Source organism: Citrobacter sp. Res13-Sevr-PEB04-36, from assembly GCF_015672735.1.
Taxonomy (GTDB): domain Bacteria; phylum Pseudomonadota; class Gammaproteobacteria; order Enterobacterales; family Enterobacteriaceae; genus Citrobacter.
Genome location: NZ_JADABY010000014.1, coordinates 57672 through 114695 on the forward strand (window position 1 = coordinate 57672; position 57024 = coordinate 114695).

Sequence of the window (57024 nt, forward strand, 5' to 3'; positions counted from 1 at the left end):
CCGTATTTAAGCTCGGTCTCAGCCATTGCTATTGCTCCTTCGTGGTGAGCGATCATACCTTTTGCAAAGGCCTTGTCAGGATTGGGCTCATTAACGGCGGCCATCATTTTGTCATGCATGTCTTTCATGCCCGACATATATTCCTGTGACGATGCCGACGAGTGCATATCTGACATTTTCATTTCCGAATGTTCTGCGGAAATGGCTGGCAGGGATAAGATTAATATAACAAAAAGGGAGCTTTTGATTTTCATATAATAAATCCTTTTCAGGTAGGTACCGGTTAATTGTAGCTAAGTCAGATAAAAAAGCCCCCTGATGGGGGCAAAAAAGTAGCAACATATCCGGTTAAGGAATAATCTATCAAAGAAAGGGTAAAAGCACGGATACTACAATCGCATTCAGCCTGCATTGATCATGCGGCGGTGCTCTTCGGCCATGCCCTCATGTGGGCCGGACTGACCGTTATTCATGAATTCATGGGCAACCGCTGCTCTTTCATGCTCATCCATCGCGGCGTAAGACGTTGACGAGACGGTCGTGGGTACAGTGTTATTTCCCATCATCTTCTGATGACTTTCCACCATTTTCTGGTGCGCATCCGCCGATCCGTTCGTCATGGTTTCATGAGCAATTATGGCCTGTTCATGCTGATCCATACCGTTCATACTGGGGGCGGAACCCTGAATCCCTACAGAAGCAGCAGCAGACTGCATCTGGTGAGCAGGAGCCTGTGCATTGTTGACGCGCTCATGGATATTCACGGTTTCAGTGGCCCAGGCCGAAGAAATTAAACCAAAGCCCAGCAAAGATGCTAATACGATATTTTTCATGATAACTCTCCATTTCTGAATTAGTGATGTCCGGGGAAGCACAACCTATATTTTCATTTCCATAACTGAAACAAGTTCGGCAGTGTTTATTTCTCCGGGAGTTGGCTGGATATTCATTTCCTGGCGTACTCTGACGCCGGGTATTGATGAAGCAATCCAGCCTTCCTGATAAGTTGCACTAATTATATCGAATGGCTTCTGTTTGCTGCATGACAGGCTAATGACATCTTTGTCATTTAAATCTTTATTCTCAGTGTTGGGGCTCCGGAATCCTTTGCTCCAGTCTGGGCACGGATAAGATAAAACGAGTTGAGCGTACGTCCGATTCCACCTGCACTCTTCCGTGATGTGCTTCCACGATTGACTTCACAATTGCAAGGCCGATGCCGCTGCCTTCTCCTTTTCGTTGTCTGGACGGATCCACCCGATAAAAACGGTCAAAAAGCCTTGATAAATGCTCTTCAGGGATTGGTTTCCCCGGATTTTCAATCACCAGGTCAAAAAAGCTCTCTTGCTCTCTTATTGAGACGGTGATTGCCTGTCCCTCCGGGGTATAACGCAGGGCATTGGATAACAGATTATTGATCGCTCTTCTGAACATTTGTGGATCTCCCTCAACCAGGCAGGGCATCCCGTTAAATTTGAGCGTGATATTGCGTTCTTCGGCCCAGGCTTCGAAAAACTCGAAGACTTTCATGACTTCTGCTCTGAGGTCAAACCGGACCCTGTCAGGTATAAGCTGATTATTGTCCGCCTGCGCCAGGAACAGCATGTCGCTGACCATTTTGGTCATCCGGTTATACTCTTCAAGACTGGAGTAGAGGACATCCTCAAGTTCCTTCTGGGTTCGATCCTGACTCAGTGCGATTTCAGTCTGCGTCACCAGATTGGTGATGGGCGTTCTGATCTCGTGCGCGATATCGGCAGAGAAATTGGCCTGGCGGGTAAAGACATCCTCAATCTTTCCAATCATATGATTGAACGAGATAACCAGCTGTTCCAGCTCAATGGGAACGCGTGTCGGTTCCAGCCGCGCATCAAGATTCTCGGAGGTGATGCTTTTAATGGCATTGCTGACATTACGAAGGGGCAGGTGCCCCTGACGGACAGCGATGCGAATGATCAGAACAATCAGCAGGCTTATCACGACGGCAATCGCAATCAGATTTTTTTTCAGCGCATCGAGGTAATGGAGATGGAAATTAATGGAGAGGCCAGTCAGCATGACATAGTTCTGCTGTTTGCCCTGAAATATCGCCTGGCCAGAGGAGGCGATAATCCGGTATGTTTCCATCTTCATTTCAGACCCGGTATCCATCGGTCTCGCAGGATCCTCCACCGTCCAGAGAAAGACATCCCGTGCGTGGCTGTGCTCGCTAAAATCTGCTGAATTCACGGCCGGGCGTAGTGCTGCCCCCTGCGCTGAACTAAAGAGCACCTCACCCCTGGGATTGAGGAGCAAAAGGGCAACGTTGCGGTAGCTGGCAATCGATTCCTTTATTTTGCTTACTTTTTTTTCATCTGGATCTACCGGGGACTGGAGTATACGGTTCAGTGTGGTGCTGATTTGTTGAAGATCGCTGACATCCTGCTCGGCAAAATGATTTTCAACAGAATGCAGGATAAACCAGGTGAAGGCGATAAAAGCCAGTATCGTGGACAGGCTGATAAAAAAGGTCAGCCGCAGGGCGAGTGAGAAAGGGTGCCAGGAAGGTTTGCTATGCATCCGGGACCTCCAGCATATAGCCCACGCCCCGGACTGTCTGGATCAGCTTTGTCTCGTAATCGTTGTCTATTTTAGCGCGGAGTCGCTTTACGGCGACATCAATCGCGTTAGTGTCGCTGTCAAAATTCATGTCCCAGACCTGAGAGGCAATCAGGGAACGGGGAAGAACCTCTCCCTGATGGCGAATGAAAAATTCCAGCAGGCTGAACTCTTTACTGGTGAGCACAATGCGGTTTCCGGCGCGACTGACTTTTCTGGATACGAGATCAATCGAGAGATCAGCCACCCTAAACTGGCTTTCCGTGATCATCGTGTTTCCCCGCCTCAGAAGGGTTTTCACCCGGGCTAGCAGTTCGGCAAACGCAAAGGGTTTAACCAGATAATCGTCCGCACCCAGTTCCAGTCCTTTGACCCTGTGTTCGATCGTGCCGAGGGCCGTCAGCAGTAAGACCGGCATACCCTTTCCGGCAGTGCGCAGCATCCGGATGATATCCCAGCCGTTCACATCAGGCAGCATGATGTCCAGAATGACTAAATCATACTCGGCTGTCATGGCGAGATGATATCCGGTAAGACCATTATCAGCGTGATCCACTACGAACCCTGCCTCTCTAAGCCCTTTGCTGAGATATTCACCTGTTTTAATTTCGTCTTCGACGATCAATATTTTCATCTTGCTCCCCGGCTGGCTGCTAAGGTCATTCTATTGCGCCCACGATCGTTATCAACGGATTACAGCAAAAATGACAACATTGTCATTATCCTGTCACCCGACAAACAGAGAGCGTTCGGTAAAGTACCCCTATCAATACTCTGGACTTCATTTGAACCATTTACCAGGTCTGCCTGGACGAGAAGCGTTATGTTCAAATTAAAATTACTCAGCATTAGCACGATATTCATCCTGGCCGGTTGTGTCTCTCTGGCACCTGAATATCAGCGCCCGGCAGCACCGGTACCCCAGCAGTTTTCACTGTCCCGAAACAGCCTGACGCCAGCAGTGAATGGTTATCAGGATACGGGCTGGCGTAACTTTTTTGTCGATCCCCAGGTTACACGGCTGATTACTGAAGCTCTGAATAATAACCGCGATTTGAGAATGGCTGCCCTGAAGGTTGAAGAGGCCCGGGCCCAGTTCAACGTCACGGATGCAGATCGTTATCCCCAGCTGAATGCCTCATCCGGGATCACATACAGCGGTGGTCTGAAAGGCGACAAGCCGACCACACAGGAGTACGACGCGGGTCTGGAACTCAGCTATGAGCTCGATTTTTTCGGCAAACTTAAGAACATGAGTGACGCTGATCGCCAGAACTACTTTGCCAGCGAAGAAGCCCGTCGGGCCGTACACATCCTGCTGGTCTCCAGCGTTTCACAAAGTTATTTCAGCCAGCAACTGGCGTACGAACAACTCCGTATTGCGCGGGAAACGCTGAAAAATTATCAACAGTCCTATGCTTTCGTTGAGCAACAGCTCGTGACCGGGAGTACGAACGTTCTGGCTCTTGAACAGGCCAGGGGACAAATCGAAAGTACCCGCGCCGAAATAGCCAAACGAGAAGGCGATCTGGCTAAGGCAAACAATGCCCTGCAACTGGTGCTGGGAACGTACCGCGCACTTCCGTCAGAAAAAGGGATGAAAGGCGGGGAGATCGCACCAGTAAAATTACCACCAAATCTGTCTTCACAAATTTTGCTGCAGCGACCGGATATTATGGAAGCGGAATATCAGCTGAAAGCGGCTGATGCCAATATTGGCGCAGCACGAGCGGCCTTTTTCCCCTCCATTACCCTGACCAGTGGTCTTTCCGCAAGCAGTACGGAGCTGTCCAGCCTGTTTACGTCAGGAAGTGGAATGTGGAATTTTATCCCTAAAATTGAAATTCCTATATTTAATGCTGGCAGGAATAAAGCCAATCTGAAGCTGGCTGAAATTCGCCAGCAACAGTCGGTGGTTAATTACGAACAAAAAATTCAGTCAGCCTTTAAGGATGTTTCCGACACGCTTGCGCTGCGCGACAGCCTTAGCCAGCAACTTGAGTCACAGCAGCGTTATCTTGATTCACTTCAGATAACTCTCCAGCGTGCCAGAGGATTGTATGCAAGTGGTGCTGTCAGTTACATCGAAGTGCTGGATGCAGAACGTTCCCTCTTCGCTACCCAGCAAACCATTCTCGATCTTACCTATTCCCGGCAGGTTAACGAAATTAATCTGTTTACCGCGCTGGGTGGCGGTTGGGTAGAGTAAATTTATTTAATTAATCAGGAAATTAAAATGCGTAATTCACTTAAAGCCGTTTTATTTGGTGCCTTCTCTGTCATGTTTTCTGCCGGTCTTCATGCTGAAACACATCAGCATGGCGATATGAATACTGCCAGTGATGCTTCGGTACAGCAAGTTATCAAGGGCACCGGTGTCGTTAAAGACATTGATATGAATACTAAGAAAATCACCATTTCGCATGAAGCAATTCCAGCGGTGGGCTGGCCTGCAATGACCATGCGCTTTACTTTTGTTAATGCAGACGATGCTATTAATGCCCTGAAAACAGGCAACCATGTCGATTTCTCGTTTATTCAGCAGGGCAATATCTCCTTACTCAAAAGCATTAACGTGACGCAATCCTGATTGACATCCGGAGCGATTACATCCAGTGCGGCTGAACATTCATTAAGAGATTGCTGTGAATGAATAATCGGGCGCATATGCCAGGTGTTTTGATTTTTCAGCGAGAAATTGTATGGCTTCTTTAAAGATAAAATATGCTGCAATAATTATCAGCAGCCTCATAGCAGGAGGGCTGATATCGGTTACTGCCTGGCAGTTTGTAAACTCATCACATAAAACAGTACAAACAGAACAAAAGGCACCGGAGAAAAAGGTACTTTTCTGGTATGACCCGATGAAACCGGATACCAAATTTGATAAACCCGGAAAATCTCCCTTTATGGATATGGACCTGGTGCCTAAATATGCTGATGAAAGCGACGAGAAAAGCAATGGCGGGATCCGTATTGACCCAACGCAGGTTCAGAACCTGGGATTAAAAACGCAAAAAGTCACGCGCGGAATGCTGAATTATTCTCAGACGATCCCGGCGAATGTCAGTTACAACGAGTATCAGTTTGTCATTGTGCAGGCACGCTCTGACGGTTTTGTCGAAAAAGTGTATCCCCTGACGATTGGCGATCATGTGAAGAAAGGCACTCCGCTTATCGATATCACCATTCCTGAATGGGTTGAGGCACAAAGTGAATTCCTGCTGTTATCCGGTACAGGCGGTACGCCAACCCAGATAAGAGGGGTTCTGGAACGGCTTCGTCTGGCCGGTATGCCGGAAGAGGATATTCAAAGGCTGCGTTCAACCCGCACAATCCAGACCCGTTTTACCATTAAAGCACCTATTGATGGTGTCATTACTGCATTTGACCTGCGCACCGGCATGAATATTTCGAAAGATAAGGTGGTGGCTCAGATTCAGGGGATGGACCCGGTCTGGATCAGCGCTGCAGTGCCAGAATCTATCGCCTATCTGCTGAAAGATACGTCGCAGTTTGAAATTTCGGTACCGGCTTATCCGGATAAAACATTCCATGTCGAAAAATGGAACATTCTTCCCAGCGTGGATCAGACAACCCGTACGCTTCAGGTCCGTCTCCAGGTTTCTAATAAGGATGAGTTTCTCAAACCGGGCATGAATGCCTATCTCAAACTGAATACCAAGAGCCAGGAGATGCTGCTGATACCAAGCCAGGCCGTTATCGATACCGGCAAAGAACAGCGCGTGATTACTGTTGATGATGAAGGCAAGTTTGTGCCGAAACAGATCCACGTTCTGCATGAATCACAGCAACAGTCCGGCATCGGCTCCGGCCTGAATGAAGGCGATACCGTGGTGGTCAGTGGCCTGTTCCTCATTGACTCCGAAGCCAATATTACGGGCGCGCTGGAACGTATGCGCCACCCTGAAAAAACAGAAAGCAGTATGCCAGCAATGTCTGACCAGCCTGTAAATATGCATTCAGGGCACTGAGGAGACGACGATGATTGAATGGATTATCCGGCGCTCTGTCGCCAACCGTTTCCTGGTCATGATGGGGGCCCTGTTTCTCAGCATCTGGGGAACATGGACGATTATTAACACGCCGGTAGATGCCTTGCCTGACCTGTCAGATGTGCAGGTCATTATCAAAACCAGCTATCCCGGCCAGGCCCCGCAGATTGTAGAAAACCAGGTCACCTATCCGCTTACCACCACCATGCTGTCCGTGCCTGGCGCAAAAACCGTGCGTGGTTTTTCACAGTTCGGGGATTCGTATGTGTATGTCATTTTTGAAGACGGCACCGATCTGTACTGGGCGCGCTCTCGCGTGCTGGAGTATCTGAATCAGGTTCAGGGAAAACTGCCTGCTGGTGTGAGTTCTGAAATCGGTCCTGATGCCACGGGTGTGGGCTGGATTTTTGAATATGCCCTTGTCGATCGCAGCGGAAAACACGACCTTTCAGAACTGCGTTCTCTGCAGGACTGGTTCCTGAAGTTTGAGCTGAAAACCATTCCTAATGTCGCTGAAGTTGCATCCGTAGGCGGCGTGGTTAAGCAGTATCAGATCCAGCTTGACCCGGTAAAACTGACGCAGTACGGCATCAGTCTGCCAGAAGTAAAACAAGCTCTTAGCTCATCTAACCAGGAAGCCGGTGGCTCATCTGTTGAAATTGCTGAGTCAGAGTATATGGTCCGGGCCAGCGGTTATCTTCAGACTATTGATGATTTCAAAAATATCGTCCTGAAAACGGGGGAAAATGGAGTACCTGTTTACCTGCGTGATGTTGCCCGCATACAAATGGGACCGGAAATGCGGCGTGGTATCGCTGAGCTTAACGGTCAGGGCGAAGTCGCTGGCGGAGTGGTGATCCTGCGTTCGGGCAAAAATGCACGCGAAGTCATTACGGCGGTGAGGGATAAACTGGACACGCTGAAGGCAAGCCTGCCTGAAGGAGTGGAGATCGTAACGACATACGATCGCAGCCAGTTAATCGATCGTGCGATTGACAACCTCAGTTACAAGCTTCTGGAAGAGTTTATCGTTGTTGCTGTCGTTTGCGCACTGTTCCTCTGGCATGTCCGTTCTGCCCTGGTGGCGATTATTTCTCTGCCACTTGGCCTGTGTATCGCCTTTATCGTCATGCACTTCCAGGGGCTGAATGCCAACATTATGTCGCTGGGAGGGATTGCAATAGCCGTCGGAGCGATGGTGGATGCCGCCATCGTCATGATCGAAAACGCGCATAAACGGCTTGAGGAGTGGGACCATCAGCATCCCGGGGAACAGATTGATAATGCCACCCGCTGGAAGGTTATCACTGACGCCTCCGTTGAAGTGGGTCCAGCGCTGTTTATCAGCCTGCTGATTATCACATTATCGTTCATTCCTATTTTTACCCTGGAAGGGCAGGAAGGGCGTCTGTTTGGTCCGCTGGCCTTTACAAAAACGTATTCCATGGCGGGTGCAGCCATACTGGCAATCATTGTTATCCCTATTCTGATGGGGTTCTGGATCCGCGGGAAAATTCCTGCTGAGACCAGTAACCCACTGAACCGGTTGCTGATTAAAGCGTATCACCCGTTACTGCTCAGGGTACTACACTGGCCAAAAACAACCCTGCTGGTTGCGGCTTTATCCATTTTCACTGTTATCTGGCCACTGAGTCAGGTGGGCGGCGAGTTTTTACCGAAGATTAACGAAGGTGACCTGTTGTATATGCCGTCAACGTTACCTGGCGTGTCTCCTGGAGAAGCTGCTGCGCTCTTACAGACCACGGACAAACTAATCAAAACGGTGCCTGAAGTGGCCTCAGTTTTTGGCAAGACCGGTAAGGCTGAGACCGCCACGGATTCTGCTCCGCTCGAAATGATGGAAACCACCATCCAACTGAAACCTGAGGATCAGTGGCGTCCAGGCATGACGATTGACAAGATTATTGAAGAACTCGACAGGACCGTCCGTTTACCGGGTCTGGCCAACCTCTGGGTACCGCCTATCCGTAACCGTATTGATATGCTCTCAACCGGCATTAAAAGTCCGATAGGTATTAAGGTATCGGGTACTGTTCTGTCGGATATCGATGTAACAGCACAGAGTATCGAAGCAGTCGCTAAAACCGTACCTGATGTGGTTTCCGCACTGGCTGAACGACTGGAAGGTGGACGTTATATTGATGTGGACATTAACCGGGAAAAAGCTTCCCGGTACGGGATGACTGTGGGCGACGTCCAGCTGTTCGTCTCTTCAGCAATCGGTGGGGCTATGGTGGGTGAGACGGTTGAAGGCGTGGCCCGGTACCCTATTAACATTCGCTATCCGCAGGATTACCGTAACAGTCCGCAGGCGTTGAGAGAGATGCCAATCCTGACCCCAATGAAGCAGCAAATTACGCTGGGCGATGTTGCCGATATTAAGGTCGTTTCCGGACCAACCATGCTGAAAACCGAAAATGCCCGGCCAGCCAGCTGGATTTATGTTGATGCCCGCGGCAGGGACATGGTGTCGGTGGTGAACGATATTAAGGCGGCCATCAGTGAGAAAGTGAAACTGAGACCGGGGACCAGTGTGGCATTCTCAGGACAGTTTGAATTACTCGAGCACGCCAATAAGAAATTAAAACTGATGGTACCGATGACGGTGATGATCATCTTCATCCTGTTATATCTGGCATTCCGCAGGGTTGATGAAGCCCTGTTGATCCTGATGAGCCTGCCGTTTGCCCTGGTTGGCGGGATATGGTTCCTGTACTGGCAGGGCTTCCATATGTCAGTGGCGACCGGAACCGGGTTTATCGCCCTGGCCGGGGTGGCAGCAGAGTTTGGCGTGGTCATGCTGATGTATCTGCGTCATGCCATTGAAGCGCACCCGGAATTGTCCCGTAAAGAGACGTTCACACCGGAAGGCCTTGATGAAGCCCTCTATCATGGTGCCGTACTGCGTGTCCGGCCGAAAGCCATGACCGTGGCGGTGATCATTGCGGGTCTGCTGCCAATACTCTGGGGAACCGGTGCAGGTTCAGAAGTCATGAGCCGTATCGCGGCACCCATGATTGGTGGGATGATCACGGCTCCGCTGCTGTCCCTGTTCATTATTCCTGCCGCCTACAAATTAATCTGGCTGCGCAGACATAAAAAAAGCGTGTCCTGAACCTGAAAGGGCACCCCCTGTGGGTGTCCTTCTTTACTGATTCACCCTGACGTCAGGGTTTATATCGATAATATACAGAGGTGAGTATGAAAAAAGTGGTTCTAATGGCGCTGGCTCTCGGCCTTTCACTACCCGCGATGGCGAGTGAAAAAGTGATTGATATGTACAAATCTGAAAACTGTGGCTGTTGTTCCCTGTGGGGCAAAGCGATGGAAAAAGACGGGTTTGAAGTACGAACTCACGTCATGAATGATCAGGCGCTGTCAGCCCTGAAAGAAAAGCATGCTATTCCTGCAGGACTACGAAGTTGTCATACCGCGGTTGCCGGTAATTTGATCATTGAAGGCCATGTGCCTGCGACAACGATACATAAGGCAATGCAGTCTGGTTCGGGTATATACGGTCTCGCCACCCCCGGTATGCCAGCAGGAAGTCCTGGAATGGAGATGGGAGCCCGAAAAGAGGCTTACGATGTTATCGCATTCTCACCGGATGGAAGTAAAAAAGTCTTCCAGCGAATCGAATAGTCAGCGGAACGGCTGATAACGGGACGCCGGTAGCAGGCACTCCTGTGCCGGCGATATTCGTGGTAATCGCATCCATGACATACCCTGAAGACAGAAGATGCTTCGGTATGCATAAGGAGAGTTACTGTGAAAAATGACAATGCAGTGCAACACAACAACCAGACTGCTTCTGAGCAGACATTATCCCCGGACGAGGGCCACGTATTGCATAAGGTGAGAGATCCCGTGTGCGGGATGGCCATCCTGCCCGACAGGGCGCACAGCAGCATTCGATACCAGGACCATCAACTTTATTTCTGCTCCGCCAGCTGTGAGAGTAAATTTAAAGCCCATCCCGATCGTTATCTTACCGAAGATGCCAGTGAACATTCCCATCACCATCACCACGATCATCACGAAGTCAGCCCTGATCAGATAAAACAGCCTCACCACCAGGCGGAAAAAGAGAATTCTGAAGGTGTGTGGACATGTCCGATGCACCCGGAGATACGCCGCAGTGGTCCCGGAAGCTGTCCTGTCTGTGGAATGGCACTGGAGCCGCTCGTAGCTACGGCATCCACGGGGCCAAGTGATGAACTTCGCGACATGACAAGACGCTTCTGGCTGGGGTTGTTGCTGGCGTTTCCGGTTCTGGTACTCGAAATGGGATCTCATCTGTTTCCCGCCTTGAGGAATACAGTACCGCCACAGTACAACACATGGCTGCAGCTGCTTCTGGCCTCTCCTGTCGTGTTGTGGTGTGGCTGGCCATTCTTCGCCCGGGCCGGAATGTCGTTACGTAACCGCTCCCTGAATATGTTTACCCTTGTTGCAATGGGCACCGGCGTAGCCTGGGTGTACAGCGTCATTGCAACCGTCTTCCCCTCCTGGTTTCCTGCATCGTTCAGAAACATGGATGGCCTGGTGGCCGTTTATTTTGAAGCCGCAGCAGTTATTACGGTGCTTGTTCTGCTGGGACAGGTTCTTGAGCTGCGGGCACGGGAACAAACCTCAGGTGCCATTACTGCACTACTGAATCTTGCCCCCAAAACCGCCAGGCGGCTGGATCATGACGGTCATGAAACGGATATTAATGCGGAAGATGTTCTGCCTGGCGATAAGCTCCGCATCAGACCAGGAGAGAGTATTCCGGTCGACGGTATTGTGATCGAAGGCAAAACAACCGTTGATGAATCGATGGTGACCGGGGAATCTATGCCGGTTACCAAAACGGAGGGTGACCCTGTCATCGGGGGGACCATTAATCAGACAGGGAGTCTCATCATCCGTGCAGAGAAAGTCGGTGATGAAACAATGCTCTCACGAATTGTTCAGATGGTCGCTGATGCACAGCGTTCGCGTGCCCCCATCCAGAGAATGGCTGACAGCGTTTCAGGCTGGTTTGTTCCTCTGGTGATACTTATCGCGGTTGTTGCTTTCGTGATCTGGTCTGTCTGGGGGCCCGAGCCCAGGATGGCGCACGGTCTCATTGCGGCTGTGTCGGTCCTGATTATTGCCTGTCCCTGCGCGCTGGGGCTGGCCACGCCGATGTCGATAATGGTGGGGGTGGGCAAAGGAGCCCAGGCCGGGGTGTTAATCAGGAATGCCGAAGCCCTTGAGCGTCTTGAAAAAGTGGACACGCTGGTTGTCGACAAAACAGGCACGCTCACGGAAGGTTCGCCTACGGTGACAGGGATTATCAGTCTCAATCCGGGTGGGGAAACATCTCTTTTGCGTGTAACAGCCGCAGTGGAAAAAGGCTCGCAGCATCCGCTGGGTATGGCAGTAGTTAAAGCAGCACAGGAAAAGGGGATCGCAATACCCGCAGTCACTCATTTCGATGCACCGTCGGGTAAAGGTGTCTCAGGCGATGTCGAAGGTCAACGGGTTGTTATTGGTAATGAACTGGCTATGCAGGAAAACAGTATCGTTATTGATAATCAAAAGGCCGTTGCGGATACGTTGCGGATGGAAGGCGCTACCGTTATCTATGTGGCCACAGACGGGGACCTTGCAGGCCTGATAGCTATCTCGGATCCCGTGAAAACAACCACGCCGGATGCGCTTAAAGCTTTGCGTCAGGCGGGGATCCGCATTGTTATGCTCACCGGGGATAACCAGCTTACTGCTGAAGCAGTCGCACGGAAACTGGGAATAGATGAGGTTGAAGCCGGAATTCTGCCGGATGGCAAAAAAGCCGTGATAACCCGACTGAAAGAGTCTGGCCATGTGGTTGCGATGGCCGGAGACGGTGTGAATGATGCCCCGGCGCTGGCAGCGGCTGACGTGGGTATAGCCATGGGAACGGGTACAGATGTGGCAATTGAAAGTGCCGGAGTCACCCTTCTCAAAGGCGACTTGATGATACTGAACAGGGCCCGTCATCTGTCAGAGATCACCATGAAAAATATCCGTCAGAATCTGTTTTTTGCATTTATCTACAACGCACTTGGCGTGCCTGTGGCTGCAGGTCTGCTTTATCCTGTGTATGGAATACTGCTGTCGCCAGTTATTGCGGCGGCGGCCATGGCTCTTTCCTCCGTCAGCGTCATTGTGAATGCGTTGCGTCTGAAAAGTGTCAGGCTCGGGAAATAACACTGAGTGAAGGGTCAGTTACGAACAGAAGGAGTCCAGTATGAAAAGTACCACCTATGCGCTTATTGCTGTCGCCGCGATCGCGGCATTTGCCCTCCTGCGCGAACACTGGTCACATGTGGCAGGTTACTGGCCATATCTGTTATTGCTGGTCTGCCCGCTAATGCATCTTTTCCACGGCCACGGAGGGCATGGAGATCATCAACATCACGGAAGTGAAAACGATAAAAAAAATTAATCCGGCAGACGGGGCCGCGTCGCGGTCCCGTTATCAGTCCAGGTATCGTTCGTAGTCTCTGGCATGCGCAAAGGCATGCTGTTCGAGTTTGTTATCAGCGGGTGCCGCTGCCCGGAACGCCAGAGAGTTAACAGGGTTGTTATTGATGACCAGCTCGTAATGCAGATGAGGACCGGATGAACGTCCGCTGTTACCGGATAACGCAATAGCACCTCCCCGTGTAACCCTGGCCCCTTTAGTAACGAGTATTTTATTGAGGTGGAGATAGCGAGTTTTAACACCGGCTTTTCCCGTTACTTCAACAAAATATCCCATGGTACTGTTGTATTCGGCCCGGGTGATTTTTCCGTCGATGACGCTGACTATTTTCGTGTTCATGGGCATGGAATAATCAATGCCATTATGGGGACTCACTTTTCCCGATACCGGGTTAAGTCTTGCAGGATTGAAAGGCGAACTGAGTCTTGCTGTGGCCGGTAACGGATAATCGAGACTGCCTTTCCCGGAAGTATCGGAAAGGTTATAGAACTTTTTATCTGATATACGATACGCCGTGTAATTAAATGAACCGGACGTAAATTTATAGGCCACGACACGTGATTTTCCCGCTTTCTTTTGCAGTACGAGTTTTAATGATTCATTTTTTTTCAAATGCCGCAGATTAAACCGGGAAGGCAAGGAGCGCTGAAGAGTAGCGATCTCGTTCGATTCCAGCCCCGAGCGGGTGGCTGAAAGGTAGGCATTTTCTTTTACGACATCGGTAGAATACATTTACTGGAATTCGCCGTTAGCATGAACACTGCGGCGTATGCTAGGGGTTTTCAGGAGGCGTGTCATCTGTCAGTTAATCGGGAGCACCGTTGATGGTCGTCATTTTTGTAACATATCTTGTTTCCCGTTTGCTCCTGAAGCTCTGGGAACTGTATGACCAGCCCGACGGTGATGATTAACGGGACTGAAACAGGTTACGGCAGAGCAATATGGGGCTCATGTCCTGCTACGTAACCCGTCAGTAAAGCCCTGCTGCGCACCTGACGCTAAGCACTAACCCGCCTGCAGTTACCTGGTCGAATACAGCCCGCGAAGCTTTCTTGCCTGCGTCTGATGTGCTTCCGCACCGGCATTATTGACCTGCTCATGCACGAGAGCGGCTTTTTCTCCGGCATTCAGTTCGTTAAAAGAAGAAGACGAGGTCTTTGAATTTGCATCACTGCCGGACAGCATTTTTTTATGTTCCTCAATCATTTTCTGATGCGCATAGGACGCGCTGTTGTTCATAAATGAATGAGCAACAATGGCCCTTTCATGTTCATTCATTTCAGAGAATGAGGGCGTGTTGTTTTTATTAACCCTGTCCGGTAAGTTTTCATGCGTCGAGGAATTCACATGACTGACGGCTGAGGCATTATTAACAAATCGATGTGCTTCATGGGCAATATCACTGGACTGAGCAAAAGCTGCCCCACAAAATAAAGCTGTAAACGCAGTGGTCGTGATTAATATATTCATGTGTAATTACCTTCTGAGGTACATAAAAGATGTCCTTATGATCATATATAAAAATAATCAACCTGTGGGGAAGATGACGTAAATGTAATACAGCTATGTACATTACACGATTGTAATGAATTTGTTTCTTAAGGTGTGCTAGATTCATTTCATTGTAAGTGGATGAACCAGTAATTTAATTTAAATCGGTTCTCGAATTCTGTCAGTAACCATACTTTAAATAAGGGAATGCGCATGCTGTTGAAAACGTCTCGACGAACTTTCCTGAAGGGGTTAACCCTCTCTGGCGTAGCCGGAAGTCTTGGCGTATGGAGTTTCAATGCGCGTTCCAGTCTGAGCCTGCCAGTTGCCGCATCCCTGCAGGGTACTCAGTTTGACCTGACCATTGGTGAAACGGCCGTCAATATCACGGGCAGTGAGCGTCAGGCCAAAACAATCAATGGAGGCCTGCCGGGGCCCGTTCTTCGCTGGAAAGAAGGTGACACCATTACCCTGAAGGTCAAAAACCGTCTTAATGAACAGACGTCCATTCACTGGCACGGCATTATTCTTCCGGCCAATATGGATGGTGTTCCGGGGCTGAGTTTTATGGGCATAGAGCCTGATGATACCTACGTTTACACCTTTAAGGTTAAGCAGAACGGGACTTACTGGTACCACAGCCATTCCGGTCTGCAGGAACAGGAGGGGGTATACGGTGCCATTATCATCGATGCCAGGGAGCCAGAACCGTTTGCTTACGATCGTGAGCATGTGGTCATGTTGTCTGACTGGACCGATGAAAATCCTCACAGCCTGCTGAAAAAATTAAAAAAACAGTCGGATTACTACAATTTCAATAAACCAACCGTTGGCTCTTTTTTCCGCGACGTGAATACCAGGGGGCTGTCAGCCACCATTGCCGATCGGAAAATGTGGGCTGAAATGAAAATGAATCCGACTGACCTCGCGGATGTCAGTGGCTACACCTACACCTATCTCATGAACGGGCAGGCCCCGCTGAAAAACTGGACCGGACTGTTCCGTCCCGGTGAAAAGATACGCTTACGGTTTATCAACGGCTCGGCAATGACCTATTTCGATATCCGTATCCCCGGGCTGAAAATGACGGTCGTGGCTGCAGATGGCCAGTATGTAAACCCGGTTACCGTTGACGAATTCAGGATTGCCGTTGCCGAAACCTATGATGTCATTGTGGAGCCTCAGGGTGAGGCCTATACCATCTTCGCACAATCCATGGACAGGACCGGTTACGCTCGAGGGACACTGGCCACGAGAGAGGGGTTAAGTGCTGCCGTTCCCCCCCTCGATCCCCGTCCTCTGTTGACCATGGAAGATATGGGTATGGGGGGAATGGGACATGATATGGCAGGAATGGACCACAGCCAGATGGGAGGCATGGATAACAGCGGAGAGATGATGTCTATGGACGGTGCTGACCTTCCGGATAGCGGGACATCCTCCGCGCCCATGGATCACAGCAGCATGGCCGGTATGGATCATTCCCGGATGGCCGGAATGCCGGGTATGCAAAGTCATCCTGCGTCAGAAACGGATAACCCACTGGTTGATATGCAGGCGATGAGCGTCTCTCCGAAATTAAATGATCCGGGTATTGGTCTTCGAAATAACGGAAGAAAGGTTCTCACGTACGCGGATTTGAAAAGCCGCTTTGAGGATCCTGACGGACGTGAACCTGGCCGTACCATAGAACTGCATTTAACCGGCCACATGGAAAAGTTTGCCTGGTCATTTAACGGAATCAAGTTTTCAGATGCCGCACCGGTGCTGCTGAAATACGGTGAGCGGCTCAGGATCACGCTGATCAACGATACCATGATGACTCACCCCATTCACCTGCATGGTATGTGGAGCGATCTGGAAGATGAAAACGGTAATTTCATGGTTCGTAAACACACAATAGATGTTCCCCCTGGTACAAAACGCAGTTACAGAGTGACAGCAGATGCGCTTGGCCGCTGGGCGTATCACTGCCATTTGCTCTATCACATGGAAATGGGAATGTTTCGTGAAGTCCGGGTGGAGGAATGATGCGAATGAAGAGAAATTTGAAGGCCATACCTGTTCTGGTCGCCGGTTTGTTTACCTCACAGCTTTCTATTGCGGCGGGCTCCGTCTCTGCAGATCCCCACGCCGGGCACGACATGTCTGCCATGCAGATGCCAGCAGATGAGAATTTCACTGAGATGACGTCAATGGAGCCCATTGTAACTGAGAGCAGAACGCCAATTCCGCCTGTTACCGATGCCGACCGGAAGGCTGCATTCGGCAATTTACAGGGGCATGCGATTCACGACAGTGCGATTAATTATCTGGTTCTGCTGGATCAACTGGAATGGCAACGGTCGGATAACACCAACAATTTCAGCTGGAGTGTTAACAGCTGGATTGGAGGCGACACAGATCGGATTTGGCTAAAGAGTGAAGGTGAACGAAGCAATGGGGAAACGGAGGCGGCTGAAGCGCAGTTACTCTGGGGACATGCGGTTGGCCCATGGTGGGATTTGGTTGCGGGTGTCAGGCAGGATTTCAGACCTGCTTCTGCCCGGACCTGGGCTGCTGTCGGTTTTCAGGGGCTGGCACTCTATAATTTTGAGTCTGAAATTACGGGTTTTGTCAGTAATGGCGGAAAAGCAGCCCTTCGTCTGGGAGGAGAATACGACGTTTTACTGACTAACCGGCTCATACTCCAGCCATCCTATGAGGTGAATTTCTACAGTCAGGATGATGAATCGCGGGGTCGCGGCAGGGGACTGACTGACACAGAGCTGGGGCTCCGGCTGCGCTATGAAATACGCCGTGAGTTTGCACCCTATATAGGCGTTTCCTGGAATCAACTTTACGGGAAAACATCCGATATGGCGAAAAGAGAAGGTGAGAAAGACCATCAGGTAGTATTCCTGGCGGGAGCCAGAATCTGGTTTTAACGCACTGATATAAAACACTCAACTAAACAGGTAAATAAAATGTCGATTTTAAATAAAGCCATTCTTACAGGTGGCCTCGTTATGGGCGTTGCTTTCTCTGCTATGGCCCATCCGGAATTAAAAAGCTCTGTGCCACAGGCTGATTCAGCCGTAGCGGCCCCGGAAAAGATTCAGCTTAATTTCTCGGAAAATCTGACCGTGAAATTCTCAGGTGCAAAATTAACGATGACGGGTATGAAAGGCATGTCATCACATTCTCCGATGCCGGTCGCGGCAAAAGTGGCGCCAGGCGCTGACCCTAAATCGATGGTCATTATTCCGCGAGAGCCTTTACCCGCTGGCACTTATCGTGTTGACTGGCGCGCGGTTTCTTCAGATACGCACCCTATTACCGGTAATTACACCTTTACAGTGAAGTAATATTATGAACGACCTGATTATGATTGTTATTCGTTTTCTTCTTTATCTGGATTTGATGGTAATATTTGGATTGCCATTTTTTCAGATATATGGAATAAGTGGTGTCAGACATGAAACCTATAACCTGACTAATTTCAGGTCGTTTATAACCTTTGCTGTTGTTACAGGCATCATTCTTACTGGCATTAATATGCTCCTGGTATCTAATGCCATGAGTGGAGTAACTGACCTCAGAGAATTATCCATCCATGTTATCGAGATGGTGATAGAAGAAACTGATGTGGGTATTAGCTGGATTGTCAGGCTCTGTGCCCTGTTTACCACACTCGGTGCTTTGTTCCTTTACACTAATAAGAGAGTATTGTCCTGCCTGCTGATGACGATGAGTGGGGGCGTGGCGCTGGCTACACTTGCCTGGGGAGGACACGCCGTTATGCATGACGGTCTGCATTACTATCTCCATTTACTGAGCGATCTGACCCATCTCGGCGCTGCAGGTGCCTGGACAGGTGCTCTGGTTGCATTTGCTATCCTGCTGATGCGCAGAAACGAGCATAATGCACAGAGCGTCATTGTGATATCTGACTCCCTGGCAAAATTTGCCACGGCAGGAACGGTGATTGTTGTAGCCCTGATCCTGAGTGCGCTGGTCAACTATCTGTATATTGCTGAGGGTAACTTAACTCCCTTATTCAACAGTTCCTGGGGGAGGATATTGCTTGCCAAGACGGCTCTGTTTGTTCTGATGCTTCTTCTGGCTGCAGCAAACCGGTTTCACCTGGGTCCCCGGCTTGAAGTTATGGTCAGGGAAGGGAATTATGATCGCAGCGTTGCCCTGATGCGAAACAGCATCCTGACAGAATTCGTTGTTGCGATTATCATTCTGGGCGCCGTAGCGTGGCTCGGAATGCTTGCTCCGTCTCAGGTCAGCTAGGGGACAGCCAAAGCTCATGCGTGAGATTTTTACTTTCATATCAGCGAGTTGACCATGCAGCGTATTTTAATCGTTGAAGACGAACAAAAAACAGGTCGTTACCTGCAGCAGGGACTGGTTGAGGAAGGCTATCAGGCCGATCTCTTTAATAATGGCCGCGATGGTCTCGGGGCCGCGTCGAAGGGACAGTATGATTTGATAATACTGGACGTGATGCTGCCTTTCCTCGACGGGTGGCAAATCATCAGCGCACTGAGGGAGTCCGGGCACGAAGAACCGGTCCTGTTTTTAACCGCAAAGGACAACGTGCGGGACAAAGTGAAAGGACTGGAGCTTGGCGCAGATGACTACCTGATTAAGCCCTTTGATTTTACGGAGCTGGTTGCACGTGTAAGAACCCTACTGCGCCGGGCACGCTCGCAGGCCGCAACAGTCTGCACCATCGCCGATATGACCGTTGATATGGTGCGCCGGACCGTGATCCGTTCGGGGAAGAAGATCCATCTCACCGGTAAAGAATACGTTCTGCTTGAGTTGCTGCTGCAACGCACCGGAGAAGTGTTACCCAGGAGTCTTATCTCGTCCCTGGTCTGGAACATGAATTTTGACAGTGATACGAATGTGATTGATGTCGCCGTGAGACGTCTGAGAAGTAAAATTGATGATGACTTTGAGCCAAAACTGATCCATACCGTTCGCGGTGCCGGATATGTCCTGGAGATCAGAGAAGAGTGAGGTTCAAAATTTCCCTGACCACACGCCTGAGCCTGATTTTTTCTGCGGTGATGCTTACGGTATGGTGGTTATCAAGTTTTATCCTGATTAGCACCCTTAATGGCTATTTCGATAATCAGGACCGCGATTTTCTGACAGGTAAACTTCAGCTCACCGAAGAGTTTCTTAAAACAGAGACGTTCCGGAACAAAACGGATATTAAGTCATTATCAGAAAAAATAAACGATGCGATGGTAGGGCACAATGGTTTATTCATTTCTATAAAAAACATGGAAAATGAAAAAATTGTTGAACTCTATGCCAAAAATTCTGTTGTTCCAGCGGTCCTGCTTAATAAGTCGGGTGATATTCTCGACTATATGATCCAGACGGAAGAAAATAACACCGTGTACCGCAGTATCTCGCGGCGGGTTGCCGTGACGCCGGAACAGGGTAAAAGCAAACATGTCATCATTACGGTTGCCACGGATACTGGGTATCACACCCTGTTTATGGACAAACTCAGTACCTGGCTGTTCTGGTTCAATATCGGTCTGGTCTTTATTTCTGTTTTTCTGGGCTGGCTGACCACACGTATTGGTCTGAAACCGTTACGGGAAATGACCAGTCTGGCTTCCTCCATGACTGTACACAGCCTGGATCAGCGTCTAAATCCCGATCTGGCTCCGCCGGAAATCTCTGAGACCATGCAGGAGTTCAATAATATGTTTGATCGCCTGGAGGGGGCATTCCGGAAACTGTCAGATTTCTCGTCTGACATCGCGCATGAGCTGCGCACACCAGTCAGTAATCTGATGATGCAGACGCAGTTTGCACTGGCTAAGGAAAGGGATGTTTCGCATTACCGCGAAATTTTATTCGCTAACCTGGAAGAACTGAAAAGGTTGTCACGAATGACCAGTGACATGCTTTTTCTGGCACGTTCAGAGCATGGTCTGCTGCGGCTGGATAAACATGATGTGGATCTGGCAGCCGAACTGAATGAATTACGTGAGTTGTTCGAGCCCCTGGCAGACGAAACAGGAAAGACAATCACGGTTGAAGGAGAGGGCGTTGTTGCCGGAGACAGCGATATGCTCCGACGTGCTTTCAGTAACCTGCTTTCCAATGCAATCAAGTATTCTCCCGATAACACCTGTACAGCGATACACCTTGAGCGTGACAGTGACTGTGTGAACGTGATGATTACGAATACGATGTCCGGCCAGGTTCCCGCTAATCTGGAACGTTTGTTTGACCGGTTCTATCGCGCAGACTCATCAAGGTTCCACAACACGGAAGGCGCGGGGCTGGGATTATCAATTACAAGGTCGATCATTCATGCTCACGGCGGCGAGCTGTCAGCAGAACAGCAGGGGCGGGAAATTGTGTTCAGTGTGCGTCTGTTAATGGATTAATACCGTTATTCAGGAGAAACCCGGAAGGTGACAAAAATGTCATCGTTCAGTCACGCGATAAACAGAGGCGGTTTTTTATAATCAGCCATAAATCAGGACAGCGTGATAATTCAATCGCCCGGTTCCTGGCGTGATGATCAACCAGCCCTGAGATCAAATGCTTTCTCTGTTATAAGCATTGATTGTTCGGGTATGAAAACACCGGAGACCCAACCATGAAAAAGATCCTTGTATCCTTTATTGCCATGATGGCTGTCGCTTCATCTGCCTGGGCTGCAGAGACAATGAACATGCATGACCAGGTAAATAATGCCCAGGCGCCTGCCCATCAGATGCAATCATCCGCTGAAAAAAGTGCAGTTCAGGGGGAGAGCATGAAAATGATGGATATGAGCGGTCACGATCAGGCCGCAATGTCCCATGAAATGATGCAAAACGGCAATTCTGCTGCCCATCAGGACATGGCTGAAATGCATAAAAAAATGATGAAATCCAAGCCAGCAGCTTCTAACGAAACAGCAAAATCATTTTCCGAAATGAACGAGCATGAGAAAGCCGCTGTTATGCATGAGAAGGCGAATAATGGTCAATCTTCCGTTATTCATCAGCAGCAGGCTGAAAAGCATCGCAGCCAGATCACCCAGAATTAACCCGCAGCTCCACTTGTTAGACCCTCATTTGACGCCGAAGTCACTGGCTTACGCTCCCGTCCGGGAGCGTTTTTTTCCCATATATCAAACTTTAACTCTGAAGAGGTGGAAGTATCTGACCAACACTGTCACGTAACGCCAGATAACTACAAAAACACCTTTTTCCTCCTGTAAATTGCAGTTCCTGCAAGAACATCAAGGCATAATGTTGGAACAGCGTGTGATACACACTTAGTATCATGTTTTGTATGTGTTTTTTTTAAAAGTTTACAACTTTAAAGTCTTTTTCAGGTTAAAGGATACAACTTTAATGTCTCTACACAAGTGCCCGGGAAGTCATTGTGAAGTAAAAACGTTTAATGTTTTAATTTTACGCGGGTTGTTTGCTATCGGGGCTGTTAACACAACAGCCACAACCGAATAGACATCTCGAATCCAGGTGTTAGTATTCAATAGATAGCAGTTATGAGTATGCGTGTTTCATTTCCGGCCAGGAACGCTGATGATGACAACATTACTACCCGATTTCACAGCATCTTCATCATTCACTTCCTTTGCGGTGAGAGTTGTCGTGACGCCTGTCCACCGCCTGGCCTTTGTTTCTCATTCCTTCTCATCCCGGATGGAATCTCCCGCTGAATAGCTGTTCAGTGGGCTTTGTGACACGCATCGTTTGATAACAGGGATTACGGCGGGTCGAATATGGATAAGTTTACGCGTCATCTGATGTGGTGGGGGACGGGCATTCTGGTTGTTATTGCCGCGATAGCATGGTGGATGTTACGTCCTGCGGGGATACCGGAAGGGTTCGCGGCCAGTAACGGCAGGATTGAAGCCACGGAAGTGGATATCGCTACCAAAATTGCCGGGCGTATCGATACGATCCTCGTGTCGGAAGGGCAGTTTGTTCGCCAGGGCGAGGTGCTGGCGAAAATGGATACCCGCGTGTTGCAGGAGCAGCGGCTGGAAGCTATTGCGCAAATCAAAGAGGCCGAAAGCGCGGTGGCGGCGGCGCGTGCGTTGCTGGAACAGCGGCAAAGCGAAATGCGTGCCGCGCAGTCGGTGGTGAAACAGCGTGAGGCGGAACTGCAATCGGTTTCTAAACGTCATGTTCGGTCCCGTTCGCTATCCCAACGTGGAGCTGTGTCTGAGCAACAGCTGGATGATGATCGGGCTGCGGCAGAAAGCGCGCGCGCCGCGCTGGAATCAGCAAAAGCACAGGTATCAGCGGCGAAAGCGGCAATTGAGGCTGCCCGCACCAGCATCATTCAGGCGCAAACCCGCGTTGAGGCTGCGCAGGCAACCGAACGACGCATTGCGGCAGATATCGATGACAGCGAACTCAAAGCCCCGCGCGATGGTCGCGTGCAGTACCGCGTGGCCGAACCGGGCGAAGTGCTTGCCGCCGGTGGGCGGGTGCTGAATATGGTCGATCTCAGCGATGTCTACATGACGTTCTTTTTACCCACGGAGCAGGCGGGGTTGTTAAAGATTGGCGGTGAAGCGCGTCTGGTACTGGATGCCGCACCCGATCTGCGTATCCCGGCGACCATCAGCTTTGTTGCCAGTGTGGCGCAATTTACGCCGAAAACGGTAGAAACCAGCGATGAACGGCTGAAACTGATGTTCCGCGTGAAAGCCCGTATTCCCCCTGCGTTGCTCCAGCAGCATCTCGAATACGTCAAAACCGGTCTACCGGGTATGGCCTGGGTGCGTCTGGATGAGAACCAATCCTGGCCGGATGACCTGGCGGTGAGGTTGCCGCAATGACACACCTGGCGCTGGTTCCCGTTCCTCCCGTGGCGCACCTTGACGGCGTGAGTCAGCATTACGGGAAAACGGTAGCGCTGAACACTATCACGCTGGATATCCCTGCCCGCTGCATGGTGGGGTTGATTGGCCCGGACGGCGTCGGCAAGTCGAGCCTGCTGTCGCTTATCTCCGGTGCGCGGGTGATTGGGCACGGAAACGTGATGGTGCTGGGCGGCGATATGCGCGATCCGAAGCACCGTCGCGATGTCTGCCCGCGCATTGCCTGGATGCCGCAGGGGTTGGGGAAAAACCTGTATCACACGCTGTCGGTATACGAAAACGTTGATTTCTTCGCCCGACTGTTTGGACATGACAAAGCCGAGCGCGAGGCGCGTATTACCGAGTTGTTGAACAGCACGGGACTGGCACCGTTTCGCGATCGTCCTGCCGGGAAGCTCTCCGGCGGGATGAAACAAAAGCTGGGGCTGTGCTGTGCGCTAATCCACGACCCGGAGCTATTGATTCTTGATGAGCCTACCACCGGGGTTGATCCGCTCTCCCGCGCGCAGTTCTGGGAGCTGATTAACAATATCCGGCAGCGTCAGACCAATATGAGCGTGCTGGTCGCCACCGCGTACATGGAAGAGGCAGAACGCTTTGACTGGCTGGTGGCGATGAACGCCGGAGAAGTGTTAGCCACCGGGAGTGCGCAGCAACTGCGCGAACAAACGGGCACACACACGCTGGAGCAGGCGTTTATTGCCCTGTTACCCGAAGCTCAGCGTCAGGCGCACAAGCCGGTCGTTATCCCGCCCTATCACGCTGAGCAGGAAGAGGTAGCCATTGAGGCGAAAGATCTGACCATGCGCTTCGGCAAGTTCGTTGCCGTTGACCACGTTAACTTCCGCATCCCCCGCGGGGAGATCTTCGGCTTTCTTGGCTCCAACGGTTGTGGTAAATCCACCACCATGAAGATGCTCACCGGACTGCTGCCTGCAAGCGAAGGTGAGGCATGGCTATTTGGGCAAGCGGTTGACCCAAAGAACATCGAGACCCGCCGCCGGGTGGGTTATATGTCGCAGGCATTCTCGCTCTACAGCGAGCTGACGGTGCGACAAAACCTCGAACTCCACGCGCGTTTGTTTCATATTCCCGAGGCGGAAATCCCCGGTCGCGTAAAAGAGATGAGCGAGCGCTTTATGCTGACTGATGTCGAGGACATGCTGCCTGGCGCATTACCGCTAGGGATCCGTCAGCGACTGTCGTTGGCGGTGGCGGTGATCCATCGCCCGGAAATGTTAATACTTGATGAGCCGACTTCCGGCGTCGATCCGGTGGCGAGGGACATGTTCTGGCAGCTGATGGTTGACCTGTCGCGTCAGGATAAAGTGACTATTTTTATCTCCACCCACTTTATGAACGAAGCAGAGCGCTGCGACCGGATGTCGCTGATGCACGCCGGAAAAGTGCTCGCCAGCGGTACGCCGCAGGAGCTGGTGAAGCAGCGTGGTGCCGCCAGCCTGGAAGAGGCGTTTATCTCCTGGTTACAGGAAGCAGCGGGTCCGACTTCCGTTGCACCGCTATCCCCCGCGGATGTGCCAACCGAGCACCAACACAATAACCCCCCGCGCCAGGGATTTAGCTTGCGACGCCTGTTCAGCTACAGTCGCCGTGAAGCGCTGGAACTGCGGCGTGACCCGGTACGCTCGACACTGGCGCTAATGGGTACGGTGATCCTGATGCTGATCATGGGCTATGGCATCAGCATGGACGTAGAAAACCTGCGTTTTTCGGTACTCGATCGTGACCAGACTGTCAGCAGCCAGGCGTGGTCGCTGAACCTGGCGGGGTCACGCTATTTTATCGAGCAGCCGCCGCTGACCAGCTATGACGAACTGGATACGAGGATGCGCTCGGGCGAGGTTGCGGTAGCGATAGAAATACCCCCGAATTTCGGCCGTGATATTGCGCGTGGAACGCCGGTAAAGATTGGCGTCTGGATCGATGGCGCGATGCCGAGTCGCGCTGAAACGGTACGAGGTTATGTGCAGGCGATGCATCAAGCCTGGCTGCAGGATGTGATAGCGCGTCAGCCCAATGCCCGTGGGCAGAATGGGCTGATGACCATTGAAACTCGCTATCGTTATAACCCGGATGTGAAGAGCCTGCCAGCGATTGTACCGGCGGTGATTCCGCTGCTGTTGATGATGATCCCGTCAATGCTTAGCGCCCTGAGCGTGGTACGGGAAAAAGAGCTGGGATCGATTATCAACCTGTACGTTACGCCGACCACCCGCAGCGAGTTTTTACTCGGTAAACAGCTGCCTTATATCGTGCTGGGGATGCTGAACTTCCTGCTGCTGTGCGCGCTGTCTGTGTTTGTGTTTGGCGTGCCGCATAAGGGCAGTTTTTTGACCCTGACCCTCGCCGCACTGCTGTACGTCACCATCGCAACCGGCCTTGGGTTGCTGATATCTACGTTTATGAAAAGTCAGATTGCCGCCATTTTTGGTACGGCGATCATTACGTTAATACCGGCGACACAGTTTTCCGGGATGATTGATCCGGTGGCTTCTCTCGAAGGGCCGGGGAGGTGGATCGGTGAAATTTACCCGACCAGCCATTTTCTGACCATTGCGCGCGGCACGTTCTCAAAAGCGCTGGACCTGATGGATCTCTGGCCGCTGTTTATCCCGCTGGCGATCGCCATTCCGGTGGTGATTGGCCTGAGCGTATTGCTACTGAGAAAGCAGGAGGGGTGATGCGCCGATTACGCAATATTTATAACCTTGGTATCAAAGAGTTGCGAAGCCTACTGGGCGATAAAGCGATGCTGACGCTGATCGTCTTCGCTTTCACGGTTTCAGTCTACTCCTCTGCCACCGTGCTGCCGGGTTCGCTGCATCTTGCGCCGATCGCCATTGCTGATATGGACCAGTCGCAGCTGTCGAATCGCATCGTGAACAGTTTCTACCGACCGTGGTTTTTACCGCCGGAAATGATCACTGCCGATGAAATGGATGCCGGTCTGGATGCTGGTCGCTATACCTTTGCTGTCAATATTCCACCTGATTTTCAGCGTGATGTGCTGGCAGGACGACAGCCGGATATCCAGGTCAACGTGGACGCCACGCGGATGAGTCAGGCCTTTACCGGCAACAGCTATATCCAAAATATCATCAGTGGCGAGGTGAACAGCTTTGTGGCGCGTTACCGTGATAACAGCGAGCCGCCGGTGGCGCTGGAAATGCGTATGCGCTTTAACCCGAACCTGGAACCTGCCCGCTTTGGCGCGGTGATGGCGATTATCAACAACATCACCATGCTGGCGATTGTGCTCACCGGGTCGGCGCTGATCCGCGAGCGCGAACACGGGACGATAGAACATCTACTGGTCATGCCGGTGACGCCGTTTGAGATCATGATGGCAAAAATCTGGTCGATGGGGCTGGTGGTGCTGGTCGTTTCCGGTCTGTCGCTGATGCTGATGGTGAAGGGCGTGCTTGGCGTGCCGATTGAAGGCTCAGTCCCGCTGTTTATGCTGGGTGTGGCACTGAGCTTGTTTGCCACCACATCGATCGGTATTTTTATGGGTACGCTGGCGCGTTCCATGCCGCAGTTGGGGCTGCTGATGATCCTGGTGCTGTTGCCGTTGCAGATGCTCTCCGGTGGCTCTACTCCGCGTGAAAGCATGCCGCAGGCGGTGCAGGACATCATGCTAACGATGCCGACCACCCACTTTGTTAGCCTCGCGCAAGCGATACTCTATCGCGGTGCTGGGTTTGGTATCGTCTGGCCGCAGTTCCTGACGCTACTGGCGATCGGCAGCGCGTTCTTTCTGGTTGCCTTACTGCGCTTCAGGAAGACGATTGGCACGATGGCGTAGGTATCCTGCATTGCCTGGCCTACAAACGGGAACGGATGTAGGCTGGATAAGGCGCTGCCGCTATCCGGCAACGTAATGGACGATCACTCTTCTTTCGGCAAGCACTGTAAATGGCCGTGGCGCACGCCGCGCTGGGAGATGACGTCATCGGCAAAATGCTGAACGTCGCCCATGTCCCCTTTCAGCACGGCGATTTCCAGGCAGTCGTCATGGTTGATGTGGACATGCAGCGTGGCGACCGACAAATCGTGGTGGTGATGCTGGGTGGAAACAATACGGCTGGCTAAATCACGTTTCTCATGTTCATAAACATAAGAAAGCACCGCGAAGCCCTGGGTGCCGTGTTCCTGTGTGCTTTCCTGGGACAATGCGCTACGGAGAATGTCACGAATGGCTTCGGAGCGGTTGTTATAGCCGCGACGTTGGCTCAGGCTGTCCAGCGTCTCCAGTAAATCGTCATCGAGAGTAATGGTGACTCGTTGCATCTGATTTTAACCTTACGATATAGCGCGATGGTGCACGGTGAGTGCGAAATTACAGCCTTTGCACGGCATCGGCGGTCAATGTAAACGGCGTTGGCGTACACACGGCCAGGCTCAGGGTATCGAGCTGGCACTGGCTGACAGAGAGTGAGGACGTCAGGGTGGTGCTATCGACGCTGACAATTTGCCAGGCGCTGCCGCCACGCTGTTTAATGATGGCTTCCTTGCGCGTCCAGATGCGCCAGAATGCGGCCAGTTGTTGGTCCGGATGTTCCGCTTCTACCTCAGCATGTTCCCCCTGACTGAATACCGTATTTGCCAGCGTTTGCCAGTTATCACGCGGGCGCACGACTTCGATATCGCAGCCTACTTCCCCTTCATCGCTGAGCAGCAGGGCGATGTCATCGCCGCTGTGGCTGAGATTGAACCACAGTGGCGTATCGGTTGAGAATGCTGGTTTTCCCTGCTCTCCGTAGACAATGTCAGGCAGGGGTGACAGGGCATGGGAAAGCAGCACGCGGCCAGCCAACCAGCGCGCGCGGTGCGCACCTTGCGGAGCCTGCTCATAGAGCGCGCGAGGCAGGATGCCGGAGCTTAAATCAGACACTTTCCCGAGAACAATCCGGTACATATCAGGGCTAACCTTTAGTCATAATGGGGGTTGTGTACCATTCTTCACGTCTCTTTTGCAAGTTTATCCCGGTAATCGACTTTTCGGTCTGCCGGGGCCAAGCAAAATTGCCAGCTTGCTGCCACCTTTGGTGGTTTCCATCCAGATTTTACACACGCTGGTTAGTGGCACGGAAAGCAGCATGCCGACCGGGCCGAGCAGCCATCCCCACACCAGCAAGGAAAGGAAGACGACAAGTGTCGACAATCCTAAACGATGGCCCATCATACGCGGCTCAAGGATATTGCCAATCACCATATGCACCACCAGAAACAGTGCGCCGACCAGCACGCATTCGTAAATCCCATTGAACAGCAGCGCCTGAAGCATGGGGGGGACGGCGGAAATAACGGAACCAATGTTGGGCACATAGTTTAGCAGGAATGCCAGCACGCCCCACATCAGAGCAAACTGAATGCCCATTAGCGCCAACCCCAGCCAGACGATAGCCCCGGTCCATAAGCTGAGCAATGTTTTTAGCGCCAGATAGTGAGATACACCCTTCAATGCGCGATGCAGACCCGCAATATGGATCTGCGGATTATTCAGCGCAAAGCGCAGCTTGTAAGGAACATGGCGCACCTCAAACAGCATAAACACCACCGTCATCACCAGCAGGAAAACGCTGGCCATTGCGCCGGAAAGGCTGGTCATCAGCGTGGTTGTGAAGGTCATCAGCTTGTCGGAGTCGATACGTTGCAGTAAACGTTCTGGCGACATGTGCAGGTTAAGAAAGGGCACCATCTCTTGCACATAGAGGACTTTGCGCGTCAGCTCCTTATTGTACTTTGGCAGCATGTCCATGAATTCGGTGATTGAAGACGCGAGGACGCCCACCAGCGCGGTGAGAACAAACAGCATCACCACCACCACCAGCGTAATGGCAATCGGGCGACGCAGCCCTCGGCGAATAAACCATGTCACCAGCGGGTTTAGTACGATGGCAAAAAAGAGGGCCAGCAGCAGCTGCACAATAATATCGGCGGCCGCGTGAATGCCTGCGAGGATAACCACCAGGGCGGCCAGTTTGAGCAAAATATGCAAACCTGTTTTATCAGGTTGAGCGCTTGTCATGTGTTCTTCCTTTTTACGTTTTGCTCTAAGTGTAGCGGCTGGCTTGCGACCTATATTCCTAATCTGCCTGCTGATTTCTGCCCGACAACATGATAGAAATGAAACACTGTTGTAAAAATGTGGTGACCCTCCATGCCCGAACCCGTCGCTGAACCGGCGCTTAACGGATTACGTCTCAATCTGCGCATTGTCTCGGTGGTGATGTTTAACTTCGCCAGCTACCTGACTATCGGCTTACCGCTCGCGGTGTTGCCTGGCTATGTCCATGATGTCATGGGCTTTAGCGCCTTCTGGGCTGGGCTTGTGATCAGCCTGCAGTATTTCGCCACCTTGTTGAGTCGCCCACATGCGGGGCGATACGCTGACCTGCTGGGGCCGAAAAAGATTGTCGTGTTCGGGCTGTGCGGCTGTTTTTTAAGTGGCCTGGGTTATTTGCTGGCGGGAACAACCAGCGACTGGCCGATGGTGAGCCTGCTGTTGCTGTGCCTCGGGCGCGTGATTCTGGGGATTGGGCAAAGTTTTGCCGGTACCGGTTCAACGCTGTGGGGCGTGGGTGTGGTGGGCTCAATACACATTGGGCGGGTGATTTCATGGAACGGCATCGTTACCTACGGGGCGATGGCAATAGGCGCGCCGCTGGGCGTGCTGTGTTACGCCTGGGGTGGTTTGCAGGGACTGGCGTTGACCATCATGGCGGTGGCTCTGTTAGCAATACTGTTGGCGCTGCCACGTCCGGCGGTGAAGGCCAGCAAGGGTAAACCGATGCCGTTTCGCGCGGTGCTCGGGCGCGTCTGGTTGTACGGCATGGCGCTGGCGTTGGCTTCCGCTGGTTTTGGGGTGATCGCCACCTTTATCACGCTGTTTTATGACGCCAAAGGCTGGGACGGCGCGGCATTCGCACTGACGCTGTTCAGCTGTACGTTTGTCGGGACCCGCCTGTTATTCCCAAACGGTATTAACCGCTTAGGCGGGCTAAATGTGGCGATGATCTGCTTTAGCGTGGAAATTGTAGGGCTACTACTGGTGGGGATGGCGGATATGCCATGGATGGCGAAAGTGGGTGTTCTGCTGGCAGGCGCGGGGTTCTCGTTGGTGTTCCCGGCGCTGGGCGTGGTGGCGGTAAAAGCGGTGCCGCAGCAGAATCAGGGCGCTGCGCTGGCGACCTACACGGTATTTATGGATCTCTCTCTGGGGATAACCGGGCCGCTGGCGGGACTGGTGATGACGTGGGCGGGCGTGCCGGTTATCTATCTTGCGGCAGCCGGGCTTGTGGCGGTGGCGTTATTGCTGACCTGGCGATTAAAAAAACGGCCCCCGGAGGACTCTACGGAGGCCGTGTCATCGTCTTAACAGTTACTGGATAACCAGTGTGTTAATGATGTTTTCTGCAGCCGTCTGCGCTTTCTGCTGATCGTCTGCAGGCAGCGTGATCTGCAGGGTCAGCAGTTGGTTATCCACTTTACCCAGCACCACGGAAGAGTAAGCGGTCTGGCCTTTGGCGGAGATAATGCTGTCTAGCTGCTGCAGGGTATGGCCCTTCAACTCAATTGACTTGTTGGTCACGACCTGCAGCTGCGGATCGCGGCTACGCTGCTGATCTTCCAGTCGTTTTGCCAGCACGGTCAGGTCTTCACTGGTGTCATCACCGACAATCACAATTACTGCTTTCTGGCCGGTTGCGTCAGAATACACGTGCATATTGTTGGCCTGAGTGCCCAGCTTGCCGCTCTGATCGGTCATATCCGCTGGCAGGGAAAAACTGAGCTTGCCGTCCAGCAGGCTGACCGGTTGTCCGGTTGCATTACTTTCTGCGGCAGCACCCTCGGCTGGCGCTTTTGTATCGCTATTATCACAGGCCGCAAGCCCCATAACCAGCAGGCCAATACCGACATATTTAACCAGATTGCGCATTGACTTCTTCCTTTCGATAAACGGCCATAACGGCTCATTCGTCCATCTTATCACAACTCGGAAAATGAACCTTTAACTCGTCTGCAATGCAGCGATTTCGGATTTATCTGCCAGCCTTTTCAGTAACATATTCAGTAACACACCGTACATCGGCAGGAAGAAAATAATACTGATCAGCACCTTGAAACAGTAATCGACCAGCGCGATTTCCATCCAGTGCTCGGCCATAAAGGCATCCGGGCTACGCCAGAAAGCGATAAAGAAGAAGGCCAGCGTATCACTGATGTTGCCAAACAGCGTGGAGGCGGTAGGTGCGAGCCACCAGCGGCGGTTTTGACGCAGGCGGTTAAAGACGTGCACATCCAGAATTTGACCCAGCGCGTAGGCCATAAAGCTGGCGGCGGCGATACGGGCGACAAACAGATTAAAGTGCAGCAGCGCGTCAAATCCTTGCCAGGACCCCATATAAAACAGCGCGGAAACCCCATAGGAGATCAACAGCGCAGGGATCATGACCGCAAAAATGATGCGTCGTGCCAGCGGTGCGCCAAAAATGCGTACGGTCAGGTCGGTAGCGAGGAAAATAAACGGAAAGCTAAAGGCGCCCCATGTGGTATGGAAACCGAAGATGGTGATCGGCAGTTGCACCAGATAGTTGCTGGATGTGATCACCAGCAGATGGAATAGCGATAGCCAGAACAACGCTTTTACGCGCTGAGTTTGTGTAAACGGAGTCATATTGTACCTTTTTAGTCAACAATTGGGGTGAGGGAACCCAATAAAACGGTCGCATGATACTGCTTTAACGAGGCTTTGCAATGGTTGTTTTTCACGCAATCGTTAACCTGATTGGCTTACTGACCAACAGAGCGTAAAATAATGCCGTTTTTTAATGAACGAGACAACGATGAGCGATTTGTTTACCTCTCCCGACCATACCCTTGATGCTCAGGGGCTGCGCTGCCCGGAACCGGTGATGATGGTGCGTAAAACTGTGCGCGGCATGCAGGCCGGTGAAACGCTGCTGATTGTCGCGGACGATCCGGCGACAACCCGCGACATTCCCGGCTTTTGTACGTTTATGGAACATGAGCTGGTGGCAAAAGAGACCGACTCTTTGCCGTACCGCTATTTAGTGCGCAAAGGTCAGTAATCTTGTTTGCCGGATGGCGGCGCAAGCGCCTAATCCGGCCTACGAATGACGAACAGCCGGTAGGCCTGATAAGCAAAGCGCCATCAGGCGAGAAACAGGTACTACCCTTTCCGTAACAACCGCAGCGCGTTGGCAGTCACCAGTACCGTAGCCCCTGTATCAGCCAGCACAGCCAGCCACAATCCAGTTATCCCCAGCAGCGTAGTTATCAGGAAAATTCCCTTCAGGCCCAGCGCAATGGCAATGTTCTGGCGAATATTGGCGTGAGTCGCGCGCGCCAGTTGGATCATTTGCACCAGACCGCGCAGGCGGTTATGGGTCAGGGCGGCATCGGCGGTCTCCAGCGCGACGTCGGTGCCGCTTCCCATCGCAATACCAATTGTGGCCGCTTTCATTGCCGGCGCGTCGTTAATCCCGTCTCCAACCATCGCCAGCGGGGACTGTTGATTCAGGCTGGTCACTACCCGAACTTTATCCTCCGGTAGCAGGCCAGCTTTGAATTCCAGCCCCAACTCACCGGCAATTGCTGCCGCCGCACGTGGGTTATCGCCGGTCAGGATCACGCCTTTTACGCCCAACTGATGAAGCTCGTTGATGGCGGTCAGGGCGTCATCACGCAGCGTATCCTGTAAGGCCAGCACGCCGAGCACCGCATCGTTTTGCAGCACCAGTACCACCGTTTGTCCGGCGTTTTCCAGTTCACTAATCTGCCCGGCAAAAGCTTCGGCAGGCTGTTTGCCCGCTGCGCAAATTAGTATCCGCTCGCCGTTGACCTGAGCTTCAATACCGGAACCCACCAGCGCCCGCTGCGCTTGTGCTGCCGGGATGGTTAATTCGCGGGTCTGCGCTTCATGGACAATCGCCTGAGCCAGCGGGTGCGTGGCACCTTGCTCAACCGCTGCCGCCAGCGCCAGCAGTTCGGACTCGCTGATACCGCTCGCCGGATGAATCGCCGTCACGCGCGGTTTACCCACGGTCAGGGTACCGGTTTTATCGAAAGCTACCTGAGTGACTCTGCCTAATTGCTCCAGCGCGGCTCCGCCTTTAATCAACGCCCCACGCCGTGCCGCTGCCGCCAGCCCGGAGGTGATTGCGGCAGGCGTTGAAATCACCAGCGCACACGGGCAGCCAATCAACAGCAGCGTCAGCCCTTTATAAATCCACTCCTGCCAGGAGGCGGCAAACAGCAGCGGAGGGACGAGAGTGACCAGCAGGGCGATCGCCATGATGGCCGGGGTATAAATGCGGCTGAAGCGGTCAATAAATCGCTCTATCGGGGCCCGACGCTCTTCGGCTTCTTCTATCAGCTTCAGGATGCGGTCAATGGCGCTGGCGCCTGGTTCAGACAGGACTTCCAGCGTGACAAGGCGGTCAACGCTGGTGGCGCCCGCCGGGACTTTATCGCCCGTGGCGCGTTCGACAGGAATGGATTCGCCGGTCAGGGCGCTTTCATCAAAGCTGGCAAAGCCGGAGACCAGTTTGCCATCGGCGGGTAAGCGCCCACCTGCGGCCACTTCGATCACGTCGCCGGGCTGGAGGCTGTTAATGGCCACCTCTTCGCGCTCGCCATTGCGCAGGCGGACTGCGGTTTCGGGTTTTAGCGCCATCAGCGCGCTGACCCCTTTGCGCGCGCGGCTGGCGGCCCATCCTTCCAGGCGTTCGCCAATTAAAAATAGCAGCAGTACCATCGCGGCTTCCGCCGTGGCACCAATAAACAGTGCGCCAATGGCGGCGACGCTCATTAACGTTTCAATGGCAAAGTAGCTGCCGGTTTTCATCAGACGCAGCGCCTGACGGGCAATGGGATACAGCCCGACCAGCGTCGTGGCAATAAACGCCATCTGATCAAAGGGATGATTGAACTGCTCCAGCCCCCAGCTAATCGCCATCATGACGATGAGCGCGATCAGCGGCAGATTTTCTTTAAACCGCGACTCGGGTACGGCTTCCGGTGCTTGCTCATCGCGCAGGGTGTAGCCCGCTTTTTGCACCGCATTTTCTATGTTCTGGCGAATATCGGCCCCGGCATCGACCACCAGTTTTTCGGTAGCGAACAGCACCTGAACCTGGTTGACGCCGCTGACCTGGCGGACCGCATTTTCAACTTTACGCGCGCAGGCGGCGCAATCCATGCCTGAGACTTTCCAGGTATAGCGCGTGCCGTCCACCGTATTGGATACGGGGGTGGGTGAGGGTGCGGCTGTGGAGCAACGGCCATCACTGCAGCAGTCATCAATCTTCTGCGGCGCAGGTGTGAGCTTGAATGAAGAAAATTGTGGGGCTTTTTTGCCATTGGTATCGGGCGTCGACATGGCATCCTCCGGTTGATAATCATTTCGTATTAACCGGAGGATACACTCTGGAGTCGACTCCAGAGTCAAGCGTTTTTAAAGATACAACGAACGCACAATCAGGAAATGTCCGGCGAAGTAGCAGGCGGCGGCAATGGCGTTATCGGCGCGGAAGCGGCGACGATAATGACTACCCAGCCAGACAATGTTGCCGATGAACAGCAATGCAGCCCCCATAAATGCCGACAGCGCCGGGGCGGTTGGGCGGAAGAACCACAGTTCGCCAGCCATCCAGACCATCATCAGGGTGATACCGATAAAGGTGCAGATGGCGATACGCAGCTCTTCCAGTCGCGTCCAGATGACGGCGATCAGCAGGGCACCCAATACCAGCAGTACCAGTGGAAGAGGCCAGAAGAACGACATCGTCATTTGGCTGGCGAAATAGATGGTATAGAGCAAATGCGACAGGAAAAATGCGCCCACGGCGTACAGCAGGCGTTGACGCGGCAACAGCGTCAGCGCATCGCCGAGCAGCGAGGCCAACAGGCCGGCCAGCACCAGATAGCTGATGGCGTTAAACATCGGCGCCTGCCAGGCCAGCAGCAACAGCAGCAATAACGTCAGGGGTTTAAAGACCCAGCGTTGCCAGGTGGGACCACGATAGGAGGCATCCACAAACAGCCATGCGGAAAGACAAACAGCGATAAACGACCAAAGCATCTTAGTTCCTTGAATTCGTTATTTTTTCGTAGGCGGGGTGCCTACGGCTCTTCTGTCCAGTGTAGAGGTCGATACCGCCAGATGACAACACCATAACAGGCAGGGTATGCTTATTTCCGCATTTTCTGATGGGTTAATAAAATGAGTAAGCCACCCCTTTTTTTCATTGTTATCATTGTCTTAATCGTTGTTGCCGCGTCGTTTCGCTTTGTCCAGCAGCGCCGGGAAAAAGCGGATAATGATGCCGCGCCACTGGTGCAAAAGCAGGTTGTGGTGAGCAATAAGCGGGAAAAACCGCTGAATGACCGACGTTCGCGCCAGCAGGAAGTGACCCCAGCGGGTACCAGCATGCGTTATGAAGCGAGCTTTAAGCCACTTAGCGGGGGAATGGAGCAGACGTTTCGTCTGGACGCACAGCAGTATCATGCGTTAACGGTCGGCGATAAAGGCACGCTGAGTTACAAAGGGTCGCGCTTTGAGGGGTTTAGCGCGCAACCGTAGTGGAATTGGCCGGATAAGGCGTTAGCCGCCCTCCGGCATCACTATTATTTCTTCAACTGCGTTTTAATTTTCTTCTGCCACACCAGCAACTCAAACACGCCGAACAGAAAAATACGGATTTTCTCGCCGCTGGTCATCTGCGGGCCATCTTTCGGCATGGTTGATTTCAACAGCGCCAGTTGCATGCCGTGCATCAGTACCATAAACACCAGCGCCACGTTAACGAAGATATTGAGCGGGCGCGGGAAGGGCTGGAAAAGATTGAGCAGTAAGAATGCCCAGACGCACAGCATCAGCAGGCGTCCCAGGTTAATCAGCATGGTGTTCTCCTTGTGCTTCACGTTGATACAGGCGATAGGCAACCTGGCCGGCGACTTTTTCGCGATACAACGACCAGTTAACCGGAACCGGTGGCAGGCCGTTTTCGACTTCGCTCTCAACGTAAATATACGCCTCGTTTGCCAGCCAGCCATTTGTTTCCAGAAGCGTTAATGTGTCTTCCAGTAATCCTTTACGAAACGGCGGGTCAACAAACACCACATTATGCGGCGACCCCGTCTGCGCCAGAAACGCCAGCGTATTGGTGTTGACGACGCGGGCATGATTGGCCTTCAGGGTGACGAGATTTTTTTGTAGTTGCTGAGACACCGCCCGATCCATTTCCAGAAGCGTTGCGCCTGCGGCATAACGGGAGAGTGCTTCCAGTCCCAGCGCACCGCTGCCAGCAAAGCAGTCCAGGCACTGGGCATCGACCATCATTGGTGCCAGCCAGTTAAACAACGTTTCACGGACACGGTCAGTGGTTGGTCGCAGACCCGGGCTGTCCGGAACCGGGAGTTTACGGCCGCGCCATTGCCCGCCAATAATGCGGATCTGGCCGCTGCCTGAGTGATTCGGTTTTTTCATTTCTATTATTGCTCAATCCGCAGGTGACGTGTCATTCCAGGCGGTGATGTGAGTTAAGTTAACCCGTCGCCTTTCAAGTTACCTCTTCGTTGGCTGCACTTACTCACCCGAATCACTTACTAAAGTAAGCTCATCGGTATTCGTGCGCTTGCTGCCTTGACGTAACTCGAAATTCATTGGGTATAAGTGATAGACTATTTCATCATTTTTTTAGCTGCTATGTACATAGCGTTGACGCTGTGCCATGAAGCAACAGCGGGGAGTGTAGTCGCAAATGGCGAAAGAGAAAAAACGTGGCTTTTTTTCCTGGCTGGGCTTTGGTCAAAAAGAGCAGGCACCGGAAAACGAGACAGAATTAAAAAACGAAGAACAACAAAAGGTTGCAGAAGAATCTGCCGTCGTTGAGGAACAGCCGCGCGCACAGGAAACCCATAGCGAAGCCGAAACGGAGGCCTTTGCGGCTGAAGTCGTAGAAGTCACAGAACAGGTTGCAGAAATCGAAAAACTGCAGCCTGAGCCGGAACCTGTGGTCGAGCAACCGCAGCCGGAGGTTGAACCGGTTGTTGAAGCCCCTGCGCCAACGGCGGTTATCGAACACGAAGAGTTACCGCTGCCGGAAGAAGTAAAAACCGAAGAAATTTCGCCAGAAGAATGGCAGGCCGAAGCGGAAACCGTTGAAATTGTTGAAGCGGTTGAAGAAGAAGCGGAAAACGAACCGCAGCTGACCGACGAAGAACTGGAAGCGCAGGCGCTGGCTGCTGAAGCGGCAGAAGAAGCCGTCATGGTTGTGCCGGTAGAAGAACCAGTCGTAGAAGAACCTGCTGTAGAAGAGCCAGCAGAAGAGGCGGTACAGGAGCAGGAGAAACCGACGAAAGAGGGCTTCTTTGCGCGTCTGAAACGCAGCCTGCTAAAAACCAAAGAAAACCTCGGTTCCGGATTTATCAGTCTGTTCCGCGGTAAAAAGATCGACGATGATCTGTTTGAGGAGCTGGAAGAGCAGTTGTTGATCGCCGATGTGGGGGTAGAAACCACCCGGAAGATCATCGCCAACCTGACAGAAGGGGCCAGTCGCAAGCAGCTTAAAGATGCTGAAGCGCTGTACGGTCTGCTGAAAGATGAAATGGGCGAGATTCTGGCGAAGGTTGATGAGCCGCTGAACGTCGAAGGTAAAACGCCGTTTGTTATCTTAATGGTTGGCGTCAACGGCGTGGGTAAAACCACCACCATTGGCAAGCTGGCGCGTCAGTTCGAGCAGCAGGGCAAATCGGTGATGCTGGCAGCGGGAGATACCTTCCGTGCGGCGGCGGTCGAGCAACTGCAGGTCTGGGGCCAGCGTAACAACATTCCGGTGATTGCTCAGCATACCGGCGCAGATTCCGCGTCCGTTATCTTTGATGCCATCCAGGCGGCGAAGGCGCGTAACGTTGACGTGCTGATCGCCGATACCGCAGGTCGCTTGCAGAACAAAGCGCATCTGATGGAAGAATTGAAAAAAATCGTTCGCGTGATGAAAAAGCTCGACGAAGATGCGCCGCATGAAATTATGCTGACCCTTGACGCCAGCACCGGGCAGAATGCCATAAGCCAGGCCAAACTGTTCCATGAAGCGGTGGGTTTGACCGGTATTACCCTGACCAAGCTGGACGGTACGGCGAAAGGTGGGGTAATTTTCTCGGTTGCCGACCAGTTTGGCATCCCTATCCGCTACATCGGTGTGGGCGAACGTATCGAGGATTTACGTCCGTTTAAAGCGGGCGATTTTATAGAGGCACTTTTTGCCCGAGAGGATTAACAATGATTCGCTTTGAACATGTCAGCAAGGCCTATCTCGGTGGGAGACAAGCGCTGCAGGGAGTCACATTCCATATGCAGCCTGGCGAGATGGCGTTTCTGACCGGCCACTCCGGTGCGGGGAAAAGTACCCTGCTGAAGCTGATCTGTGGGATTGAACGGCCCAGCGCCGGGAAAATTTCCTTCAGCGGGCATGACATTAGCCGTTTGAAAAACCGTGAAGTGCCGTTTCTGCGTCGCCAGATCGGCATGATTTTTCAGGATCACCATCTGCTGATGGATCGAACCGTTTTTGACAACGTGGCGATCCCGCTGATTATCGCGGGTGCCAGCGGGGACGATATTCGTCGCCGCGTGTCAGCGGCACTGGACAAGGTCGGGCTGCTGGACAAAGCGAAGAACTTCCCGATTCAACTCTCCGGCGGTGAGCAGCAGCGTGTGGGGATTGCCCGTGCGGTGGTGAATAAACCAGCGGTACTGCTGGCGGATGAACCGACCGGGAACCTCGATGACGCGTTGTCGGAGGGTATCTTACGCCTGTTCGAAGAGTTCAACCGCGTCGGGGTTACGGTATTAATGGCGACGCACGACATTGGGCTGATCTCCCGTCGTTCCTATCGCCAGATGGTCCTGAGCGACGGACACCTGCATGGAGGCCTGGCGCATGAATAGACGTGACGCTATCAATCAAATCAAACAGTTCGGCGGGCGACTGGACCGTTTTCGTAAATCTGGCGGTGCGCCGGGCGACGGGGGACGTAACGCGCCGAAGCGGGCAAAATCCTCGCCAAAGCCGAACTCACGTAAAACCAACGTCTTTAACGAGCAGGTGCGCTATGCGTTCCAGGGCGCGTTACAGGACCTGAAAAGCAAGCCGCTGGCGACATTCCTGACGGTGATGGTGATCGCCATCTCCCTGACGCTGCCGAGCGTGTGTTACATGGTCTATAAGAACGTAAACCAGGCGGCAAGCCAGTATTATCCGTCCCCGCAGATCACCGTGTATCTACAGAAAACGCTGGATGATGACGCGGCGGCGCGGGTGGTTGGACAATTGCAGGCCGAGCAGGGCGTGGAGAAAGTGAATTATCTTTCCCGTGACGATGCACTGGGTGAATTCCGTAACTGGTCTGGTTTTGGCGGTGCGCTGGATATGCTGGAAGAGAACCCGCTGCCGGCCGTGGCGGTCGTTATCCCAAAACTGGATTTCCAGGGCACGGAGTCGCTGAACACGCTGCGTGACCGGGTGGCACAAATCAACGGTATTGATGAAGTACGCATGGATGACAGCTGGTTTGCGCGGCTGGCGGCGTTGACAAGTCTGGTGGGGCGCGTATCGGCGATGATTGGCGTGCTGATGGTGGCCGCAGTGTTCCTGGTCATCGGTAACAGTGTGCGTCTGAGCATTTTTGCCCGTCGCGATACCATCAACGTACAGAAACTGATTGGCGCAACGGATGGATTTATCCTGCGACCGTTCCTCTACGGTGGGGCACTGCTTGGCTTTTCGGGCGCTTTTCTGTCACTGATTTTGTCAGAAATTTTGGTGATGCGCCTGTCGTCAGCGGTCACCGAAGTGGCACAAGTTTTTGGAACTAAGTTTGATATCAACGGCTTATCATTCGACGAGTGCCTGCTGCTCCTGCTGGTGTGCTCAATGATTGGCTGGGTGGCAGCCTGGCTTGCCACGGTCCAACATTTACGCCACTTTACCCCTGATTAAAAAATCTCTGGTATAATCTTTCCCTGCACTGAGTAGTTCGCTCTGCAGGGAAAGAGTCCCTGTTGTCTCTTCCCGGCGTATTCATCGTGATGTCACATTTTGTGCGTAATGTATACACAATACGACATGGAACTTGTGGATAAAATCACTGTCTGATAAAAGATTGAATGATATTCTCGTTGCTCATAAGCTCTGGCATGGTTGTTGCTGTCGATTTTTCAACGCGCCAGATGATATAGATTGAGAGGATTTGAATGACCAAAGAAATGCAAAATTTAGCTTTAGCCCCTGTTGGTAACCTGGAGTCTTACATCCGGGCTGCAAACGCGTGGCCGATGTTGTCGGCTGACGAGGAGCGGCTACTTGCTGAAAAGCTGCATTACCAGGGCGATCTGGAAGCAGCTAAAACGCTGATCCTGTCTCACCTGCGCTTTGTTGTTCATGTTGCTCGTAACTATGCGGGCTATGGCCTGCCGCAGGCGGATCTGATTCAGGAAGGTAATATCGGCCTGATGAAAGCCGTGCGCCGTTTCAACCCGGAAGTGGGTGTGCGCCTGGTGTCTTTCGCTGTGCACTGGATCAAAGCTGAGATCCACGAATACGTTCTGCGTAACTGGCGTATCGTGAAAGTCGCGACCACCAAAGCGCAGCGTAAGCTGTTCTTTAACCTGCGTAAAACCAAGCAGCGTCTGGGCTGGTTTAACCAGGATGAAGTTGAAATGGTCGCTCGCGAGCTGGGAGTTTCCAGCAAAGACGTCCGCGAAATGGAATCCCGTATGGCGGCGCAGGACATGACGTTTGACATGTCTTCGGACGACGAGTCCGACAGCCAGCCGATGGCACCGGTACTGTACCTACAAGATAAATCGTCTAACTTCGCTGACGGCATTGAAGACGATAACTGGGAAGAGCAGGCGGCCAACAAATTGACTCACGCGATGGAAGGTCTGGACGAACGTAGCCAGGACATCATCCGTGCCCGTTGGCTTGACGAAGATAACAAGTCGACGTTGCAGGAACTGGCCGATCGTTACGGTGTTTCGGCTGAACGTGTGCGTCAGCTTGAAAAGAACGCCATGAAAAAATTGCGCGCGGCAATCGAAGCGTAATCTTCCCGTCGACCTGATGAGACGGTCGAGTCTGGAAATGTGAATAAACCCTGGATGCAAATCCGGGGTTTTTTGTTTTTATCTCTCCCCTCCATTCTGATAACGCGCCCTGCGTTTTCCTCTTTTTGTCATAAACTTGTTATTCGGATGTCAAATTAGCTATTCCAAAATAATAAAAATCGGGTATGTTTTAGCAGAGTATGCTGCTAAAGCACGGGTAGCTATCCAATAATCGAAATAAAGTGCTGAACAACAACATCACAACACACGTAATAACCACAATAATGGGGATTGTCAGGATGAATATGAAGGGTAAAGCGTTATTGGCAGGATGTATCGCCCTGTCTTTGAGCAATATGACCTTTGCTAAGGATATTAAAGTTGCCGTCGTCGGCGCGATGTCGGGTCCGGTGGCGCAGTATGGCGACCAGGAATTTACCGGTGCAGAACAGGCGATTGCAGACATTAACGCCAAAGGTGGCGTGAAAGGTGACAAGCTGGTCGTGGTGAAATACGACGATGCGTGTGACCCGAAACAGGCAGTAGCGGTCGCCAACAAAGTGGTTAACGACGGGATTAAATACGTTATCGGCCACCTGTGCTCATCTTCCACTCAGCCAGCGTCTGATATCTACGAAGATGAAGGCATTTTGATGATCACCCCTGCTGCAACCGCGCCGGAACTGACCGCACGTGGTTATAACCTGGTGATGCGTACTACCGGCCTGGACTCTGACCAGGGGCCAACTGCCGCCAAGTATATTGTTGAAAAAGTGAAGCCGAAACGCATTGCCATCGTTCACGACAAGCAGCAGTACGGCGAAGGTCTGGCGCGCTCTGTGCAAGACAACCTCAAGAAAGCGAATGCTGACGTAGTGTTCTTTGACGGTATCACTGCCGGTGAGAAAGACTTCTCTACCCTGGTGGCGCGTCTGAAGAAAGAGAACATCGATTTTGTTTACTACGGTGGCTATCACCCGGAGATGGGGCAAATCCTGCGCCAGGCGCGTGCCGCTGGCCTGAAAACCCAGTTTATGGGACCAGAAGGGGTGGCGAACGTGTCGCTGTCTAACATCGCTGGTGAATCGGCGGAAGGCTTACTGGTGACCAAGCCGAAGAACTATGACCAGGTTCCGGCGAACAAACCGATCGTGGATGCTATTAAGGCCAAGAAACAGGATCCAAGCGGCGCGTTTGTGTGGACCACCTACGCTGCGCTGCAATCATTGCAGGCCGGTCTGAACCATTCCGACGATCCGGCTGAAATTGCCAAATACCTGAAAGCAAACTCTGTTGAAACGGTGATGGGGCCGCTGTCCTGGGATGCGAAGGGTGACCTGAAAGGCTTCGAGTTTGGCGTGTTTGACTGGCATGCTAACGGTACGGCAACCGACGCGAAGTAATTTTCCCGTCGCCTATCGTGCGGCAAGTGCGTTGGCTGCATTATTCAACCCCGGTTACTTATGTAAGCTCCCGGGAATTTAATGAGGGACATTCATGTCCCTCACCAAAGGCAGCCTTTGGCTGTTCAAATTCGTTCCAGACGAATTTGTCACTCCCTTGCCGCCGTCCTGCAACGCGAAATTCTTGGGAACATGGGCAGAAAATGTAGGCCGGGTAAGGCGAAGCCGCCACCCGGCTTTTTTATTACCGCTTCTCCCAGCCATCCGCCAGGGCTGTAAACCCTAACGCCTGCATAAAGGTGGCCATTGCATCCCGGTCTTCAACGCCCACGTCTGCCATCCACCATGAACTCACGCCAGGGTTTTCGCGGATTACTTCTTCAATCAAATACTGCCCGACGCCGCGACGACGGGTGATTTCGCGTATGCGTAAGGAATCCAGCGCGCCTTGCGTACCGCTCAGGGTCACGCGTACTGCACCTAACAGGCGCTCATTAAACCGCGCGGCATAGATCCGGTGTGCGTCATCGACGCGTAGAGATGAGGCGGAATATTCCGGCCAGATTTTACCCAGGTCGATCGTGTCCTGAGCGCTAAAGTTTTCTAAAAGAATGATGGTCAGCTTCATTGACAGCATGTCCAAATCACAAAAGATGAAATCAGTGTACCGAAATAATTCACCCGGATGCTTTCTCTTTTTTATGTGAATAACTAGGTGATTAATTTTATAACAACGATAATGACAGTTTGAAACATCAGGCATTGAAAAACAGGCAGGATATTACCCTGGAATGCAGCATATTATTCCGCTCTTTGTGCCATTATTTTATGCTGACAAATGCGCTTTTTTTTGTTTATCTATAGTGAAAAGCAGAATATTATCTTTTCTTAATAGACTGAAAAATAGAGATTTTAGCGGTATTTTGCTTAAAAAACTGTGCTAAACCATTAATGAGACTGGTAAAAATAGTGCAGTTCAAAAAAAGCACAGTCTGCTTTTTAACCATATAAATACAAAATATATACACAAAATCATTCAAGGTGCATTAAGGCGGCAAGAGAGCGAACTCCCAGGAGCTTACATAAGTAAGTGACTGGGGTGAACGAGCGTAGCCAACACAGAGGCAGCTTGAAGGATGAAGTGTAACAACATCACGAATGGGGATTCAGGAATGAAAAGGAATGCGAAGACAATCATCGCAGGGGTAATCGCACTGGCAATGTCGCACACGGCTATGGCGGAGGAGATTAAAGTCGCTGTGGTCGGGGCAATGTCAGGTCCGGTCGCGCAGTGGGGCGATATGGAATTTAATGGCGCCCGTCAGGCGATTAAAGATATCAATGCTAAAGGCGGGATCAAAGGCGACAAACTGGTGGGCGTGGAATATGACGACGCCTGCGATCCAAAACAGGCTGTGGCCGTGGCGAACAAAATCGTTAACGACGGCATTCAGTATGTGATTGGTCACCTGTGTTCATCGTCGACTCAGCCTGCATCCGACATCTACGAAGACGAAGGTATCCTGATGATTTCTCCGGGAGCCACCAATCCGGAACTGACGCAGCGCGGCTACGCGCACATCATGCGTACGGCCGGTCTGGACTCCTCTCAGGGGCCCACCGCAGCGAAATATATTCTTGAGACAGTGAAGCCTCAACGTATTGCCATCATCCATGATAAGCAGCAGTACGGTGAAGGGTTGGCGCGCTCGGTACAAGACAGCCTGAAAGCGGGCAAAGCCAATATTGTCTTCTTTGATGGGATCACCGCCGGAGAAAAAGATTTTTCTGCGCTGATTGCCCGTCTGAAGAAAGAAAACATCGACTTCGTTTATTACGGCGGCTACTACCCGGAAATGGGACAAATGCTGCGTCAGGCACGTTCTGTGGGCCTGAAAACGCAGTTTATGGGACCAGAAGGCGTGGGTAATGCGTCACTGTCCAACATCGCGGGCGAGGCAGGTGAAGGCATGCTGGTGACTATGCCAAAACGCTATGACCAGGATCCGGCGAATAAAGCTATCGTCGATGCGCTCAAAGCGGACAAGAAAGATCCGACCGGACCGTATGTGTGGATCACCTACGCCGCCGTGCAGTCGCTGGCAACCGCATTAGATCGCAGCGGCAGCAAAGAACCGCTGGATCTGGTGAAAGATTTAAAAGCACACGGGGCTGATACCGTGATTGGGCCGCTGAATTGGGACGAAAAAGGCGATTTGAAGGGATTTGAGTTTGGTGTCTTCCAATGGCATGCGGATGGGTCATCTACCGTCGCAAAATAAGCCCGAAGGCAAGTTATCCCTCCGCCCGCGCGTCGGGCGGTATAAAAAGGTTACCTTATGTCCGAGCAGTTCCTCTATTTCTTGCAGCAGATGTTTAACGGCGTCACGCTGGGAAGCACCTACGCGCTGATCGCCATCGGTTACACGATGGTGTACGGCATTATCGGCATGATCAACTTCGCCCACGGCGAGGTGTATATGATCGGCAGCTATGTCTCCTTTATGATCATCGCTGCGCTAATGATGATGGGCATTGATACCAGCTGGCTGCTGGTGGCAGCCGGATTCGTGGGTGCTATTGTGATTGCCAGCGCCTACGGCTGGAGTATTGAACGCGTGGCGTACCGGCCCGTGCGCAGCTCCAAGCGCCTGATTGCGCTAATTTCCGCCATCGGAATGTCCATCTTCCTGCAAAACTACGTCAGCCTGACCGAAGGATCGCGGGACGTGGCGCTGCCTAGCCTGTTTAACGGCCAGTGGACTATCGGCAGTAGTGAAAACTTCTCCGCGTCCATCACTACTATGCAGGCGGTTATCTGGGTTGTGACTTTCCTGGCGATGCTGGCGTTGACGATTTTTATTCGCTACTCGCGTATGGGCCGCGCCTGTCGTGCCTGTGCCGAAGATCTGAAAATGGCCAGCCTGCTCGGCATTAACACTGACCGCGTGATTGCGTTGACCTTTGTGATCGGTGCGGCGATGGCGGCGGTGGCGGGTGTGCTGCTCGGTCAGTTCTACGGGGTTATCAACCCGTATATCGGCTTTATGGCCGGGATGAAAGCCTTTACCGCTGCGGTGCTTGGCGGGATTGGCAGCATTCCAGGGGCGATGATTGGCGGCCTGATTCTGGGCGTGGCGGAAGCGCTTTCCTCTGCGTATCTGAGTACGGAATACAAAGACGTGGTGTCGTTTGCACTGCTGATTGTCGTGCTGCTGGTGATGCCGACCGGTATTCTGGGTCGCCCGGAGGTAGAGAAAGTATGAAACCAATGCACGTTGCGATGGCGCTGCTCTCTGCCGCCATGTTTTTCATCCTCGCGGGCGTCTTTATGGGCGTCCAGTTAGAACTGGATGGCACCAAGCTGGTCGTTGATGTTGCCAGTGATATTCGCTGGCAGTGGGTGTTTATCGGCACCGGGGTGGTTTTTCTGTTCCAGCTGCTGCGCCCGGCTTTCCAGCACAGCATGAAGCGAGTTTCCGGCCCGAAGTTTATTCTGCCGGCGATTGACGGCTCCACCGTCAAACAAAAACTGTTCCTGGTGGCGCTGTTGGTGATTGCCGTGGCGTGGCCGTTTATGGTCTCACGCGGCACAGTGGATATCGCCACCCTGACGATGATCTATATCATTCTCGGTCTGGGCTTAAACGTGGTGGTGGGGCTTTCTGGTTTGCTGGTGCTGGGCTACGGAGGCTTTTATGCTATCGGTGCTTACACCTTCGCGCTGCTGAACCATTACTATGGTCTCGGTTTCTGGACCTGCCTGCCGCTGGCAGGCCTGGTCTCTGCCGCAGCGGGTTTCCTGCTCGGCTTCCCGGTACTGCGTCTGCGCGGTGACTATCTGGCGATTGTGACCTTAGGTTTTGGTGAGATCGTCCGTATTTTGCTGCTGAACAATACCGAAGTGACCGGTGGACCGAACGGCATCAGCCAGATCCCGAAGCCGACCTTCTTCGGTCTTGAGTTCAGCCGTAGCGCTCGCGAAGGCGGCTGGGATACCTTCAGCAACTTCTTCGGTGTGAAGTATGACCCGTCTGACCGCGTGATTTTCCTCTATCTGGTGGCATTGCTGCTGGTGGTCTTCTCACTGTTCGTCATTAACCGCCTGCTGCGTATGCCGTTAGGTCGTGCGTGGGAAGCCTTGCGTGAAGATGAAATCGCCTGCCGCTCGCTGGGCTTAAACCCAACGCGTATCAAGCTGACCGCCTTTACCATTAGTGCCGCGTTTGCTGGTTTTGCTGGTACGTTGTTTGCCGCGCGTCAGGGGTTCGTAAGCCCTGAGTCTTTCACTTTTGCCGAATCGGCTTTCGTACTGGCCATTGTGGTACTCGGCGGCATGGGATCGCAGTTTGCGGTGATCCTGGCGGCCATCCTGCTGGTGGTATCGCGTGAACTGATGCGTGATTTCAATGAATACAGCATGTTGATGCTCGGTGGTTTGATGGTACTGATGATGATCTGGCGCCCACAAGGGCTTCTGCCGATGACCCGTCCACAGTTGAAGCTGAAAAACGGGCAAGCGAAAGAAGGAGAGCAGGCATGAGTCAGCCATTATTATCCGTGAACGGCCTGATGATGCGCTTCGGCGGTCTGCTGGCAGTCAACAACGTTGAACTGGAACTGAGGCCGCAGGAAATTGTCTCGTTAATCGGGCCAAACGGTGCGGGTAAAACCACGGTCTTCAATTGCCTGACCGGTTTTTATAAGCCGACAGGTGGGACGATTAAACTGCGAGACCAGCATCTGGAAGGGCTGCCGGGCCAGCAAATCGCCCGCATGGGTGTGGTGCGCACCTTCCAGCATGTGCGCTTGTTCCGTGAGATGACGGTGATTGAAAACCTGCTGGTGGCGCAGCACCAACAGCTGAAAACCGGCGTCTTCTCCGGTCTGCTGAAAACCCCGTCGTTCCGTCGTGCGCAGAGCGAAGCGCTGGACCGCGCTGCCACCTGGCTTGAGCGTATTGGCCTGCTGGAGCATGCCAACCGTCAGGCCAGTAACCTGGCCTACGGCGATCAGCGCCGCCTGGAGATTGCCCGTTGTATGGTCACCCAGCCGGAAATCCTGATGCTCGATGAACCCGCTGCGGGCCTTAACCCGAAAGAGACCAAAGAGCTGGATGAGTTGATTGCCGAGCTGCGTAATCATCACAACACCACAATCTTGTTGATTGAACACGATATGAAGCTGGTGATGGGCATTTCAGATCGTATTTACGTGGTGAACCAGGGTACGCCGCTGGCAAACGGAACGCCGGAACAGATCCGTAATAACCCGGACGTGATCCGCGCCTATTTAGGCGAAGCATAATGGGGGCGAGCCAAAAGATGGAAAAAGCGATGTTAACGTTTGACAAGGTGAACGCTCACTACGGCAAGATCCAGGCGTTACACGACGTCAGTTTGTATATCAATCAGGGTGAAATCGTAACGCTTATTGGGGCCAACGGCGCGGGGAAAACCACGCTACTCGGCACATTGTGTGGCGATCCGCGTGCGACCAGTGGGCGCATTGTTTTTGATGGTAAAGACATCACCGACTGGCAGACGGCGAAAATTATGCGTGAAGCGGTGGCGATTGTCCCGGAAGGGCGTCGCGTGTTTTCGCGCATGACGGTGGAAGAGAATCTGGCAATGGGCGGTTTCTTTGTTGAGCGTGACCAGTTTCAGGAACGCATCAAGTGGGTGTATGACCTGTTCCCTCGCCTGCATGAGCGCCGTATTCAGCGGGCGGGCACCATGTCCGGCGGTGAACAGCAGATGCTGGCGATTGGCCGTGCACTGATGAGCCAGCCACGTCTGCTGCTGCTTGATGAGCCGTCTCTTGGGTTGGCGCCGATTATCATCCAGCAGATTTTTAACACCATCGAACAGCTGCGTGAACAGGGGATGACCATCTTCCTCGTCGAGCAGAATGCCAACCAGGCGCTGAAACTCGCCGATCGCGGCTATGTGCTGGAAAACGGCCATGTAGTGCTGGAAGACACGGGAGATGCGCTGCTGGCCAACGAGGCGGTACGCAGCGCCTATCTGGGTGGTTAACCCCTCTCTACTGAGACAAGGAGCCAAAATGGCTCCTTTTTTATATCGGTATGTTAATATTGAGAATAATTATCAATAATAAAATGAACACGGAGAAAGGATGATTCGTTCAGGCACCTGTATGGTGGTTATTGGAAGTCTGCTGTTGGCGCTGTCATCTGGCGCTCAGGCATTGAAACCGCAAACGTTCGACCCGCGCGATCCCGCTATCTGGGAAGAAACCACCACCAACCCGTTAGCACAATCCAACTCGCCCTGCGAAGTATTCACCAGCTCGGTGTGCCCGAGTTGGGAAGATGAAAAATCGGATATCCAGCGCGAGCGTGAGCGGCGGGAACTGCAGCGTTTACAAAATGAGTACGAACGACGTTGGCGTAGAGAATAAGCGTACTGCAGGCAACGATGAAGTGCGCCAGGAAACGTATTTCATCAGGCCTTGAGGGATTGCGAGCGCTATCTCAGCATTTGCGGTTTATTTTCTCTATAATCAATGGCTTGATTCATATTTTTTGTAAATGGTAATTGAATGAATGATTCACCATATTTATTATCCACTGTGCCGATGCCCGCAATGGATGGCGTCACGGTTTCTTTTAATGGTTTGAACTATCTGCGTCCTGAGATCCTGCTGGATTTCGTCAGTATCAGTCACGCCGCACTGCATAGCGTCACGCCCGTTGCGCTGCTGTATTCGTCGGTAGGAGTGCTTCAGCAGGTTGATTTGCGCAGGCTACCGGTTGACGTCACTGGGCGCGTGGTTTATCCCATCTCCTCGCTGAAGCTTCCGGCATTGCGGGGAAAACTCATCATTAACGCCCAGTCACGTCGACTCAAGTTTCTGGAAAACCTGGTGGCGAACTCTGCGGAGGACAATATTCACGGTCTGCAGGTCCTGGGACTCGCGCTGGAATTTACTTTCGCGCAATCTTCCTGATTTTACTGGACTGATAAAATCTCTCCGTAGGCCGGGTAAGACATCACCACTACCCGGCTTTGTTGTGCACCACCCCGCATTTTCCTGTCACTACGCTTTCACTGCCTTGCCATCTCTCTGTCGCCTTACTATCTTTTTTTTGTAATAAAAAAGTTATTTTTCTGTCATTCGAGCATGTCATGTTACCCCCGCGAGCATAAAACGCGTGATATCGCGCATCCGGCACAACAAGAGAGATAATCGATGATATCGTTACGACATACAGCTTTAGGACTGGCAATCAGCCTGGCATTTGCAGGTCAGGCACTGGCCGTTACCACTATCCCGTTCTGGCATTCAATGGAAGGCGAACTGGGTAAAGAAGTTGATTCACTGGCGCAACGTTTTAATGAATCCAATCCCGACTACAAAATAGTTCCGCAGTACAAAGGCAACTATGAGCAGAGCCTGAGCGCGGGGATCGCCGCATTCCGTACCGGTAACGCGCCAGCTCTGTTGCAGGTTTACGAAGTCGGGACGGCAACCATGATGGCCTCAAAGGCAATCAAGCCGGTCTATGAAGTGTTCAAAGAGGCCGGAATTAACTTTGATGAGTCTCAGTTTGTGCCGACGGTTTCCGGTTATTACACTGACTCTAAAACCGGACATTTGCTCTCCCAGCCGTTTAACAGCTCCACCCCGGTACTGTACTACAACAAAGATGCCTTCAAAAAAGCCGGTTTAGATCCCGAACAGCCGCCAAAAACCTGGCAGGACCTGGCGGAGTACACCGCGAAGCTGAAGGCAGCCGGCATGAAGTGCGGCTATGCCAGCGGCTGGCAGGGATGGATCCAGATTGAAAACTTTAGCGCCTGGAACGGTTTGCCGGTCGCCACTAAAAACAATGGTTTTGATGGTACCGATGCGGTGCTGGAGTTTAATAAGCCGGAGCAGGTGAAACATATTGCTCTGCTGCAAGAGCTGAATAAGAAGGGTGATTTCAGCTACTTCGGGCGCAAAGATGAATCCACCGAGAAATTTTACAGCGGTGACTGTGCGATCACCACCGCCTCTTCCGGTTCTCTGGCCGACATCCGTCACTACGCGAAATTCAACTATGGCGTCGGCATGATGCCGTACGATGCTGACGTGAAGGGCGCCCCGCAGAACGCGATTATCGGCGGTGCGAGCCTGTGGGTAATGCAGGGGAAAGACAAAGAAACCTACGCTGGTGTGGCGCAGTTCCTTAACTTCCTGGCGAAACCAGAAATTGCGGCCGAATGGCACCAGAAAACCGGTTATCTGCCGATCACCACCGCGGCCTACGATCTGACCCGCGAGCAGGGGTTCTATGACAAGAACCCGGGGGCGGATACCGCCACTCGTCAGATGCTGAACAAGCCACCGTTGCCGTTCACCAAAGGACTGCGTCTGGGCAACATGCCGCAGATCCGCACCATTGTGGATGAGGAACTGGAAAGCGTCTGGACTGGTAAGAAAACCCCACAGCAGGCGCTGGATTCCGCCGTTGAGCGCGGCAACCAGTTACTGCGTCGCTTTGAGCAATCGACCAAGTCTTAAGTGTATAAGTGCCTGATGGCGCTGCGCTTATCAGGCCTACAGCGTTTGTAGGCCGGATAAGGTGCCTGCACCGCCATCCGGCACCTTCCAGGAAAAGAAGCGTTATGTCCTCATCCCGACCGGTGTTCCGCTCGCGCTGGCTACCCTATTTATTGGTGGCCCCGCAGCTGGCTATCACCCTTATTTTCTTTATCTGGCCTGCGGGTGAAGCGCTGTGGTATTCGCTGCAAAGCGTCGATCCATTTGGTTTTTCCAGCCAGTTCGTGGGGCTGGAGAATTTTGTCGCGCTGTTTCATGACCCGTACTACCTTGACTCGTTCTGGACCACCATCAAGTTCAGTACGTTAGTTACGGTAAGCGGTCTGCTGGTGTCGCTGTTTTTTGCCGCGCTGGTGAATTACGTGGTACGCGGCAGCCGTTTTTACCAGACGCTGATGCTGCTGCCTTACGCGGTGGCCCCTGCCGTCGCTGCGGTGCTGTGGATCTTTCTGTTTAATCCAGGGCGCGGGCTGATTACGCATTTTCTCGGTGAGTTTGGCTATGACTGGAATCATGCGCAAAACAGCGGCCAGGCTATGTTCCTCGTGGTATTTGCCTCGGTCTGGAAGCAGATTAGTTACAACTTCCTGTTCTTCTTTGCCGCATTACAGTCTATTCCTCGTTCGCTAATAGAAGCCGCCGCGATTGATGGTGCAGGCCCAATCCGCCGCTTCTTTAAGCTGGCGCTGCCGCTGATAGCCCCAGTGAGTTTTTTCCTGCTGGTGGTGAATCTGGTGTATGCCTTCTTTGACACCTTCCCGGTGATTGATGCCGCCACGGCGGGCGGACCGGTGCAGGCGACGACCACGCTGATTTATAAGATCTACCGTGAAGGATTTGTCGGGCTGGATCTGGCGTCTTCCGCTGCACAATCGGTGGTGCTGATGTTCCTCGTTATTATTTTGACCGTGGTGCAGTTCCGCTATGTGGAAAGTAAGGTGCGTTACCAATGATTGAGAACCGTCGCTGGCTGACAATATTCAGCCATACCCTGCTGATTCTGGGGATCATGGTGATCCTGTTCCCGCTGTACGTTGCGTTTGTGGCGGCGACGCTGGACAACCAGGCGGTATATGACACGCCGATGACGCTGATCCCCGGAACCCATCTGCTGGATAACATGCACACCATCTGGGTCAACGGGGTGGGCGTGAACAGCGCACCATTCTGGTTGATGATGCTCAACAGTTTCATCATGGCGTTCAGCATTACGCTGGGGAAAATCACAGTGTCGATGCTCTCCGCATTCGCCATCGTCTGGTTTCGCTTTCCGCTGCGTAACCTGTTCTTCTGGATGATTTTTATTACGTTGATGCTGCCGGTGGAGGTGCGAATTTTCCCGACGGTAGAGGTGATCGCCAACCTGAAAATGCTCGACAGCTACGCAGGTCTGACGCTGCCGCTGATGGCATCCGCCACCGCGACATTCCTGTTCCGCCAGTTCTTTATGACCCTGCCAGATGAACTGGTGGAAGCGGCGCGTATTGACGGCGCATCACCGATGCGTTTTTTCCGCGACATCGTGCTGCCGCTGTCAAAAACCAATCTGGCGGCGCTGTTCGTCATCACCTTTATTTACGGCTGGAACCAGTATCTGTGGCCGTTGTTGATTATTACCGACGTGAACCTGGGCACGGCGGTGGCGGGTATCAAAGGCATGATCGCCACCGGTGAAGGTACGACGCAGTGGAACCACGTGATGGCAGCTATGCTGCTGACGCTTATCCCTCCGGTAATCATCGTGTTAGCCATGCAGCGCGCGTTTGTGCGTGGCCTGGTCGATAGTGAGAAGTAGGTTGTATCCCTTGATTATTCGTGACGTCGACGCTGAGCCAAAATCGCGTAATCAAGGCGGAGGGTGATGGGCATAGGGGCCTATGTCCAAATCCGACAACGCAGAGTACGCGATTTCGGCACGCGTCCCGAAGTGCTGGGGCTATTTTTGCCCAGTGCCGCGTTACTCGCGTCTAATTTGGGCCCACCAAACTTCGCCGCTCGCGCCTTGCCCTGGGCAAAAATAGCCGCCAGCGACGTTCAAGAATAATCAAGGAATGCAACCTCTATGGCTGGTTTAAAACTACAGGCAGTAACCAAAAGCTGGGACGGTAAAACCCAGGTGATTAAACCGCTGACGCTGGACGTTGCAGACGGGGAATTTATTGTAATGGTCGGGCCGTCCGGCTGCGGTAAGTCTACGCTGCTGCGGATGGTTGCCGGACTGGAGCGGGTGAGCAGCGGCGATATCTGGATTGAAAATAAGCGCGTCACCGAGATGGAACCGAAAGATCGCGGTATTGCGATGGTGTTCCAGAATTACGCGCTCTACCCGCATATGAGCGTGGAAGAAAACATGGCCTGGGGGCTGAAAATTCGCGGCATGAGCAAAGCGCACATTGCTGAACGCGTGAACGATGCCGCGCGTATCCTCGAACTGAGTGAACTGCTCAAACGTCGCCCGCGTGAGCTTTCCGGTGGTCAGCGTCAGCGCGTAGCGATGGGGCGGGCGATTGTGCGCGAGCCGGCGGTATTCCTGTTTGATGAGCCACTTTCCAACCTCGATGCCAAGCTGCGCGTGCAGATGCGCCTGGAGTTACAACATCTGCACCGGCGACTGAAAACCACCTCGCTTTACGTGACCCACGATCAGGTCGAGGCCATGACCCTTGCCCAGCGAGTACTGGTGATGAACAAAGGCGTGGCTGAGCAAATCGGTACGCCGGTTGAGGTGTACGAAAAACCGGCCAGCCGCTTTGTGGCGAGCTTTATCGGCAGTCCGGCCATGAACCTGCTGGACGGGCGTATCAGCGCCACGGGGTACCATTTTGAGCTGGAGAGTGGCATGACCTTGCCTCTCGGCAAGGATTATTCGCGCCATATTGGGCGTAACATGACCCTGGGTATCCGCCCGGAGCATATTGCGCTAAGCTCGCAGGCCGAAGGTGGCGTGCCGCAGGTGTTAGACACCCTGGAAATGCTGGGCGCGGATAACCTGGCCCACGGACGCTGGGGTGAGCAAAAGCTGGTGGTGCGGCTGGCGCATCAGCATCGCCCGACGGCAGGCAGCACGTTATGGCTGCATTTGCCCGAGAACCATATGCATCTCTTTGATGGCGAAACAGGACAACGAGTATGAGTAACTGGCCTTATCCCCATATTGTCGCCCATCGTGGTGGCGGTAAACTGGCCCCGGAAAACACGCTGGCGGCGATCGACGTGGGGGCGCGATTCGGGCATACCATGATCGAATTTGATGCGAAATTGTCAAAAGATGGCGAGATCTTCTTACTGCACGACGACAATCTTGAACGCACCAGCAACGGCTGGGGCATCGCTGGTGAGCTGAACTGGCAGGATCTGCTGCGCGTTGATGCCGGGGGCTGGTTTAGCGGCGAGTTCAAAGGTGAGCCGTTGCCGTTGCTCTCGCAAGTGGCCGAGCGTTGCCGTCAACACGGTATGATGGCGAATATCGAAATTAAACCCACTACCGGCACCGGAACGTTAACCGGTAAAGTCGTGGCGCTGGCCGCGCGGGAACTATGGGTGGGAATGACGCCACCGCTGTTGTCATCCTTTGAAATTGATGCGCTTGAAGCAGCACAACAGGTGGTACCTGAACTGCCGAGAGGCTTACTGCTTGATGAGTGGCGTGAGGACTGGCGTGAGCTGACAACGCGGCTGGACTGCATCTCTATTCATCTTAATCATAAGCTGCTGGATGAAGCGCGCGTGGATGCGCTGCGCGATGCCGGGTTACGCATTCTGGTGTACACCGTCAATCGGCCCCAGCGCGCAGCAGAGCTATTGCGCTGGGGAGTGGATTGCATCTGTACTGATGCCATTGATGTTATCGGGCCGGATTTTCAGCCCTATTAAGGCCCAATTGTTTTTAACGGCACGTTAGGCTGCGGCGTGTTTGAAGGTTTGAGCATGTCGCCGTTCTTTTTCTCCGACAGCATTTGCGGCTGTTTATTCAACGTGCTGTCCGTATTGCGGTTGGTGTTTAGCATCCCGCCGTTGTTGTTGGGTAGCATTTGCTGTTGGCTGGTATTCAACTCCCCCGGCTGAGACTGGCGAACTCGCTGGGAGTTAGTGTTGATCTGATTTTCCATATGCTGCTGTTGCATGCGCGTTTGCGTCTGCAGCTGCTGGTTAAGCATTCCTTTCTGTTGAATTTGCTGTGATTGCATTTGTGTCTGCATCCGCTGCTGACTCGGGATCTGATAACCCGGTTGATTCGGGTTATTCATGGTGTTAATAGGCTGTGCAAAGCCTGCAAACGGCAATAGCATGGCTAAAATCAAGAGTCGTTTCATCGCTTTTCTCCTCTCGGGGATCTCTTAAGTTTACTCCTTTCTTGCCGTTACGATGATTATTTCAGAGTTATGCACCAGGCTTAGTGGGGGCAGACCCCCGTACATCTGGAGAATAACGATGATAAAACCGACGTTTATACGCCGGGTAGCCATTGCTGCTCTGCTCTCAGGAAGCTGTTTTAGCGCTGCCGCCGCACCGGCTGCACCGCCAGTGTCATACGGCGTGGAAGAAGATGTGTTCCACCCGGTACGCGCTCAGCAGGGAATGGTCGCTTCCGTGGATGCGATGGCTACGCAGGTTGGGGTGGATATCTTAAAGCAGGGGGGGAACGCGGTGGATGCTGCCGTGGCCGTTGGCTACGCGCTGGCGGTGACACATCCTCAGGCGGGCAATCTGGGTGGTGGTGGCTTTATGCTGCTGCGTACCAAAGACGGTAACACCACCGCGATCGATTTTCGTGAAATGGCGCCTGCTGGCGCGACCCGTGACATGTTCCTCGATGAGCAGGGCAACGCCGATGCGAAAAAGTCGCTGACGTCGCATCTGGCTTCCGGCACGCCGGGGACCGTGGCCGGATTCTCGCTGGCGCTGGAAAAATATGGCACCCTGCCGCTGAACAAAGTGGTACGCCCGGCGATGAAGTTGGCGGCAGAGGGGTTTGTGGTTAACGATGCGCTGGCTGACGATCTCAAAACCTACGGCAGTGAAGTGATCCCCAACCACGAGAACAGCAAAGCTATTTTCTGGAAAGACGGCGAACCGCTGAAAAAGGGCGACAAGCTGGTACAGAAAAACCTGGCGAAAAGCCTCGAGATGATTGCCGAGAATGGCCCGGATGCGTTTTATAAAGGGGCGATTGCCGATCAGATAGCCGAGGAGATGAAGAAGAACGGCGGTCTGATGAGCAAAGACGATTTAGCCGCTTATAAAGCCGTGGAGCGTAAACCGATTAGCGGCGACTATCGCGGGTATCAGGTCTTCTCGATGCCGCCTCCGTCCTCTGGCGGTATTCATATTGTGCAGATCCTTAATATTCTTGAAAACTTCGATATGAAGAAATACGGATTTGGCAGCGCCGATGC

The 57024-nt window shown here is 52.7% G+C and carries 55 protein-coding genes (2 of these 55 running past the window's edge); 38 read left to right on the forward strand and 17 right to left on the reverse strand.

The genetic code is table 11. From position 1 onward, the window contains the following. From IMQ48_RS03705 to silR, 4 genes are all read right to left on the reverse strand, one after another. A protein-coding gene (locus IMQ48_RS03705; protein ID WP_196207962.1) for a DUF305 domain-containing protein crosses the window boundary here: on the reverse strand, positions 1-254 show its 5' portion. It extends 97 nt beyond the left edge of the window; 254 of the gene's 351 nt are visible here — the first part of the coding sequence; the start codon lies at positions 252-254; the stop codon falls past the left edge of the window. Between the two features lie 147 nt (positions 255-401). Then, the gene (gene silE / locus IMQ48_RS03710) at positions 402-833 is read right to left on the reverse strand and encodes a silver-binding protein SilE (RefSeq protein ID WP_196207963.1); all 432 of its coding nucleotides are present in this window, start codon (positions 831-833) and stop codon (positions 402-404) included. A 250-nt stretch (positions 834-1083) separates the two neighbouring features. After that, positions 1084-2559, reverse strand: coding sequence for a copper/silver sensor histidine kinase SilS (gene silS, locus IMQ48_RS03715; RefSeq protein ID WP_196207964.1), 1476 nt, complete (start codon positions 2557-2559; stop codon positions 1084-1086). Further along, positions 2552-3232, reverse strand: a complete 681-nt coding sequence (gene silR / locus IMQ48_RS03720; protein ID WP_196207965.1) for a copper/silver response regulator transcription factor SilR — start codon at positions 3230-3232, stop codon at positions 2552-2554. The genes silS and silR overlap by 8 nt, the downstream gene beginning before the upstream one ends. Before the next feature lie 189 nt (positions 3233-3421). Here silR and silC point away from each other — a divergent pair, with 189 nt between their 5' ends. From silC to IMQ48_RS03755, 7 genes are all read left to right on the forward strand, one after another. Further along, a complete protein-coding gene (silC, locus tag IMQ48_RS03725; RefSeq protein WP_000475509.1) occupies positions 3422-4807 on the forward strand; it encodes a Cu(+)/Ag(+) efflux RND transporter outer membrane channel SilC in 1386 nt (461 codons plus the stop codon). Between the two features lie 27 nt (positions 4808-4834). Then, positions 4835-5188 (forward strand): cation efflux system protein CusF, encoded by a 354-nt coding sequence (cusF, locus tag IMQ48_RS03730; RefSeq protein WP_001246155.1) that lies wholly within the window; start codon positions 4835-4837, stop codon positions 5186-5188. A 112-nt stretch (positions 5189-5300) separates the two neighbouring features. After that, the gene (silB, locus tag IMQ48_RS03735) at positions 5301-6593 is read left to right on the forward strand and encodes a Cu(+)/Ag(+) efflux RND transporter periplasmic adaptor subunit SilB (RefSeq protein WP_196207966.1); all 1293 of its coding nucleotides are present in this window, start codon (positions 5301-5303) and stop codon (positions 6591-6593) included. Between the two features lie 10 nt (positions 6594-6603). Next, on the forward strand, positions 6604-9750 hold the full coding sequence (silA, locus tag IMQ48_RS03740; RefSeq protein ID WP_196207967.1) for a Cu(+)/Ag(+) efflux RND transporter permease subunit SilA: 3147 nt from the start codon (positions 6604-6606) through the stop codon (positions 9748-9750). An 86-nt stretch (positions 9751-9836) separates the two neighbouring features. Further along, entirely contained in the window at positions 9837-10277 is a 441-nt protein-coding gene (locus IMQ48_RS03745) for a DUF411 domain-containing protein (RefSeq protein WP_000758228.1), read from the forward strand. A 126-nt stretch (positions 10278-10403) separates the two neighbouring features. Beyond that, positions 10404-12851, forward strand: coding sequence for an Ag(+)-translocating P-type ATPase SilP (gene silP / locus IMQ48_RS03750; RefSeq protein ID WP_196207968.1), 2448 nt, complete (start codon positions 10404-10406; stop codon positions 12849-12851). Positions 12852-12891: 40 nt separating this feature from the next. Continuing rightward, entirely contained in the window at positions 12892-13089 is a 198-nt protein-coding gene (locus IMQ48_RS03755) for a DUF2933 domain-containing protein (RefSeq protein WP_000843494.1), read from the forward strand. 33 nt (positions 13090-13122) lie between these two features. Here the strand turns inward: IMQ48_RS03755 and IMQ48_RS03760 are convergent, their stop codons facing one another. Further along, positions 13123-13860 carry a peptidoglycan DD-metalloendopeptidase family protein gene (locus IMQ48_RS03760; protein WP_000287501.1) on the reverse strand — a complete coding sequence of 246 codons (738 nt, stop codon included), beginning with the start codon at positions 13858-13860 and terminating at the stop codon, positions 13123-13125. A 288-nt stretch (positions 13861-14148) separates the two neighbouring features. Beyond that, positions 14149-14598: a copper resistance protein gene (locus tag IMQ48_RS03765; protein ID WP_001023257.1), complete on the reverse strand. Its 450-nt coding sequence runs from the start codon at positions 14596-14598 to the stop codon at positions 14149-14151. Positions 14599-14832: 234 nt separating this feature from the next. Between IMQ48_RS03765 and pcoA the strand changes: the two genes are divergently transcribed. From pcoA to IMQ48_RS03815, 10 genes are all read left to right on the forward strand, one after another. Next, a complete protein-coding gene (pcoA, locus tag IMQ48_RS03770) occupies positions 14833-16650 on the forward strand; it encodes a multicopper oxidase PcoA (RefSeq protein ID WP_000925242.1) in 1818 nt (605 codons plus the stop codon). A gap of 5 nt (positions 16651-16655) precedes the next feature. Next, positions 16656-17546, forward strand: coding sequence for a copper resistance outer membrane transporter PcoB (gene pcoB, locus IMQ48_RS03775; RefSeq protein WP_001378118.1), 891 nt, complete (start codon positions 16656-16658; stop codon positions 17544-17546). Between the two features lie 39 nt (positions 17547-17585). Beyond that, positions 17586-17966, forward strand: coding sequence for a copper resistance system metallochaperone PcoC (pcoC, locus tag IMQ48_RS03780; RefSeq protein ID WP_000025662.1), 381 nt, complete (start codon positions 17586-17588; stop codon positions 17964-17966). Positions 17967-18021: 55 nt separating this feature from the next. Continuing rightward, positions 18022-18900 carry a copper resistance inner membrane protein PcoD gene (pcoD, locus tag IMQ48_RS03785; protein ID WP_229692861.1) on the forward strand — a complete coding sequence of 293 codons (879 nt, stop codon included), beginning with the start codon at positions 18022-18024 and terminating at the stop codon, positions 18898-18900. Positions 18901-18954: 54 nt separating this feature from the next. Beyond that, positions 18955-19635, forward strand: a complete 681-nt coding sequence (pcoR, locus tag IMQ48_RS03790) for a copper response regulator transcription factor PcoR (protein WP_001188930.1) — start codon at positions 18955-18957, stop codon at positions 19633-19635. Next, a complete protein-coding gene (gene pcoS / locus IMQ48_RS03795; protein ID WP_196207969.1) occupies positions 19632-21032 on the forward strand; it encodes a copper resistance membrane spanning protein PcoS in 1401 nt (466 codons plus the stop codon). The genes pcoR and pcoS overlap by 4 nt, the downstream gene beginning before the upstream one ends. 215 nt (positions 21033-21247) lie before the next feature. Continuing rightward, positions 21248-21682 (forward strand): copper resistance system metallochaperone PcoE, encoded by a 435-nt coding sequence (gene pcoE, locus IMQ48_RS03800; RefSeq protein WP_038633679.1) that lies wholly within the window; start codon positions 21248-21250, stop codon positions 21680-21682. Between the two features lie 702 nt (positions 21683-22384). Next, a complete protein-coding gene (locus IMQ48_RS03805) occupies positions 22385-23452 on the forward strand; it encodes an HlyD family secretion protein (RefSeq protein ID WP_196207970.1) in 1068 nt (355 codons plus the stop codon). After that, the gene (gene rbbA, locus IMQ48_RS03810) at positions 23449-26196 is read left to right on the forward strand and encodes a ribosome-associated ATPase/putative transporter RbbA (RefSeq protein WP_196207971.1); all 2748 of its coding nucleotides are present in this window, start codon (positions 23449-23451) and stop codon (positions 26194-26196) included. The genes IMQ48_RS03805 and rbbA overlap by 4 nt, the downstream gene beginning before the upstream one ends. Beyond that, positions 26196-27320, forward strand: coding sequence for an ABC transporter permease (locus IMQ48_RS03815; protein WP_196207972.1), 1125 nt, complete (start codon positions 26196-26198; stop codon positions 27318-27320). The genes rbbA and IMQ48_RS03815 overlap by 1 nt, the downstream gene beginning before the upstream one ends. Positions 27321-27403: 83 nt before the next feature. On the opposite strand, the gene nikR is transcribed toward IMQ48_RS03815, so the two are convergent. The 3 genes from nikR to IMQ48_RS03830 all read right to left on the reverse strand — a co-directional run bounded on the left by nikR (position 27404) and on the right by IMQ48_RS03830 (position 29546). Beyond that, complete coding sequence (gene nikR / locus IMQ48_RS03820) at positions 27404-27805, reverse strand: nickel-responsive transcriptional regulator NikR (protein WP_196207973.1); 402 nt, start codon at positions 27803-27805, stop codon at positions 27404-27406. Between the two features lie 49 nt (positions 27806-27854). Beyond that, positions 27855-28433, reverse strand: coding sequence for a 4'-phosphopantetheinyl transferase AcpT (acpT, locus tag IMQ48_RS03825; protein WP_196207974.1), 579 nt, complete (start codon positions 28431-28433; stop codon positions 27855-27857). Positions 28434-28496: 63 nt separating this feature from the next. Beyond that, positions 28497-29546, reverse strand: a complete 1050-nt coding sequence (locus IMQ48_RS03830) for an AI-2E family transporter (protein WP_196207975.1) — start codon at positions 29544-29546, stop codon at positions 28497-28499. Positions 29547-29678: 132 nt separating this feature from the next. Between IMQ48_RS03830 and IMQ48_RS03835 the strand changes: the two genes are divergently transcribed. Further along, positions 29679-30896: an MFS transporter gene (locus tag IMQ48_RS03835; RefSeq protein WP_196207976.1), complete on the forward strand. Its 1218-nt coding sequence runs from the start codon at positions 29679-29681 to the stop codon at positions 30894-30896. Between the two features lie 3 nt (positions 30897-30899). Here IMQ48_RS03835 and IMQ48_RS03840 read toward each other — a convergent pair whose 3' ends face one another. Together IMQ48_RS03840 and IMQ48_RS03845 are read right to left on the reverse strand one after the other, a co-directional pair. Further along, a complete protein-coding gene (locus IMQ48_RS03840) occupies positions 30900-31457 on the reverse strand; it encodes a DcrB family lipoprotein (protein WP_196207977.1) in 558 nt (185 codons plus the stop codon). A gap of 72 nt (positions 31458-31529) precedes the next feature. Then, a complete protein-coding gene (locus IMQ48_RS03845; protein WP_096759217.1) occupies positions 31530-32195 on the reverse strand; it encodes a 7-cyano-7-deazaguanine/7-aminomethyl-7-deazaguanine transporter in 666 nt (221 codons plus the stop codon). Between the two features lie 169 nt (positions 32196-32364). Here IMQ48_RS03845 and tusA point away from each other — a divergent pair, with 169 nt between their 5' ends. After that, entirely contained in the window at positions 32365-32610 is a 246-nt protein-coding gene (gene tusA, locus IMQ48_RS03850; protein WP_003827551.1) for a sulfurtransferase TusA, read from the forward strand. 101 nt (positions 32611-32711) lie between these two features. Here tusA and zntA read toward each other — a convergent pair whose 3' ends face one another. Continuing rightward, positions 32712-34922, reverse strand: coding sequence for a Zn(II)/Cd(II)/Pb(II) translocating P-type ATPase ZntA (gene zntA, locus IMQ48_RS03855; protein ID WP_196207978.1), 2211 nt, complete (start codon positions 34920-34922; stop codon positions 32712-32714). A gap of 75 nt (positions 34923-34997) precedes the next feature. After that, a complete protein-coding gene (locus tag IMQ48_RS03860) occupies positions 34998-35624 on the reverse strand; it encodes a lysoplasmalogenase (RefSeq protein WP_196207979.1) in 627 nt (208 codons plus the stop codon). Positions 35625-35765: 141 nt separating this feature from the next. Between IMQ48_RS03860 and IMQ48_RS03865 the strand changes: the two genes are divergently transcribed. Next, positions 35766-36125: a DUF2500 domain-containing protein gene (locus IMQ48_RS03865; RefSeq protein WP_196207980.1), complete on the forward strand. Its 360-nt coding sequence runs from the start codon at positions 35766-35768 to the stop codon at positions 36123-36125. Between the two features lie 44 nt (positions 36126-36169). Here the strand turns inward: IMQ48_RS03865 and IMQ48_RS03870 are convergent, their stop codons facing one another. Continuing rightward, positions 36170-36445, reverse strand: coding sequence for a DUF1145 family protein (locus tag IMQ48_RS03870; protein ID WP_196207981.1), 276 nt, complete (start codon positions 36443-36445; stop codon positions 36170-36172). Next, entirely contained in the window at positions 36435-37031 is a 597-nt protein-coding gene (gene rsmD / locus IMQ48_RS03875) for a 16S rRNA (guanine(966)-N(2))-methyltransferase (RefSeq protein ID WP_196207982.1), read from the reverse strand. The genes IMQ48_RS03870 and rsmD overlap by 11 nt, the downstream gene beginning before the upstream one ends. Positions 37032-37305: 274 nt before the next feature. Here rsmD and ftsY point away from each other — a divergent pair, with 274 nt between their 5' ends. The 5 genes from ftsY (at position 37306) to IMQ48_RS03900 (ending at position 43057) form a co-directional block, all read left to right on the forward strand. Continuing rightward, the gene (gene ftsY, locus IMQ48_RS03880) at positions 37306-38823 is read left to right on the forward strand and encodes a signal recognition particle-docking protein FtsY (RefSeq protein WP_196207983.1); all 1518 of its coding nucleotides are present in this window, start codon (positions 37306-37308) and stop codon (positions 38821-38823) included. 2 nt (positions 38824-38825) lie between these two features. After that, entirely contained in the window at positions 38826-39494 is a 669-nt protein-coding gene (ftsE, locus tag IMQ48_RS03885) for a cell division ATP-binding protein FtsE (RefSeq protein ID WP_096759224.1), read from the forward strand. Next, positions 39487-40545, forward strand: coding sequence for a permease-like cell division protein FtsX (ftsX, locus tag IMQ48_RS03890; RefSeq protein WP_096759225.1), 1059 nt, complete (start codon positions 39487-39489; stop codon positions 40543-40545). Before ftsE ends, ftsX begins: the two co-directional genes overlap by 8 nt. A gap of 254 nt (positions 40546-40799) precedes the next feature. Continuing rightward, the gene (gene rpoH, locus IMQ48_RS03895) at positions 40800-41654 is read left to right on the forward strand and encodes an RNA polymerase sigma factor RpoH (protein ID WP_196207984.1); all 855 of its coding nucleotides are present in this window, start codon (positions 40800-40802) and stop codon (positions 41652-41654) included. Between the two features lie 299 nt (positions 41655-41953). Continuing rightward, positions 41954-43057: a branched-chain amino acid ABC transporter substrate-binding protein gene (locus IMQ48_RS03900; protein WP_196207985.1), complete on the forward strand. Its 1104-nt coding sequence runs from the start codon at positions 41954-41956 to the stop codon at positions 43055-43057. A gap of 244 nt (positions 43058-43301) precedes the next feature. Here IMQ48_RS03900 and panM read toward each other — a convergent pair whose 3' ends face one another. Then, on the reverse strand, positions 43302-43685 hold the full coding sequence (gene panM / locus IMQ48_RS03905; protein WP_196207986.1) for an aspartate 1-decarboxylase autocleavage activator PanM: 384 nt from the start codon (positions 43683-43685) through the stop codon (positions 43302-43304). Positions 43686-44229: 544 nt separating this feature from the next. On the opposite strand from panM, the gene livK reads away from it, so the two are divergent. The 12 genes from livK (at position 44230) to ugpQ (ending at position 55501) form a co-directional block, all read left to right on the forward strand. Then, positions 44230-45339, forward strand: coding sequence for a high-affinity branched-chain amino acid ABC transporter substrate-binding protein LivK (gene livK, locus IMQ48_RS03910; protein WP_196207987.1), 1110 nt, complete (start codon positions 44230-44232; stop codon positions 45337-45339). 57 nt (positions 45340-45396) lie between these two features. Then, the gene (livH, locus tag IMQ48_RS03915; RefSeq protein ID WP_196207988.1) at positions 45397-46323 is read left to right on the forward strand and encodes a high-affinity branched-chain amino acid ABC transporter permease LivH; all 927 of its coding nucleotides are present in this window, start codon (positions 45397-45399) and stop codon (positions 46321-46323) included. Then, positions 46320-47600, forward strand: a complete 1281-nt coding sequence (gene livM, locus IMQ48_RS03920) for a branched chain amino acid ABC transporter permease LivM (RefSeq protein WP_181618385.1) — start codon at positions 46320-46322, stop codon at positions 47598-47600. The genes livH and livM overlap by 4 nt, the downstream gene beginning before the upstream one ends. Continuing rightward, complete coding sequence (gene livG / locus IMQ48_RS03925; RefSeq protein WP_003023438.1) at positions 47597-48364, forward strand: high-affinity branched-chain amino acid ABC transporter ATP-binding protein LivG; 768 nt, start codon at positions 47597-47599, stop codon at positions 48362-48364. The genes livM and livG overlap by 4 nt, the downstream gene beginning before the upstream one ends. Positions 48365-48381: 17 nt before the next feature. Continuing rightward, a complete protein-coding gene (gene livF / locus IMQ48_RS03930; RefSeq protein WP_196208081.1) occupies positions 48382-49095 on the forward strand; it encodes a high-affinity branched-chain amino acid ABC transporter ATP-binding protein LivF in 714 nt (237 codons plus the stop codon). A 100-nt stretch (positions 49096-49195) separates the two neighbouring features. After that, the gene (locus tag IMQ48_RS03935) at positions 49196-49480 is read left to right on the forward strand and encodes a hypothetical protein (protein ID WP_196207989.1); all 285 of its coding nucleotides are present in this window, start codon (positions 49196-49198) and stop codon (positions 49478-49480) included. Positions 49481-49621: 141 nt separating this feature from the next. Further along, positions 49622-50029, forward strand: a complete 408-nt coding sequence (locus IMQ48_RS03940; RefSeq protein WP_196207990.1) for a dTDP-glucose pyrophosphorylase — start codon at positions 49622-49624, stop codon at positions 50027-50029. 243 nt (positions 50030-50272) lie between these two features. After that, entirely contained in the window at positions 50273-51589 is a 1317-nt protein-coding gene (gene ugpB / locus IMQ48_RS03945) for a sn-glycerol-3-phosphate ABC transporter substrate-binding protein UgpB (RefSeq protein WP_196207991.1), read from the forward strand. A gap of 104 nt (positions 51590-51693) precedes the next feature. Continuing rightward, positions 51694-52581: a sn-glycerol-3-phosphate ABC transporter permease UgpA gene (ugpA, locus tag IMQ48_RS03950; RefSeq protein WP_196207992.1), complete on the forward strand. Its 888-nt coding sequence runs from the start codon at positions 51694-51696 to the stop codon at positions 52579-52581. Next, positions 52578-53423, forward strand: coding sequence for a sn-glycerol-3-phosphate ABC transporter permease UgpE (gene ugpE, locus IMQ48_RS03955; RefSeq protein ID WP_174361255.1), 846 nt, complete (start codon positions 52578-52580; stop codon positions 53421-53423). The genes ugpA and ugpE overlap by 4 nt, the downstream gene beginning before the upstream one ends. Before the next feature lie 267 nt (positions 53424-53690). Further along, positions 53691-54761: a sn-glycerol-3-phosphate import ATP-binding protein UgpC gene (locus IMQ48_RS03960; RefSeq protein ID WP_196207993.1), complete on the forward strand. Its 1071-nt coding sequence runs from the start codon at positions 53691-53693 to the stop codon at positions 54759-54761. After that, positions 54758-55501, forward strand: a complete 744-nt coding sequence (ugpQ, locus tag IMQ48_RS03965) for a glycerophosphodiester phosphodiesterase (RefSeq protein ID WP_196207994.1) — start codon at positions 54758-54760, stop codon at positions 55499-55501. Before IMQ48_RS03960 ends, ugpQ begins: the two co-directional genes overlap by 4 nt. On the opposite strand, the gene IMQ48_RS03970 is transcribed toward ugpQ, so the two are convergent. Continuing rightward, positions 55498-55941 carry a DUF2756 family protein gene (locus IMQ48_RS03970; protein ID WP_196207995.1) on the reverse strand — a complete coding sequence of 148 codons (444 nt, stop codon included), beginning with the start codon at positions 55939-55941 and terminating at the stop codon, positions 55498-55500. The two genes, ugpQ and IMQ48_RS03970, sit on opposite strands and share 4 nt — an antisense overlap. Before the next feature lie 118 nt (positions 55942-56059). Here IMQ48_RS03970 and ggt point away from each other — a divergent pair, with 118 nt between their 5' ends. Then, a protein-coding gene (ggt, locus tag IMQ48_RS03975; RefSeq protein WP_196207996.1) for a gamma-glutamyltransferase crosses the window boundary here: on the forward strand, positions 56060-57024 show its 5' portion. 778 nt of this gene lie beyond the right edge of the window; the window shows 965 of its 1743 coding nt (coding positions 1-965); its start codon is at positions 56060-56062; the stop codon falls past the right edge of the window.

Excerpts from the sequence above, each read along its gene's own strand:
- silE (WP_196207963.1), bottom strand. The coding sequence starts at position 833 with ATGAAAAATATCGTATTAGCATCTTTGCTGGGCTTTGGTTTAATTTCT.
- silS (WP_196207964.1), bottom strand. The coding sequence starts at position 2,559 with ATGCATAGCAAACCTTCCTGGCACCCTTTCTCACTCGCCCTGCGGCTG.
- silR (WP_196207965.1), bottom strand. The coding sequence starts at position 3,232 with ATGAAAATATTGATCGTCGAAGACGAAATTAAAACAGGTGAATATCTC.
- silC (WP_000475509.1), top strand. The coding sequence starts at position 3,422 with ATGTTCAAATTAAAATTACTCAGCATTAGCACGATATTCATCCTGGCC.
- cusF (WP_001246155.1), top strand. The coding sequence starts at position 4,835 with ATGCGTAATTCACTTAAAGCCGTTTTATTTGGTGCCTTCTCTGTCATG.
- silB (WP_196207966.1), top strand. The coding sequence starts at position 5,301 with ATGGCTTCTTTAAAGATAAAATATGCTGCAATAATTATCAGCAGCCTC.
- silA (WP_196207967.1), top strand. The coding sequence starts at position 6,604 with ATGATTGAATGGATTATCCGGCGCTCTGTCGCCAACCGTTTCCTGGTC.
- IMQ48_RS03745 (WP_000758228.1), top strand. The coding sequence starts at position 9,837 with ATGAAAAAAGTGGTTCTAATGGCGCTGGCTCTCGGCCTTTCACTACCC.
- IMQ48_RS03755 (WP_000843494.1), top strand. The coding sequence starts at position 12,892 with ATGAAAAGTACCACCTATGCGCTTATTGCTGTCGCCGCGATCGCGGCA.
- IMQ48_RS03760 (WP_000287501.1), bottom strand. The coding sequence starts at position 13,860 with ATGTATTCTACCGATGTCGTAAAAGAAAATGCCTACCTTTCAGCCACC.
- IMQ48_RS03765 (WP_001023257.1), bottom strand. The coding sequence starts at position 14,598 with ATGAATATATTAATCACGACCACTGCGTTTACAGCTTTATTTTGTGGG.
- pcoA (WP_000925242.1), top strand. The coding sequence starts at position 14,833 with ATGCTGTTGAAAACGTCTCGACGAACTTTCCTGAAGGGGTTAACCCTC.
- pcoB (WP_001378118.1), top strand. The coding sequence starts at position 16,656 with ATGAAGAGAAATTTGAAGGCCATACCTGTTCTGGTCGCCGGTTTGTTT.
- pcoC (WP_000025662.1), top strand. The coding sequence starts at position 17,586 with ATGTCGATTTTAAATAAAGCCATTCTTACAGGTGGCCTCGTTATGGGC.
- pcoD (WP_229692861.1), top strand. The coding sequence starts at position 18,022 with ATGGTAATATTTGGATTGCCATTTTTTCAGATATATGGAATAAGTGGT.
- pcoR (WP_001188930.1), top strand. The coding sequence starts at position 18,955 with ATGCAGCGTATTTTAATCGTTGAAGACGAACAAAAAACAGGTCGTTAC.
- pcoE (WP_038633679.1), top strand. The coding sequence starts at position 21,248 with ATGAAAAAGATCCTTGTATCCTTTATTGCCATGATGGCTGTCGCTTCA.
- IMQ48_RS03805 (WP_196207970.1), top strand. The coding sequence starts at position 22,385 with ATGGATAAGTTTACGCGTCATCTGATGTGGTGGGGGACGGGCATTCTG.
- rbbA (WP_196207971.1), top strand. The coding sequence starts at position 23,449 with ATGACACACCTGGCGCTGGTTCCCGTTCCTCCCGTGGCGCACCTTGAC.
- IMQ48_RS03815 (WP_196207972.1), top strand. The coding sequence starts at position 26,196 with ATGCGCCGATTACGCAATATTTATAACCTTGGTATCAAAGAGTTGCGA.
- nikR (WP_196207973.1), bottom strand. The coding sequence starts at position 27,805 with ATGCAACGAGTCACCATTACTCTCGATGACGATTTACTGGAGACGCTG.
- acpT (WP_196207974.1), bottom strand. The coding sequence starts at position 28,433 with ATGTACCGGATTGTTCTCGGGAAAGTGTCTGATTTAAGCTCCGGCATC.
- IMQ48_RS03830 (WP_196207975.1), bottom strand. The coding sequence starts at position 29,546 with ATGACAAGCGCTCAACCTGATAAAACAGGTTTGCATATTTTGCTCAAA.
- IMQ48_RS03835 (WP_196207976.1), top strand. The coding sequence starts at position 29,679 with ATGCCCGAACCCGTCGCTGAACCGGCGCTTAACGGATTACGTCTCAAT.
- IMQ48_RS03840 (WP_196207977.1), bottom strand. The coding sequence starts at position 31,457 with ATGCGCAATCTGGTTAAATATGTCGGTATTGGCCTGCTGGTTATGGGG.
- IMQ48_RS03845 (WP_096759217.1), bottom strand. The coding sequence starts at position 32,195 with ATGACTCCGTTTACACAAACTCAGCGCGTAAAAGCGTTGTTCTGGCTA.
- tusA (WP_003827551.1), top strand. The coding sequence starts at position 32,365 with ATGAGCGATTTGTTTACCTCTCCCGACCATACCCTTGATGCTCAGGGG.
- zntA (WP_196207978.1), bottom strand. The coding sequence starts at position 34,922 with ATGTCGACGCCCGATACCAATGGCAAAAAAGCCCCACAATTTTCTTCA.
- IMQ48_RS03860 (WP_196207979.1), bottom strand. The coding sequence starts at position 35,624 with ATGCTTTGGTCGTTTATCGCTGTTTGTCTTTCCGCATGGCTGTTTGTG.
- IMQ48_RS03865 (WP_196207980.1), top strand. The coding sequence starts at position 35,766 with ATGAGTAAGCCACCCCTTTTTTTCATTGTTATCATTGTCTTAATCGTT.
- IMQ48_RS03870 (WP_196207981.1), bottom strand. The coding sequence starts at position 36,445 with ATGCTGATTAACCTGGGACGCCTGCTGATGCTGTGCGTCTGGGCATTC.
- rsmD (WP_196207982.1), bottom strand. The coding sequence starts at position 37,031 with ATGAAAAAACCGAATCACTCAGGCAGCGGCCAGATCCGCATTATTGGC.
- ftsY (WP_196207983.1), top strand. The coding sequence starts at position 37,306 with ATGGCGAAAGAGAAAAAACGTGGCTTTTTTTCCTGGCTGGGCTTTGGT.
- ftsE (WP_096759224.1), top strand. The coding sequence starts at position 38,826 with ATGATTCGCTTTGAACATGTCAGCAAGGCCTATCTCGGTGGGAGACAA.
- ftsX (WP_096759225.1), top strand. The coding sequence starts at position 39,487 with ATGAATAGACGTGACGCTATCAATCAAATCAAACAGTTCGGCGGGCGA.
- rpoH (WP_196207984.1), top strand. The coding sequence starts at position 40,800 with ATGACCAAAGAAATGCAAAATTTAGCTTTAGCCCCTGTTGGTAACCTG.
- IMQ48_RS03900 (WP_196207985.1), top strand. The coding sequence starts at position 41,954 with ATGAATATGAAGGGTAAAGCGTTATTGGCAGGATGTATCGCCCTGTCT.
- panM (WP_196207986.1), bottom strand. The coding sequence starts at position 43,685 with ATGAAGCTGACCATCATTCTTTTAGAAAACTTTAGCGCTCAGGACACG.
- livK (WP_196207987.1), top strand. The coding sequence starts at position 44,230 with ATGAAAAGGAATGCGAAGACAATCATCGCAGGGGTAATCGCACTGGCA.
- livH (WP_196207988.1), top strand. The coding sequence starts at position 45,397 with ATGTCCGAGCAGTTCCTCTATTTCTTGCAGCAGATGTTTAACGGCGTC.
- livM (WP_181618385.1), top strand. The coding sequence starts at position 46,320 with ATGAAACCAATGCACGTTGCGATGGCGCTGCTCTCTGCCGCCATGTTT.
- livG (WP_003023438.1), top strand. The coding sequence starts at position 47,597 with ATGAGTCAGCCATTATTATCCGTGAACGGCCTGATGATGCGCTTCGGC.
- livF (WP_196208081.1), top strand. The coding sequence starts at position 48,382 with ATGGAAAAAGCGATGTTAACGTTTGACAAGGTGAACGCTCACTACGGC.
- IMQ48_RS03935 (WP_196207989.1), top strand. The coding sequence starts at position 49,196 with ATGATTCGTTCAGGCACCTGTATGGTGGTTATTGGAAGTCTGCTGTTG.
- IMQ48_RS03940 (WP_196207990.1), top strand. The coding sequence starts at position 49,622 with ATGAATGATTCACCATATTTATTATCCACTGTGCCGATGCCCGCAATG.
- ugpB (WP_196207991.1), top strand. The coding sequence starts at position 50,273 with ATGATATCGTTACGACATACAGCTTTAGGACTGGCAATCAGCCTGGCA.
- ugpA (WP_196207992.1), top strand. The coding sequence starts at position 51,694 with ATGTCCTCATCCCGACCGGTGTTCCGCTCGCGCTGGCTACCCTATTTA.
- ugpE (WP_174361255.1), top strand. The coding sequence starts at position 52,578 with ATGATTGAGAACCGTCGCTGGCTGACAATATTCAGCCATACCCTGCTG.
- IMQ48_RS03960 (WP_196207993.1), top strand. The coding sequence starts at position 53,691 with ATGGCTGGTTTAAAACTACAGGCAGTAACCAAAAGCTGGGACGGTAAA.
- ugpQ (WP_196207994.1), top strand. The coding sequence starts at position 54,758 with ATGAGTAACTGGCCTTATCCCCATATTGTCGCCCATCGTGGTGGCGGT.
- IMQ48_RS03970 (WP_196207995.1), bottom strand. The coding sequence starts at position 55,941 with ATGAAACGACTCTTGATTTTAGCCATGCTATTGCCGTTTGCAGGCTTT.